This window comes from Hymenobacter daeguensis (genome assembly GCF_054780555.1).
Map to the genome: position 1 here is coordinate 1 of NZ_BAAGWC010000002.1, position 56,839 is coordinate 56,839.

Annotated in this window: 50 protein-coding genes (1 of these 50 cut by a window edge); 20 read left to right on the plus strand and 30 right to left on the minus strand. The window is 62.5% G+C overall.

Annotation, left to right across the window (positions count from 1 at the left end; genetic code table 11):
* Positions 1-1,224, minus strand: a 1,224-nt coding sequence (locus ACYVHT_RS03670) for a hypothetical protein (RefSeq protein WP_460548072.1), incomplete at its 3' end; no start/stop codon positions are given.
* A 521-nt stretch (positions 1,225-1,745) separates the two neighbouring features.
* Here ACYVHT_RS03670 and ACYVHT_RS03675 point away from each other — a divergent pair.
* Complete coding sequence (locus ACYVHT_RS03675; RefSeq protein WP_460548074.1) at positions 1,746-2,192, plus strand: SRPBCC family protein; 447 nt, start codon at positions 1,746-1,748, stop codon at positions 2,190-2,192.
* Between the two features lie 24 nt (positions 2,193-2,216).
* On the opposite strand, the gene ACYVHT_RS03680 is transcribed toward ACYVHT_RS03675, so the two are convergent.
* A complete protein-coding gene (locus tag ACYVHT_RS03680) occupies positions 2,217-2,696 on the minus strand; it encodes a GNAT family N-acetyltransferase (protein WP_460548076.1) in 480 nt (159 codons plus the stop codon).
* An 81-nt stretch (positions 2,697-2,777) separates the two neighbouring features.
* Here ACYVHT_RS03680 and ACYVHT_RS03685 point away from each other — a divergent pair, with 81 nt between their 5' ends.
* Complete coding sequence (locus tag ACYVHT_RS03685; protein WP_460549055.1) at positions 2,778-3,974, plus strand: class I SAM-dependent rRNA methyltransferase; 1,197 nt, start codon at positions 2,778-2,780, stop codon at positions 3,972-3,974.
* Positions 3,975-4,058: 84 nt separating this feature from the next.
* Here ACYVHT_RS03685 and ACYVHT_RS03690 read toward each other — a convergent pair whose 3' ends face one another.
* Both ACYVHT_RS03690 and ACYVHT_RS03695 read right to left on the minus strand, forming a co-directional pair.
* Complete coding sequence (locus tag ACYVHT_RS03690) at positions 4,059-4,955, minus strand: prohibitin family protein (RefSeq protein WP_460548078.1); 897 nt, start codon at positions 4,953-4,955, stop codon at positions 4,059-4,061.
* A 37-nt stretch (positions 4,956-4,992) separates the two neighbouring features.
* Complete coding sequence (locus tag ACYVHT_RS03695) at positions 4,993-5,202, minus strand: hypothetical protein (RefSeq protein WP_460548080.1); 210 nt, start codon at positions 5,200-5,202, stop codon at positions 4,993-4,995.
* 170 nt (positions 5,203-5,372) lie between these two features.
* Between ACYVHT_RS03695 and crtD the strand changes: the two genes are divergently transcribed.
* Together crtD and ACYVHT_RS03705 are read left to right on the plus strand one after the other, a co-directional pair.
* Positions 5,373-6,875, plus strand: a complete 1,503-nt coding sequence (gene crtD, locus ACYVHT_RS03700) for a 1-hydroxycarotenoid 3,4-desaturase CrtD (RefSeq protein WP_460548083.1) — start codon at positions 5,373-5,375, stop codon at positions 6,873-6,875.
* Positions 6,876-7,040: 165 nt separating this feature from the next.
* A complete protein-coding gene (locus ACYVHT_RS03705) occupies positions 7,041-7,724 on the plus strand; it encodes a carotenoid biosynthesis protein (protein ID WP_460548085.1) in 684 nt (227 codons plus the stop codon).
* Positions 7,725-7,730: 6 nt separating this feature from the next.
* On the opposite strand, the gene ACYVHT_RS03710 is transcribed toward ACYVHT_RS03705, so the two are convergent.
* Both ACYVHT_RS03710 and ACYVHT_RS03715 read right to left on the minus strand, forming a co-directional pair.
* Complete coding sequence (locus ACYVHT_RS03710; protein WP_460548087.1) at positions 7,731-9,188, minus strand: hypothetical protein; 1,458 nt, start codon at positions 9,186-9,188, stop codon at positions 7,731-7,733.
* A gap of 49 nt (positions 9,189-9,237) precedes the next feature.
* A complete protein-coding gene (locus ACYVHT_RS03715; protein ID WP_460548089.1) occupies positions 9,238-9,666 on the minus strand; it encodes a hypothetical protein in 429 nt (142 codons plus the stop codon).
* Positions 9,667-9,837: 171 nt separating this feature from the next.
* Here ACYVHT_RS03715 and ACYVHT_RS03720 point away from each other — a divergent pair, with 171 nt between their 5' ends.
* Positions 9,838-11,472, plus strand: coding sequence for an NADP-dependent glyceraldehyde-3-phosphate dehydrogenase (locus ACYVHT_RS03720; RefSeq protein ID WP_460548091.1), 1,635 nt, complete (start codon positions 9,838-9,840; stop codon positions 11,470-11,472).
* A gap of 79 nt (positions 11,473-11,551) precedes the next feature.
* Here ACYVHT_RS03720 and ACYVHT_RS03725 read toward each other — a convergent pair whose 3' ends face one another.
* From ACYVHT_RS03725 to ACYVHT_RS03750, 6 genes are all read right to left on the minus strand, one after another.
* On the minus strand, positions 11,552-13,762 hold the full coding sequence (locus ACYVHT_RS03725) for a sensor histidine kinase (RefSeq protein WP_460548094.1): 2,211 nt from the start codon (positions 13,760-13,762) through the stop codon (positions 11,552-11,554).
* 40 nt (positions 13,763-13,802) lie between these two features.
* On the minus strand, positions 13,803-14,501 hold the full coding sequence (locus ACYVHT_RS03730) for a hypothetical protein (RefSeq protein ID WP_460548096.1): 699 nt from the start codon (positions 14,499-14,501) through the stop codon (positions 13,803-13,805).
* Positions 14,502-14,567: 66 nt separating this feature from the next.
* Entirely contained in the window at positions 14,568-15,113 is a 546-nt protein-coding gene (locus tag ACYVHT_RS03735) for a VOC family protein (RefSeq protein WP_460548098.1), read from the minus strand.
* 333 nt (positions 15,114-15,446) lie between these two features.
* The gene (locus tag ACYVHT_RS03740) at positions 15,447-17,309 is read right to left on the minus strand and encodes an ATP-binding protein (protein WP_460548099.1); all 1,863 of its coding nucleotides are present in this window, start codon (positions 17,307-17,309) and stop codon (positions 15,447-15,449) included.
* Positions 17,310-17,654: 345 nt separating this feature from the next.
* A complete protein-coding gene (gene tatC / locus ACYVHT_RS03745) occupies positions 17,655-18,530 on the minus strand; it encodes a twin-arginine translocase subunit TatC (protein WP_460548101.1) in 876 nt (291 codons plus the stop codon).
* Positions 18,531-18,683: 153 nt separating this feature from the next.
* Positions 18,684-19,976, minus strand: coding sequence for a serine hydroxymethyltransferase (locus ACYVHT_RS03750; RefSeq protein ID WP_460548103.1), 1,293 nt, complete (start codon positions 19,974-19,976; stop codon positions 18,684-18,686).
* Positions 19,977-20,208: 232 nt separating this feature from the next.
* Here ACYVHT_RS03750 and ACYVHT_RS03755 point away from each other — a divergent pair, with 232 nt between their 5' ends.
* Entirely contained in the window at positions 20,209-21,486 is a 1,278-nt protein-coding gene (locus tag ACYVHT_RS03755; RefSeq protein WP_460548105.1) for an RNA polymerase sigma factor, read from the plus strand.
* A gap of 142 nt (positions 21,487-21,628) precedes the next feature.
* On the opposite strand, the gene ACYVHT_RS03760 is transcribed toward ACYVHT_RS03755, so the two are convergent.
* The 5 genes from ACYVHT_RS03760 to ACYVHT_RS03780 form a co-directional block, all read right to left on the minus strand.
* A complete protein-coding gene (locus ACYVHT_RS03760) occupies positions 21,629-21,964 on the minus strand; it encodes a hypothetical protein (RefSeq protein WP_460548107.1) in 336 nt (111 codons plus the stop codon).
* Between the two features lie 284 nt (positions 21,965-22,248).
* The gene (locus tag ACYVHT_RS03765) at positions 22,249-25,170 is read right to left on the minus strand and encodes a T9SS type A sorting domain-containing protein (RefSeq protein ID WP_460548109.1); all 2,922 of its coding nucleotides are present in this window, start codon (positions 25,168-25,170) and stop codon (positions 22,249-22,251) included.
* Positions 25,171-25,236: 66 nt separating this feature from the next.
* Positions 25,237-25,470, minus strand: a complete 234-nt coding sequence (locus tag ACYVHT_RS03770) for a hypothetical protein (RefSeq protein ID WP_460548111.1) — start codon at positions 25,468-25,470, stop codon at positions 25,237-25,239.
* A 38-nt stretch (positions 25,471-25,508) separates the two neighbouring features.
* Positions 25,509-26,060 (minus strand): Riean_0653 family protein, encoded by a 552-nt coding sequence (locus ACYVHT_RS03775; protein WP_460548113.1) that lies wholly within the window; start codon positions 26,058-26,060, stop codon positions 25,509-25,511.
* Positions 26,061-26,074: 14 nt separating this feature from the next.
* Positions 26,075-26,635, minus strand: coding sequence for a Riean_0653 family protein (locus ACYVHT_RS03780; protein WP_460548116.1), 561 nt, complete (start codon positions 26,633-26,635; stop codon positions 26,075-26,077).
* Between the two features lie 548 nt (positions 26,636-27,183).
* Between ACYVHT_RS03780 and ACYVHT_RS03785 the strand changes: the two genes are divergently transcribed.
* On the plus strand, positions 27,184-28,308 hold the full coding sequence (locus tag ACYVHT_RS03785; protein WP_460548119.1) for an energy transducer TonB: 1,125 nt from the start codon (positions 27,184-27,186) through the stop codon (positions 28,306-28,308).
* 83 nt (positions 28,309-28,391) lie between these two features.
* Here ACYVHT_RS03785 and ACYVHT_RS03790 read toward each other — a convergent pair whose 3' ends face one another.
* The 4 genes from ACYVHT_RS03790 to ACYVHT_RS03805 all read right to left on the minus strand — a co-directional run bounded on the left by ACYVHT_RS03790 (position 28,392) and on the right by ACYVHT_RS03805 (position 33,122).
* A complete protein-coding gene (locus ACYVHT_RS03790) occupies positions 28,392-28,634 on the minus strand; it encodes a hypothetical protein (RefSeq protein WP_460548122.1) in 243 nt (80 codons plus the stop codon).
* Positions 28,635-28,825: 191 nt separating this feature from the next.
* A complete protein-coding gene (locus tag ACYVHT_RS03795; protein ID WP_460548124.1) occupies positions 28,826-30,403 on the minus strand; it encodes a DUF1501 domain-containing protein in 1,578 nt (525 codons plus the stop codon).
* 17 nt (positions 30,404-30,420) lie between these two features.
* The gene (locus ACYVHT_RS03800; protein WP_460548126.1) at positions 30,421-32,151 is read right to left on the minus strand and encodes a DUF1800 domain-containing protein; all 1,731 of its coding nucleotides are present in this window, start codon (positions 32,149-32,151) and stop codon (positions 30,421-30,423) included.
* A 251-nt stretch (positions 32,152-32,402) separates the two neighbouring features.
* Positions 32,403-33,122 (minus strand): C40 family peptidase, encoded by a 720-nt coding sequence (locus tag ACYVHT_RS03805; RefSeq protein ID WP_460548127.1) that lies wholly within the window; start codon positions 33,120-33,122, stop codon positions 32,403-32,405.
* 336 nt (positions 33,123-33,458) lie between these two features.
* On the opposite strand from ACYVHT_RS03805, the gene ACYVHT_RS03810 reads away from it, so the two are divergent.
* Together ACYVHT_RS03810 and ACYVHT_RS03815 are read left to right on the plus strand one after the other, a co-directional pair.
* Positions 33,459-33,812 (plus strand): hypothetical protein, encoded by a 354-nt coding sequence (locus ACYVHT_RS03810; RefSeq protein WP_460548129.1) that lies wholly within the window; start codon positions 33,459-33,461, stop codon positions 33,810-33,812.
* A gap of 141 nt (positions 33,813-33,953) precedes the next feature.
* Positions 33,954-34,760 (plus strand): hypothetical protein, encoded by an 807-nt coding sequence (locus tag ACYVHT_RS03815; protein ID WP_460548131.1) that lies wholly within the window; start codon positions 33,954-33,956, stop codon positions 34,758-34,760.
* 133 nt (positions 34,761-34,893) lie between these two features.
* Here ACYVHT_RS03815 and ACYVHT_RS03820 read toward each other — a convergent pair whose 3' ends face one another.
* Positions 34,894-35,820, minus strand: a complete 927-nt coding sequence (locus tag ACYVHT_RS03820) for a helix-turn-helix domain-containing protein (protein WP_460548132.1) — start codon at positions 35,818-35,820, stop codon at positions 34,894-34,896.
* 158 nt (positions 35,821-35,978) lie between these two features.
* Entirely contained in the window at positions 35,979-37,139 is a 1,161-nt protein-coding gene (locus ACYVHT_RS03825; protein WP_460548134.1) for an acyl-CoA dehydrogenase, read from the minus strand.
* Positions 37,140-37,334: 195 nt separating this feature from the next.
* Between ACYVHT_RS03825 and ACYVHT_RS03830 the strand changes: the two genes are divergently transcribed.
* The 8 genes from ACYVHT_RS03830 (at position 37,335) to rfbA (ending at position 44,905) form a co-directional block, all read left to right on the plus strand.
* On the plus strand, positions 37,335-37,697 hold the full coding sequence (locus ACYVHT_RS03830; RefSeq protein WP_460548136.1) for a DoxX family protein: 363 nt from the start codon (positions 37,335-37,337) through the stop codon (positions 37,695-37,697).
* A 40-nt stretch (positions 37,698-37,737) separates the two neighbouring features.
* On the plus strand, positions 37,738-38,349 hold the full coding sequence (locus ACYVHT_RS03835) for a hypothetical protein (protein ID WP_460548138.1): 612 nt from the start codon (positions 37,738-37,740) through the stop codon (positions 38,347-38,349).
* Between the two features lie 212 nt (positions 38,350-38,561).
* Positions 38,562-39,194: an acyltransferase gene (locus ACYVHT_RS03840; RefSeq protein ID WP_460548140.1), complete on the plus strand. Its 633-nt coding sequence runs from the start codon at positions 38,562-38,564 to the stop codon at positions 39,192-39,194.
* A 29-nt stretch (positions 39,195-39,223) separates the two neighbouring features.
* Complete coding sequence (locus ACYVHT_RS03845; protein WP_460548142.1) at positions 39,224-40,519, plus strand: nucleotide sugar dehydrogenase; 1,296 nt, start codon at positions 39,224-39,226, stop codon at positions 40,517-40,519.
* 101 nt (positions 40,520-40,620) lie between these two features.
* Entirely contained in the window at positions 40,621-41,643 is a 1,023-nt protein-coding gene (gene galE, locus ACYVHT_RS03850) for an NAD-dependent epimerase/dehydratase family protein (RefSeq protein ID WP_460548144.1), read from the plus strand.
* A gap of 95 nt (positions 41,644-41,738) precedes the next feature.
* On the plus strand, positions 41,739-42,794 hold the full coding sequence (rfbB, locus tag ACYVHT_RS03855; RefSeq protein WP_460548146.1) for a dTDP-glucose 4,6-dehydratase: 1,056 nt from the start codon (positions 41,739-41,741) through the stop codon (positions 42,792-42,794).
* 107 nt (positions 42,795-42,901) lie between these two features.
* Positions 42,902-43,909 (plus strand): SDR family oxidoreductase, encoded by a 1,008-nt coding sequence (locus tag ACYVHT_RS03860; RefSeq protein WP_460548149.1) that lies wholly within the window; start codon positions 42,902-42,904, stop codon positions 43,907-43,909.
* Positions 43,910-44,026: 117 nt separating this feature from the next.
* Entirely contained in the window at positions 44,027-44,905 is an 879-nt protein-coding gene (rfbA, locus tag ACYVHT_RS03865; RefSeq protein ID WP_460548151.1) for a sugar nucleotidyltransferase, read from the plus strand.
* Between the two features lie 96 nt (positions 44,906-45,001).
* On the opposite strand, the gene ACYVHT_RS03870 is transcribed toward rfbA, so the two are convergent.
* Both ACYVHT_RS03870 and ACYVHT_RS03875 read right to left on the minus strand, forming a co-directional pair.
* Complete coding sequence (locus tag ACYVHT_RS03870) at positions 45,002-46,660, minus strand: NAD(P)/FAD-dependent oxidoreductase (RefSeq protein ID WP_460548153.1); 1,659 nt, start codon at positions 46,658-46,660, stop codon at positions 45,002-45,004.
* 169 nt (positions 46,661-46,829) lie between these two features.
* Positions 46,830-48,248: an ATP-binding protein gene (locus ACYVHT_RS03875; RefSeq protein ID WP_460548155.1), complete on the minus strand. Its 1,419-nt coding sequence runs from the start codon at positions 48,246-48,248 to the stop codon at positions 46,830-46,832.
* A gap of 174 nt (positions 48,249-48,422) precedes the next feature.
* Here ACYVHT_RS03875 and radA point away from each other — a divergent pair, with 174 nt between their 5' ends.
* The 3 genes from radA (at position 48,423) to ACYVHT_RS03890 (ending at position 52,848) form a co-directional block, all read left to right on the plus strand.
* A complete protein-coding gene (radA, locus tag ACYVHT_RS03880; RefSeq protein WP_460548157.1) occupies positions 48,423-49,820 on the plus strand; it encodes a DNA repair protein RadA in 1,398 nt (465 codons plus the stop codon).
* A gap of 233 nt (positions 49,821-50,053) precedes the next feature.
* Positions 50,054-51,670 (plus strand): TlpA family protein disulfide reductase, encoded by a 1,617-nt coding sequence (locus ACYVHT_RS03885; RefSeq protein ID WP_460548159.1) that lies wholly within the window; start codon positions 50,054-50,056, stop codon positions 51,668-51,670.
* A 158-nt stretch (positions 51,671-51,828) separates the two neighbouring features.
* The gene (locus ACYVHT_RS03890) at positions 51,829-52,848 is read left to right on the plus strand and encodes an SPASM domain-containing protein (RefSeq protein ID WP_460548161.1); all 1,020 of its coding nucleotides are present in this window, start codon (positions 51,829-51,831) and stop codon (positions 52,846-52,848) included.
* A gap of 13 nt (positions 52,849-52,861) precedes the next feature.
* On the opposite strand, the gene ACYVHT_RS03895 is transcribed toward ACYVHT_RS03890, so the two are convergent.
* The 5 genes from ACYVHT_RS03895 to lnt form a co-directional block, all read right to left on the minus strand.
* Positions 52,862-54,109 (minus strand): O-antigen ligase family protein, encoded by a 1,248-nt coding sequence (locus ACYVHT_RS03895; protein ID WP_460548163.1) that lies wholly within the window; start codon positions 54,107-54,109, stop codon positions 52,862-52,864.
* A gap of 148 nt (positions 54,110-54,257) precedes the next feature.
* Entirely contained in the window at positions 54,258-54,599 is a 342-nt protein-coding gene (locus tag ACYVHT_RS03900; protein WP_460548165.1) for a hypothetical protein, read from the minus strand.
* Between the two features lie 147 nt (positions 54,600-54,746).
* A complete protein-coding gene (locus ACYVHT_RS03905) occupies positions 54,747-54,947 on the minus strand; it encodes a hypothetical protein (RefSeq protein ID WP_460548167.1) in 201 nt (66 codons plus the stop codon).
* Between the two features lie 45 nt (positions 54,948-54,992).
* Positions 54,993-55,796, minus strand: coding sequence for an inositol monophosphatase family protein (locus ACYVHT_RS03910; protein ID WP_460548170.1), 804 nt, complete (start codon positions 55,794-55,796; stop codon positions 54,993-54,995).
* A gap of 10 nt (positions 55,797-55,806) precedes the next feature.
* A protein-coding gene (lnt, locus tag ACYVHT_RS03915) for an apolipoprotein N-acyltransferase (protein ID WP_460548172.1) crosses the window boundary here: on the minus strand, positions 55,807-56,839 show its 3' portion. It continues 719 nt past the right edge of the window; 1,033 of the gene's 1,752 nt are visible here — the last part of the coding sequence; the start codon falls outside the window, past its right edge; its stop codon occupies positions 55,807-55,809.

Genomic DNA, 56,839 nt, shown 5'->3' on the forward strand with positions numbered 1-56,839 from the left:
CACCGTGCCGTTGCCGCCGCCGCCCACGCTGCCGATGGCCAGGGGCGTGCCGTTGGGGCTCGTGTCGTTGGCCAGCAATTGCGCCGCCGTTACCGTCAGCGGGCCGCACGAAGCCGTGAAGTTGTCCGTCCCCGCCACCGGCGTGTTCGCGTTCGGGTTGCAGGGGTTAGCCTGTACCTGAATGGTAACCGACGTGGTGGTTTGTGTGCCGCTGTTGTCCTGCGCAATGAAGCTCAGCACGTAGTTGCCAAGTTGCGCCACGGTAGGCGTGAAGCTGAACACGGTTTGCACCGGGTTGCCGGAAGTAGGCAGGGCAGGCACCGACGAGGCACCGGCGGGTACGCCCAGGGCCTGCAGGTTCACGTTGTCGCCGGCATCCGCATCGGTCGCGCGCACCGAGAAGGTGAGCAGCTGGCCGGGGTTGATGGTGTACACCGTACCGTTGGCCGGCGTGGGGGCCGTGAATACCGGCGCGGCGTTCGAAGCCACGTTGGAAATCTGGATGATGTGGTCAAGAATGATGCTCGTCGTACCATCCGATACTTTCACCACTGCGTTGTAGAGCTGGCCTACCGATTTACCTACCGTGCTGAACGTCACCACCCCCGTAGGGCTTACGACAAGCCCGGGAGCATTGGTAAAGCCAACGCTGCCCAGGTCGGCATTGGTGGCAGCCGTGTAAGTCAGGGGATTGCCGTTGGGGTCGCTCGACGGCAGCGAATAGCTGGCCGTGGCCTGGCCGGTGGGCAGGTTCACGATGGGGGGCAGCGTGGACACGGGGGAGTCGTTGGCATTGCCCGCCGCGACTACCGTAGAGAAGTAGAAGTTGCCATCAGCGTTGTTTTGCAGGGTGCTGATGCGGCAGCACGAGCTGCTCGCCACCGTGTAGTTGCCAGCGGCAGCATAGGTGTGGTTCACCACGAACTCGCCGTAGAAATACCCTGGGCCAACGGTTGTTACCGTAATAAAGGTAGGGGTAGAAGTACCGTCGCCAAAGTCCAGGGTGGTGCCCACATCAACCACCTGGCCCAGCACAGGCGGCGTGGTAGTGAAGGCATCATCGCGCCAGGCCTCCGTGACCCGGATGGTCACGTCGCGGTTGGTTGCCCCATTCGTTTGAAAGGTGATGGAGCCAAAGCGGAAGTGACTGGCCTCGGCCAGCATGCTGAAGCCAAGCAGCGGCACCGCCAACGCCAGTCGGCGAAGAAGAAGCTGTATTTTCATGCTTGAAAATTGTAAAAAGGGTGAAATAAATGGTGTTTTGAGAGTGGGTTTCTTGGTAATTAGAACATTGCACTTTCGCCTCTCGGCGGGTGGCTCTGTATGCCATGGACTTGCTGGTAAAAACCGTCTGTCGGCGCTTCTGACGGCGGGCGGGCTACGGCGGATGCAGCCCGGGGTAGCAGCTCATCAGCTGTCCGGTGGGCCGGAGGGTTTTAGCAGACATGTCCTATTTTTTTAAGTATTCACTGATTTTATTGTAACAAACCAGTTACATAACAAATATAGTGAAATACATGTCCTTGCAACACACAGCGTAATAATTTCAATAATTGTTAATAAAAAACCAATCTGATTTTTTATAAAACACTGATTTAAAGTATTTTAGTTGTTAAACATATCCAATATTTTTTTTACTTATGCTTAAAATAACGGCCGTACGCTGGCAAAGCGGCCGGCTGCCCAAGCGCCGCCCGGATGAGCGAAATGCCAACAAATGGCTTTGTCCGGCGTTAGCTGTTCCCATGCGCGTCCTTCTCAAAACTGCCGTAGTCCAATTGCCCGCCGAAGTGCTGGCTGGTTTCACGCGGGCCCTGTTCGTGGCCTTAGCGCCACCGTATCCGAAGCTGCGCGTGCGGCGCTTCGATGGCTGCCGCACCGGCGATGAAGTGCACATTGAATTGGACACGCTGGTGAAACGCCTGCCCTGGACTGCGCTGATTGTGGCCGATGGCCAGGAGCCCGACGGCACCCAATTCTTTGTGGATGAGGGACGGGTGCTGCCCCCGCCGCTGCGCTACTGGCAGCACCGCCACCGCATCGAGCCCGGCCCCCACGGCGGCAGCATCATTGTGGACGACCTGGAGTACCGCACCGCCTCGCCCCTGCTCGACGCCCTGATTTACCCCGCCATGTGGGCGCAGTTTGCCTGGCGCAGGCCCATTTACCGGCGCTGGTTTGGCAAGCCTTAGCTGGCTTATCAGCTGATTGGCAGCTTACAGGTCGAGCACCAGGCAGGTATCGCCCCGGTAGTAGGGCATGGGCCGCAGCGGCGCGGGCCGGAAGCCCAGCTTGTCGTAGAGGGCCAGGGCGGGCTGCATGTCGGCATCGAGCAGCACCTCCACGCGGCGGGCCCCCAGCTGGCGGGCTTTGCACAGGATGCTTTGCCCCAGCGCGTAGCCGATGCCCCGGCGCTGGGCCCGGAGCGAAACCGCCATCTTGGCCAGCTCATACACGCCGTCGTGCTCCTTCACGAGGGCGCAGGTGCCCAGGATTTCGCCGTCTGTGCCCACGGCCATCAGAATGTGGCCGCCCGTGTCGATGATGCGGCGCTGGGGGTAGTCGAGGGCCTGATTATCGGGCGCTTCGGCGCTGAAGTAGCGCGAAATCCATTCGTAGCTCACCTCGTAGTTCAGGGCCCGGAAGGCCTGCTGGTGGGCGGGTTCGAAGTCGATGATGGCAAAGGCAGCGGGCATGGGTGGGACTGGCGGGAGGAGTGTAGCGGAAACCGGAACGTAAAGTTCGCACATTACCGGCCGTACCTTTGCGCCCCTATGCTGAATCCCGCCACCATCGTCCTCAAAAACGGAAAAGACCACAGCCTGCGCCGCCGCCACCCCTGGGTGTTCTCGGGCGCCATTGCCCGCGTGAAGGGCGACCCGCAGGAGGGCGCGCCCGTGCGCGTCGAAGCCATCGACGGCGAGCTGCTCGGCGTGGGCCACTTCTCGGGCGGCGGCTCCATTGCCGTGCGGATGCTGGATTTTGGGGCGAATGCCATGCTGCCCACGGCCGCGTATTGGGAAGCCCGGCTGGGCAATGCCTACGCCCTGCGCCAGCGCCTGGGCCTGACCGGCACCGCCGATACCAACGTGTTCCGGCTGGTGCACGCCGAGGGCGACGGCCTGCCCGGCCTCATCATCGACGTGTATGGCGACGTGGCCGTGGTGCAGGCCCACAGCATCGGCATGTACCGCGCCCGGCCCGAGATTGCCGCCGCGCTGCGCGTGGTGTTCGGCGACAAGCTGCGCGCCATTTACGACAAGAGCGCCGAAACCATTCCCGGCAACGCCGTGCCCGAGGCCAAGAATGGCTACCTCTTTGGCGAAAGCAGCGGCAACGAGCACGTGGTGCAGGAAAACGGCCACCTGTTTGCCGTGGACTGGGAAACGGGCCAGAAAACCGGCTTCTTCATCGACCAGCGCGACAACCGCGCCCTGCTGGCCCGCTACTCGCCCGGCCGCCGCGTGCTCAACACGTTCTGCTACACGGGCGGCTTCTCGGTGTATGCCCTGGAGGCCGGCGCCGAGCTGGTGCATTCCGTGGATAGCAGCAAGAAGGCCATTGCCCTCACCGAGCGCAACGCCGAGCTGTCGGAGCACGCCGACCGCCACGCTGCCTACCCCGACGACGTGCTGGGCTTCCTGAAAAACCACTCGGCCGAGTACGACCTGCTGGTGCTCGACCCGCCCGCCTTTGCCAAGCACATGGGCGCCCGCCACGCCGCCCTCATGGGCTACAAGCGCCTGAATGCGGCCGGCATTGCGCACCTCGCGCCGGGCGGACTGCTGTTCACGTTCTCGTGCAGCCAGGTGGTTAGCCCCGAGCTGTTTGAGGGCGCGGTGCTGGCGGCGGCCATCGAGGCGGGCCGGCCGGCGCGCATCCTGCACCGCCTCACCCAGCCCGCCGACCACCCGGTGAGCCTGTTCCACCCGGAAGGCGCTTATCTGAAGGGGCTGGTGCTGGCGGTGGAATAGAACGATTTGCGTCAAGCTAAACGCCTGTCATCCTTCGCTGCGCTCAGGATGACAGGCGTTTTTAGTTTCTCTAAAGCTTTATTGCTACTTATTGCCCGCCGCCCCCGGCGCGGGCATCTGGAGCAGAAACTGACTGCCGCCGGCCCCGGAGGTGTAGGTGGGCACGTTGCTGCCGCCTTTTTCCCAGGCTTCAATCCAGCGCATTTGCACCAGCAGCGGCGTAAGCGACTGCTGCTGCTTTTCGTTGGCATAGGCCTGGGCGTCGGCGGCAATGCGGATGGCCTTGGCGCGGCCTTCGGCTTCGGCAATGTTGATGCGGGCCTGGGCTTCGGCCTGGCGGATGCGGTTTTCGGTTTGCAGGCCGGTTTGCACGGCGGTATTCTTGGCGTCGATGGCAGCTTTGAGGCTAGCGGGCGGCTCCAGCTTGGTGGTGATTTGCTGCACGATGAAGCCAAGATTCTGCAGCTGGCTGACGAGGTTGGCTTTCACCTGGGCCTCGTAGGTGCCCCGGTTGCTGATGAGGCTGTCGGCGGTGTAGCGGTTGGTGGCCACGCGGTAGGCCTCGTACACGGCCGTTTTCAGGAAGCCGTCTTCGATGGCCGGCAGCGGCCGCCGGTATTGCCGGAAAATGTCGTCTACCTTATCGGACTGGATGTAGTAGTTGAGGCTGGGCGCGACGCCAAAGCTGGAGCCGTCTTTGCTTTGCACCTCAAACTCCTCGTATTCTTTGTGTTGGGTATAAATCGGAAATTCGTGCACGGCCGTGCTCAGGGGACTGTAGAACACCCAGCCCGTGGTATAGGTAATGTCGTCGACGCCCCGGCTGGACCCGGCCAGGTTCACTTTGATGCCCACGTTGCCCGCGTCGATGCGCTCAACTTTAACCAGGCTGCAGCCGCCGACGAACACCAGAAGCAGCAGGCCAAGGTAAAGCAGCGGTTTCAGCCAGCTGCGCTCGGTGGGAAATTGAATGTTGGCCATTTAGCTGATGCAGGTGAAAAGGTGAAAGAGCATAAAATCAGTACCGCCAGAGTGCCCGGCCCACTTGGCGGAGCGAAAAAACAACACCGGCTGCTAATATCAGCAGGCCCAGCACTCCGCAGCCCAGCCACCAGTCGGAAGGTCGGCTCAGCCAGTCGAGGCACCGGGTGCCGGCACAGGGCAGCAGCCCCAGGTAGAACAGAAGCCAGAACACTGGCCGCAGGCCGGAAGTAATGTTAGCAGACATGGCGACTTGTGTTAATTACCGAAATATGCGGGCAGACTACTGCGGCAACGCTGCCGGGCAGCTTTCCACGAGTTTTATCGTCCGTTCTCATCCGGCATTACAGGTGGCACCACACGGCCATTCTGCCCGTCGTTAAAACCTCTGCCCACCCCTTGCGCGTTATGCCGTCAGTGTTTCGTAAAAAACTTTCATCTGCGCCCCGGCAGCCCGTGGCCATCATCGGGGCGGGCATTGCGGGGCTGGCCACGGCGGTGCGGCTGGCCGTGGCGGGCCACGCCGTAACGGTATTTGAGGCGGGGCCCACGTTTGGGGGCAAGATGCAGCAGTTCGTGCTGCCGGGCGGCTACCGCTTCGACATGGGGCCCTCGCTCTTCACCCTGCCGCAGCTGGTGGACGACCTGTTCCGGCTGGCCGGGCGCGTGCCCGCCGACTACTTCCGCTACCAGCGCCTCGACCCCATCACCCGCTACTTCTTTGCCGATGGCACCCGCCTCACGGCCTGGGCCGATGCCGCGAAGTTCGCGGCCGAGGTAGCCGCCCGGCTGGGCACCCCGGCGGCGGCCGTGACTGCGTTTCTGGCCCGCGCCGGGCGGGCGTATGAGGCCACGGCGGATACGTTTCTGCACAAGTCGCTGCACAAGGCGGGCACCTACTTCAGCCCCGAAACGCTGAAAGCCGTGGCGGCGCTGCCGCAACTGGGCCTGCTGGGCACCATGCACCAGCGCCACGAAAGCGCCTTCGGCTCCGACCCGCGCCTGGTGCAGCTGTTCGACCGCTACGCCACCTACAATGGCTCCGACCCTTACCAGGCCCCGGCCACGCTGAGCATGATTCCGCACCTGGAGCACGGCATTGGGGCTTTTTACCCCGAGGGCGGCATCTATGCCATTGCCGAAAGCCTGGTGCGGCTGGCCGAGGAGTTCGGCGTGAAGTTCCGCTACAATGAGGCGGTGGAGGAAATAATTACGGCCGGGAAGCGGGTGACGGGCGTGCGGACGGCGCTGGATGTGTACGACTTTGGCCGGGTGGTGAGCAACATGGACGTGGTGCCCACCTACCGCCGCCTGCTGCCCGGCCAGCCCGCGCCGGAGCGCACCCTGGGCCAGCCCCGCTCCTCGTCGGCCCTGATTTTTTACTGGGGTATTTCCCGCGAATTTCCGGAGCTGGACCTGCACAATATCTTCTTTTCGGCCGACTACCGGGCCGAGTTCCGGGCTATTTTCGAAGAAAAGACCGTGGCCGATGACGTGACGGTGTACGTCAACATCACCTCCAAAAAAACGCCCGCCGACGCGCCGCCCGGCCACGAAAACTGGTTTGTGATGGTGAACGTGCCCCACGACCAGGGCCAGGACTGGGCCGCCCTCACGCAAAAAACCCGCGCCGCCGTGCTCCGTAAGCTTAGCCTGACCCTGGGCACGGAGCTTGAGCCGCTCATCGCCGCCGAGCGGGTGTGGACGCCGCCGGGCATTGCCGCCGATACCTCTTCCTTTGGCGGGGCGCTCTACGGCAGCTCGTCCAACAATCCGCTGGCGGCGTTTCTGCGGCACCCCAATTTTTCGGGGCGGCTCGAAGGGCTGTACTTTTGCGGCGGCTCGGTGCACCCGGGCGGCGGCATTCCGCTGTGCCTGCTGTCAGCCAAAATCGTTTCGAATCTTATTAATGAGGAATGACCAATAATCGTCTGTCATCCTGAGCGTGGCGAAGGACCTTATCACCGAAGAACAACCTGCAGCAACTCCCAACCGCCGCTTACGTGATAAGGTCCTTCGCCCTCGCCTGATGCGCGACATGCTCAGGATGACAGGCCGGATATTCTTCACTCCTCATTCCCTTCTATGGTTGACTATACTGAGCCGCTACCGGCCGTGAACACCGGCCGGCTGCGCGTGGCCCAGGGCCTGGTGCTGCTGTTTCACCTCACGGGCTTCGTGGGGCTGGCCTTTTCCCAGGACCCCGGCTTCTACCTGCGGTTTACGCCGCTCACGCTGGTGCTCACGGCCGCGCTGCTGCTATGGTTTCAGCCCAGCCCGGGCGGCAGCTTCTGGGGGTTCTGCCTGTCGGTGGGGCTGCTGGGCTTCGCGGCCGAGTTCATTGGCGTGAACACCAACGGGCTGCTGTTTGGGCATTACAGCTACGGCGACACGCTGGGCTTCAAGCTGTTCGACCAGCAGCCCTTCAAGGGCGTGCCGCCGCTCATCGGCCTCAACTGGCTGGTGCTGACGTACGTGTGCGGCACGCTGGCCCGCTACCTGCCCTTGCCCGAGCTGGCGCGCATTCTGCTGGCCGCCGCCCTTATGGTGGGCTTCGATGCCTGCCTGGAGCCGGTGGCGGGCACCTACGACTTCTGGCACTGGTCGGCCAACATCATTCCGTTTCAGAATTTCCGCGACTGGTTCATCTTCTCCTGCATTCTGCAGCTGCTGTTCAACCGGGCCACTTTTCCCAAGCGCAACCCGCTGGTGCCGCTGGTGTACCTCACGCAGCTGCTGTTCTTTTTTTTGCTGGGTACGCTGCGCTAGGCGGGGCTATTTCACAGGCAGCAGCGGCTGCTTCGGGCTCAGATGTCCTTGCTGCTTCAGCAGCGCGGCGGCCGCGGCGAGGTGGGCCGGGTCGTGGACATTCACCAGAACCACCGGGCCATTCGGACCGGTAGCGCTGAACAGGAAATTTTCTTCCGGACGCAGGCGCGGGCCGCGCAGTGCCGGGAGGTTTTTTCGGAGGTAGCGCAGCGTGGCCGCGTGCTGCTGCGTGACGAGGATGACCGGCAGGTAATTGCCGCTCTGCGCCATGGCCAGCGCCTCGGCCGAGCCCAGGATGGGCGTGGCAGTGCCGGTGAAGGTGCTGTTGAACCGGTCCCGAAACGGCCGCGTGGCGGCGCTGAAATCCTCGGCATCGGTCCAGTACAGCACCTTGCGGAAGAGGTTGACGTAGTCGCTGGCCGCCTGCGGGAAAAGGCCGTCGAACCGGCTAATAGCCTGTTGCACAAAGGCACTGTCGATGGGCTGGCCACGCTCGGTGTAGCCCGCCACCAGCGGGTAGAGGGCGTGGGCGTAGCGGTCGATGTAGTCGTCGGCATACCACTCCCCGGCTTCGGGCTGGCCGGTTTGCCTGGTCCGAATCCACTCGCCGGCGGCCGTGGCCAGGCCTTCCTCCATCAGGTTGTAGGCGTAGCGGCGGTTGAGCGAAGGGCTGTGCAGGTACCAGCTTTCCAGCTGCTGCTGCAGCGCCAGCTGCTGCTGCGTGGAGAGCGAGTGGCACATCTCGTGAAACATAATGGTGCTGCCGCCCACAAAGTCGCGCGAGGCGGGGTGGCAGTTCAGCAGCACCACGTTGCCGCTCACCGAAGCCTTGTTGGTGAAGCCCTTGCCCGGCCCCAGCTGCGGGTTGAGCAGGATGCGGTAGGGCAGGTCATCGGGCCACACGCTGCCATAAAACGTGCGCAGCAGCCCAAACTGCCGCATGAGCTGGCTTTGTTTCAGAAACTGGGCGTAGGCCGTTTGCAGGCGGGCCAGCTCGGCGGCGTGGGGCTGCCAGGCCAGCGTATCGAAGGCGGGCTCGAAGTAGCGGTACACGCTGTCGAGGCGCACCAGCACTTCGTTGGGCAGCAGGCCCACGGTGCGGCGCTGCAGGTCGGGCAGGTCGCGGGCGTCGGCGGTGGCGGCCAGGTAGGCAGGGCCGGTAGTGGCCTGGGCGCCCAGCCGGCCGGCCGGGTAGCCTTCGCGCTGGAAGCCGGGCTCGCGGTCGAGGCGCTGGTAGCGCGCTAGCCAGCGGCGGGCGGCGGGCGTGTTGAAGCGGCTCTGCTCAAACATCCACCGCGAGCCGACGTGCGTGCCGCTGCTGCCGGCCAGCGTTTCGACGAACCGCACCAGGCAATGCACCCGGCTCACTTCCACGGTCACGGCCGGGCCGTAGCTACCGGGCGGCGGCTGGGCACCGGCGGGCTTGGTGAAAAGGAAAAGCAACAGGAACAGGAGGCGCTTCATGTGGCAGCAAAGTAGCAGCTGACGCAGCGGGACACAAGGGGGTGGGCGGCTACCCCAGCAGCCAGCCCAGCAGCCCGGCCCGGGCCGTCCAGGCCAGGGTCCGCAGCCAGTTGGTGCGCGTGAGGCCGTCGATGGCAATGTAGTCGAACCCCTTTTCCAGCCGGTTGTGGAAGGGCACCGAAATGAAGAACGTGGCCGCCCACACCAGCGCCACCAGCGCCAGGCTCCACCAGCCGGCCCCGCCGGGCAGCGCCGCGCGGCCGGCCCACGCCAGCCAGATGGCCAGCCCCAGCTCCAGCACCATCGGGGCCATCACCACCTGGCCCATGCGCCGGGTGTGCGCCGCGTGGTAGGGCACCCACGCCGGCTTCGGCACCAGCCCAAAGCCGGGGTAATGCACCACCTGCACCGTCCAGATAAGGCCGGTGAGGTAGGCCGCCACGGCGAAGTTGAGCAAAAGCAGCAGGTGCAGCGACATAAGCAGTAAAATAATTTGAATGGAAACATAGCGGTTTTTGCCCGCATCTGCGCCACGCAATCGTTCCCGTGAGAACCAGCCAGCCGGCGGCCCAGCGCCGAACATTTCGGCGCTCATTTGTTGGTGTGTAGGTTCGCACCGCACTTTTTCCCATCGGTTTCCCATTCAGCCATGTCTGTTACCACCGAAAACCTGACCCAACTATTCCCGCCCGACGCGGCGGCCATTCCCGAAGCCTGGCGGCTGGCCGAGCCGCTGCACCAGCGCCAGTACCTGCTCGACGGCGAGCTGCGCGAGTGGGCCGGCCCCACCCAGGAGGTCACTTCGCCCATGTTTGAGCGCCAGCCCGACGGCAGCCTCAAGCCCCGCGTCATCGGCTCCTACCCGCTGCTCGACGAGGCCGAAGCCCTCAAAGCCCTCGATGCCGCCGTGCGCGCCTACGACCACGGCCGGGGCGAATGGCCCAACATGAGCGTGGCCGACCGCATTGCGGCAGTGGAGAAATTCACCCGCCTCATCGTGGCCCGCAAGGCCGAAATCGTGAAGCTGCTGCTCTGGGAGATTGGCAAGTCGACGGCCGACTCGGAGAAGGAGTTCGACCGCACCATCGACTACATCCGCAACACGATTGATGCGCTCAAGGACATCGACCGCGACTCGTCGCGCTTCACCATCACCGAAGGCATCATCGGCCAGATTCGGCGCTCGCCGCTGGGCGTGGTGCTCTGCATGGGTCCCTTCAACTACCCGCTGAACGAAACGTTCTGCATGCTCATTCCGGCCCTCATCATGGGCAACACGGTCCTGTTCAAACCGCCGAAGCACGGCACGCTGCTGCACTTCCCGCTGCTGCAGGCCTTCACCGAAGCCTTCCCCAAAGGCGTGGTGAACACCGTGTATGGGCGCGGCAACACCGTGGTGCCGGCCCTCATGGCCTCGGGCAAGATTGACGCGCTGGGCCTCATCGGCAGCAGCCGCGTGGCCGATTCGCTCAAGAAAATGCACCCCAAGAGCAACCGCCTGCGCGCCATTCTGGGGCTCGACGCCAAGAATGCCGCCATCGTGATGCCCGACGCCGACCTGGACGTGGCCGTGAAGGAAGCCGTGCTGGGCGCGTTGAGCTTCAACGGCCAGCGCTGCACGGCGCTGAAGATGTTCCTCGTGCACGAGAGCATTGCCGACACCTTCGTGCAGCGCCTCGCCGCCGAAATCAACAAGCTGAAGCCCGGCATGCCCTGGGACGCGGGCGTGAACATCACCCCGCTGCCCGAGCCGCAGAAGCCCGCCTACCTGGCCGAAGTCATTGCTGATGCCGAAGCCCACGGAGCCCGCGTGGTGAACGAAGGCGGCGGCACCGCCAGCGGCCCGCTGGTGTACCCCGCCCTGCTCTACCCCGTGAAAGACGGCATGAAGGTGTGGCGCGAAGAGCAGTTCGGCCCCGTGGTGCCGGTGGCCAGCTTCGCCAGCACCGACGAGGCCATTCAGTACATCATCGACTCCGACCACGGCCAGCAGGTGAGCATCTTCGGCTCCGAATCGGAGGAAGTGGCCAGCCTCGTCGACCAGCTGGTGAACCAGGTGAGCCGCGTGAACATCAACGCCCAGTGCCAGCGCGGGCCCGACACCTTCCCCTTCACCGGCCGCAAAGACTCGGCCGAGGGCACCCTCTCGGTGTACGACGCCCTGCGCTCGTTCAGCATCCGCACGGTGGTGGCCACCAAGATGACCGATGCCAACAAGCACCTGCTCAACGAAATAGTGGACGGGCAGGAAAGCAGCTTCCTCAGCACGCGCTTCATTCTGTAGCGGTTGCCGTAGTGCGAACTTTGCCATTCGCGTCCCTGCACAAACCAATGGCGCGGGGACGCGGACGACAAGGTTCGCGCTACTTTTCCGCGCTGGCCGCACCAACGGCTTCCACCTGTGGCGCTGCCGGCGGGCGCTGGTCCTGCGGCAGGGTCACGACCAGCTCCGTGAACGCGCCCTCATCGGAACGCGCCGCAATGGTGCCGCCGTAGCCCTTGGTCACGATGTCGTAGCTCAGCCACAGGCCCAGGCCGGTGCCCTCGCCGGCGGGCTTGGTGGTGAAGAACGGGTCGAAGATGCGGTCAATCACGATGGGCGAAATGCCGCCGCCGTTGTCGCGCACATGCAGCTCCACGCAGCCGCTGAGCCGGCGCGTCCGCACCCGCACCGACGGCTGGTAGCTGGCTCCGAGCCGCCCGGCCTTCTCGTGCACGGCATAAAACGCGTTGGTGAAGAGGTTGAGCAGCACCCGGCCCAGCTCCTGGGGCACGGCATGCAGGGGGCCGAGGGCGGGGTCGAGGTCCAGCACGCGCGCCACGGTGAAGTCGCGGTGCTTGGCCTGGAGGCTGTGGTAGGCCAGGCGCAGGTAGTCTTCCACCAGGGCATTGAGGTCGAGGGCCTGCATCTGGCCGGGGTCGGCGTGGGCGTGGTCGAGCATGCCCTTCACAATGCCCGAGGCCCGCACCCCGTGCTGGTTGATTTTGCGCAGGTTCTGGCGCAGGTCGGCGAGCAGGCCATTCACCACCGCCGGGTCGTGCGTCGAAAGCTGCCGCTCCTCCTCCAGCTCCGCCAGCAGCTCCAGGCTCACTTCCGAGAAGTTATTCACGAAGTTGAGCGGGTTCTGCATCTCGTGGGCCACGCCGGCCGTGAGGGCGGCCAGGGCCACCATCTTCTCGCTCTGCACCAGCTGGCTCTGGGTGGCTTTCAGCTTGGTCAGGGTCTGGTCCAGCCGGTCGCGCTGCAGGGCAATCTGTTCGTTTTTGGCGTTCAGCTCCCGGTTGGCCCGCTGCTTCAGGAAGATGTTGCGGGCCAGCAGGCCGGCCAGCAGCGCCAGGCCCACCAGCCCGGCCACCAGTCCCAGCATTTCCTGGTGCTGCCGCTCGGCCCGCTGGGCCTGGATTTGCTGGCGCTGCCGCAGCAGCAGTATCTGGTCCTGCTTCTTGTCCAGCTCGTAGCCGTAGCGCAGGGCGGCGGTATTTTTTTGCGTATCCTCGCCCATCACCGAGTCTTTGTAGGCTACCCACTGGCGCTGGTAGTGGTAGGCATTGGCAAAATCGCCCAGTTTTGCATAGGCTTGGGCCAGGATGTCGCTGCCATTGCGCAGGCTCTCTTTATTGTGCGAAACCTGGCTCAGCGCCAGCGCATGCCGCGCCAGCACCAGTGCACTGTCGGTACGGCCAAGCAGCAGGTGGATACGGGCCACGGCCAGTTCGCCGGCGGGCAGGTTGTAAGCATCCTGGGCAGCGCGGGCGGTAGTGCGGGCCAGGTCGGCGTGGTGGAGTGCCTGTGCCAGGTTGCCCTGCTTCACGTATAGTTCCGACAGGTTAATCTCATCTATCCGGGCGCTTTCCAGGTCGTTTACCTCGTGGTTTTCACGCACAGCCCTTTGCAGGTAGCTCACCGCAAGCGGCCAGTTTTTTTGGATTCGGTAGGCGTTGCCCAGCATATTCAGCGCACCGGCTATCATATACTTGTCGTTCAGGGCTTCGGCGTTGCGCAAGGCCGGCCGTAGCACCGCAATGGCTTCTTTAGCATTTTCCAGCTGCACGTATATCGTGCCAATGATGACCTGCAGGCGGGTCATGCCTATCTTATCGTTCGCTTTCTCGGCGTAGGGCAGCCCCCGCAACGCGGCCTGGAGCGCTACGGTAGGATGCTCCAGCTGTAATTCAATCCAGGCCTCCTGCTGGTATGTTTTGCCTATTTCGGTCAGGTCGCGCCGCCGCTTGTAGAATACCCGCGCTTCCTGGTTGTAGCGCTGGGCCGTCACATTGTCGCCCGCCCGCCGGTGGAATGTCGCCAGCCGCATCAGGGCCCGGCCTTCGCCCACCGAGTCGCGCAATTGCCGGCTCAGGTCTAAGGCCTGCTTCATGGCCTCAATGGCGCGGGGCAACGCCATCATTTGCAGCTCCATGCTAAGGGCCTGAAGCCGGCGCACGCGGATGGTGTCGGCCTGCGGGTTGGCTTGTAGCAGCGCGCGCAGGCTGTCGGCCGGGCGCGTCTGGGCCTGGCCGGGGACGGCAGGCAGGCCTGCGAGCAGCAGAAACAACAGGAGCAGCCAGGGTTTCATCAGCAGAAGAATTGCGGCCCTCAATAGATGTGCTTATGTTTCATCCACCGACAAGACCAGCGGTGTCACTGTCCTCCCGGAGTTGGCGTTGCCGCGCTATTTCCCTCTCCCTCTCTTCAGTTGCCCCTTTACGTTTGCCAGCCCCAAACGCCAAGCCACCAACTCCAAAGACTGAAAGCCCCAGGAAAATGAGCTTGCCCCAACGGCGCTTTGCCCGGTCCCAAGGGATAGACGTAAAGCCGTTCTCATCCTGCGGCAAGGTATCTGTCGGGACGGGCGGATTAATGGTCAGGCCCAGCAAGGTACCCGATGTTGCATCCTGTAAAATGCTGTGTGCAGCTACGGTGGGAGTAGCGCCGCCTGTTTCATAAGCGCTAGGGCTCTCCACAGAAGTAAGCTGGTTTTGAGGCAGCTTCGTTTTCAGCGAGTCATGGAGTTGCTTCAGTTTTTCAACATCTGCGCGGGCCACCTTCCAATATAGCACCGTATGGTCGCCGGTGGCTGGCAAGTGGCCCAACGAATGCGTCAGGCGCAGCAATATGTCCCGACTGCCAGCCTCTTCGGCATAGCCTATCTTGAATGTCCGAACCATGCTGGTGTCTGTATTTGCGCCGTATTCCGGCTTGTACAGCAGTCCTTCGTACATGCGTGCAGCAGCCCAGAACTTCTTCTGGCTATCGTATCGGAGCTCGATAATGGCGGGACGCAACAACGGCGGCGGCGGCGGGGCTTGCGGCATGGGATTGTCAGTTAACGTCTGTTATCGCTGTTTTTGTCATCCTTCAATGCGTGGCAAACGCCGCCGCTAGCTCCCGGCCGGGCTGCTGCCCTCCTCGCTCACCGTCGGCGGATTGATGACATGGGTCGGCTCGATGGGGAATTCCGGCATTGGCGGAGCCGCATCATCCTGCCGCTTAATGAAGGGCACCGGCGGGTTGATAATCACGCCGACGCGGTGCCCCGACTTGTCCTTGAGCACGGCACGCTTCGTTTCGGGCTTGTCGCGGCTGCCGCGTGGGCTTTCATCGTACTTCTCTATCACTTTGTATCCCTGGGCCTCCAAGGCGCTGCAAGCGTCTTCCAGGTCTTGCACCGACGTGCCTACCTCCCAGAACACAATCGTGCAATCGGTTCTGGGCGCGTCTTTCTGCATCAGCAGCAGCTCCGAGCTTTTCGATATTATCAGAGAATACGAGGGCGGCCCAGCACTTTCCATTGGCTGGCCCTCGGGCAGGGCCGAATCGTATAGCGCCTTGGCCTTTTCGTAGCGCTCTGGCTCCGAAAATCGCAGTACGATGGAGGAAACGCCTCCGAAAGCAAGCACAGGGGCATCGACGGGCAGCTGGTCCATAGGAAAAGGGGTAAGAAATGAGCAAGCCGCGTCCCGCTACGGTTTTCCGTCGGCACAATGGCCGGCAGCTAAACAGGTCAGCAACTTATATTTTTATAAATATTAAATATTTAAATCATATTCCAAAGCATTCAATAACATCTTGCCAATATTTAATTGACTCTCTCCTTCCTGCCACCGTCATTATCCCGCCATAGCCGTGTACCGACCAGGTGCTCAGCCTGGCCGCCCGGCCTGTTTCTTCCCACACCATGCTACGCAGCGGCAAAACCGGAGCGTTGAGGCGCAAACCCGCTGACAGGCTGCCGTTGCTCCGCTTTTATTGTGCCGCTTTTATTTCGCCACCGGTAGGCTCACCGTCACGTTGGTGCCGGCCCCGGGGCGGCTCTGAATGATGAGCGTGCCGCCGTGCCGGTGCACGAAAGCACGGCTCAGGGCCAGGCCCAGGCCGAGGCCGGTGGCCTGTGGGTCGGCGGTGGGCTCGGGCAGGGCGGGGCCGCTCATGAGCGAGGCCACGGTGGCGGCGCTCATGCCCGGCCCGGTGTCGGTGCAGCTGATGAGCACCATGTCGGGGTCGTCGGGGTCGGGGGCGGCCTCGAGGTGCACGTGGCCGCCGGCGGGCATAAACTTCAGGGCGTTGCCCACCAGGTTGCGCAGTATGGTGCGCGTCATGTTGCGGTCGGCCAGCAGGCGCAGGTCGGGCGGAGCGGCCATGGTGATGTGCTGCCAGCTGGCCGCCGCCGTGGTCTGGTACAGGGCTTGGCACTCGGCAAACAGCGCCGATACCGGCAGCGGCGTGGGGCGGCAGTCCAGTTCCCCCGTCTGGCTCACGGCCCAGTTCAGCACGTTGTCGAGCAGGTGGTTGAGGCTGTCGGCGGCCTGGCGCACCAGGCCGGGCAGGCGGGCCAGGCCGGCCTGGTCGTTCTGGGCGATGTAGGAATCAATCAGACTGGTCACGCCCGCAAAGGCCGTAACCGGGCCGCGCAGGTCGTGGGCCACAATGGCGTAGAGTTTGTCTTTCGACACGGCCACGCGGCGCAGCTCTTCCGATACTTTTTCCAGGGCCCGGTTGTTTTGGGCCAGTGCCGAGCGGCTGCGGCGCAGGTTGCGGTGCAGGTAGGCAGCCACCAGCAGGCCCAGGGCCAGCACGGCCACGGCCGCGCCCAGCAGGCGGTTGTGCTGCGTTTGCTCGCGCTGCTGCTCCGTGAGCTGGCGCAGGCGGCGGGCGCGCTCCTGGGTTTCGCTGCTCACCTGGGCGGCGGCCAGGGTTTGCAGGGTCTGGCGGCTGTTGAGGCTGTCGTTCAGTTCCACGTAGCGCTGGTTCCACTCGTAGGCCTGGCGGTAGTCTTTCGACTCGGCGGCTTCGGCCGAGAGGATGTTGTAGGCATCGAGCACGCGCTCCAGGTAGCCGCTCTGGCGGGCCAGGCGCAGGGCTTCGTGCACGGCGGCATTGGCCCGCACCCGGTCATCGGTCTGGATGTAGTACATCGCAAACATGATGAGCTGATTGGCCTGGTTGCGTACCGCGTGCTGCCGCCGGCTGATGGCCAGCGCTTGGGTGAGCAGGCGCTTCACCCGGCCCAGGTTGCCCACTCGCATCTGGTAGGTGGCCAGGCTGGACAGGTAGGTGGCCTCGGCCGTGGAGTCGGCCTCGCGGCGGGCCAGGGCCAGGGCCAGCGAGTCGAAGTGCAGGGCCTGGAAATACTGCTTGCGGTAAAACTGCAGGCTGCCCATGTTGCCCAGCAGCTTCATGCGGGTGCGGGGCGTCACGCCGGGGCGCGGCGTGAGTTGCAGGGCACGGGTGTAGTGGTGCCAGGCCGTGGTAGAGTCGCCCCGCTCGTGGTAGATGCTGCCCTGCGCGGTATAGGCACGGGCCAGGCCATCGTAGTTTTTCTGCTCGCGGGCCAGGTTCTGGGCTTCGGCTAGCAGCGTGAGGGCCTCCGGGCCGTTCGAAAGGTTGGCGTAGCAGCTGGCCAGGCTCAGCAGGCTGCTGAGCAGGCCGGCGTTGCGCTCGGGCTCGGGCAGGGTGCGGGCCAGGGCCACGGCGGCCTCGCCGTAGGGCAGGGCGCGGGCGGGCTGCTCCTCGCGCAGGGCGTAGCACATGGCCGTGAGCAGGCGCAGCCGGGTGGTATCGGGCAGGCGGGTGGCCAGTTTCTGGCGCAGGGCCTCGGTGCTGGCGGGCAGGGCCTGGGCCATGGCCGGCGGGCGCGCAAGCGCCAGCAGCAGCCCCAAGGCCGTCAGCCACCCCCCTAAAAAACCGGCCCGCGTCATAGTTGGCTACTTAGTGCTTGTCAAAGATAAGCACAACGACCGATTATCACGCTTTAATGCTATTTCAGATTCTCCCAAAGCAGGACTCCACCCAACACTATTTCACAAAAAACACACTTAATCAAGGCACAGCAATTGATTTCAATCGCCAGGGTCTGAGAAAAATCGTTTTAAAATATTCCCTCCAACAAGTCCAATGCAATTTCATACCTGGCAAATCCGTTTGCGGGGCAAAACGCGTTGCCGCCCCGCAAACCTGGCTGCCGACGCTTATTGCGCGGCGTTCTGTGCCTGCTCGCGGGCCAGCTTGGCATTGAGACGGGCGGCATCGCCGCGCCGCACCACGCGGGCAATGTGAATGCTCAGCTCGTAGAGCAGCAGAATGGGGATGGTGACGATAATCTGGGCCGAGATGTCGGGCGGGGTGATGACGGCCGCGATGATGAGGATGACCACAATGGCGTGCTTGCGGTACGTCTGCATAATTTCGGGCGACACGATGCCGGCTTTGGCCAGGAAGAAGACTATCATGGGCAGCTCGAACACGAAAGCGCACGACACGCTCATGGTGGTGAGCGTGCTCAGGTAGCTCTGCATGTCAATCTGGTTTTCGATGCTGGCATCGACCACGTAGCCGGCCAGGAAGTTGATGCTGAGCGGCGCGGCGATGTAGTAGCCAAACAGCAGGCCCATAATGAACAGCACCGACACGAAGAACACGGCCCCCTGCGAGTTGGCGCGCTCGTGCGGGTAGAGGCCGGGCTTCACGAAGCGCCAGATTTCCCAGAACAGGTACGGAAACGCCAGCAGAATGCCCACAATGAACGAGGTGCTGATGTGCATGGTGAGCTGCCCGCTCATCTCGCGGTTCTGAATGACGAAGCCTACGTCGTTGATGCACAAATCGGGCGCGTGCACCCACTCCCCGAACTTGCAGAACATGCGGTAAGTCCAGAAATCGGGGCGCGAGGGGCCGAGGATGATGTCGTGAAACAGCAGGTCTTTGGCGAAAAACGCGCCGGTGGCAAACACCACCACCGAAATGGCCGCCCGGATGATGTGCCAGCGCAGGGCCTCCAGGTGGTCGATGAAGGACATTTCGTGCTGTTCGCCCGAAAGGTTGGGTTGTTGAGGTTGCGGTTGCACGGAGGGGAAGCGGGGAATAGAAAACGGGGCTAAAATCGTTTGTCATCCGGAGCGCAGCGAAGGACCTTATCACGCCAGAACAGGCTGTTCGAACGTGATAAGGTCCTTCGCTGCGCTCCGGATGACAGCCGGCATCATCCCTTACGTAAAAAGCTACGTAAATAGCGGGTAGTCCTGCAGCCAGGCGTTCACGCGCTGGCGGACCTGCCCGATGCGGGTATCGTTGTCGTGGTTGGTCAGGGTTTCGTCAATCAGTTCCACGATGCGGGCCATGTCGGCCTCGCCCAGGCCACGGGTAGTTACGGCGGCCGAGCCAATGCGGATGCCGCTGGTCACGAACGGCGACTTGTCGTCGAAGGGCACCATGTTTTTGTTGATGGTGATGTCGGCCTTCACGAGCGTATTCTCAGCCAGCTTGCCGCTGATGCCCTTCGAGCGCAGGTCAATCAGCATGAGGTGGTTGTCGGTGCCGCCCGAGATAATGTCGTAGCCCAGGCTGGTGAAGCCTTTGGCCAGTGCCTGCGCGTTGCGGGCCACCTGCCGGGTGTAGGTTTTGAAGTCGTCGCTCAGCGCTTCGCCGAAGGCTACGGCCTTGGCGGCGATGACGTGCTCCAGCGGGCCGCCCTGGGTGCCGGGGAATACGGCGCCATCCAACACGGCCGACATGGGGCGGATTTCGCCTTTCGGGGTTTTCAGGCCGAATGGGTTGTCGAAATCCTGGCCCAGCATGATGAGGCCGCCGCGCGGGCCGCGCAGGGTTTTGTGGGTGGTCGTCGTCACGATGTGGCAGTGCTGGAAGGGATTATTGAGCAGGCCGGTGGCGATGAGGGCCGAGGGGTGCGAGATGTCGGCCAGCAGCAGGGCGCCTACTTCGTCGGCGGCTTCGCGCAGGGCGGCGTAGTTCCAGTCGCGGGAGTAGGCCGAGGCGCCGCAGATAATCATTTTGGGGCGCTCGCGGCGGGCGGTTTCCTTCACCTTGTCCCAGTCGATGAGGCCGGTTTCTTTCTCCACGCCGTAGAAGCTGGGCTGGTAGAGCTTGCCCGAGAAGTTGACGGGCGAGCCGTGCGTGAGGTGGCCGCCGTGGCTCAAGTCAAAGCCGAGGATTTTGTCGCCGGGCTGCAGGCAGGCCAGCATCACGGCGGCGTTGGCCTGGGCGCCGGAGTGGGGCTGCACGTTGGCCCACTGCACGCCAAAGAGCGCCTTCACGCGGTCGATGGCCAGCTGCTCAATCTGGTCCACGATTTCGCAGCCGCCGTAGTAGCGCTTGCCGGGCAGGCCCTCGGCGTACTTGTTGGTGAGCACGGAGCCCTGGGCGGCCATCACCTGCTCCGAAACGTAGTTTTCGGAGGCGATGAGCTCAATTCCGTGGGTTTGGCGGGTTTTCTCCTGGGCAATGAGGTCGAAGATGACGGTGTCGAGGAGGGCGGAGGGGGCGGCTGTTTGCATGGCCGTAAAGGTAAGACGGAAGGGGGTGAAGGTGGGAATACGTCTGTCATCCTGAGCGCAGCGAAGGACCTTCTCACGTTCGCATTATTGTGATTGCTGCAAACTGTTCATCGGTAAGAAGGTCCTTCGCTCCGCTCAGGATGACAGACGCTCCCTTTCCGACCTCTCCCCCGCTCTCTCCTTCCCTATTCCCCGTTTCCGTCGTTACTTGCTACTGCCTTTGCTCCCTGCCATGCCCACGCCCCTTGCCGAATCCCTTACCCAGCTGCGCGTCGGCAACCAGAAGTCGCTGATTGACTTCTACCAGCGCAGCCGGCACCTGTTTGCCCGCTGGGCCCAGCGCCAGCACCAGCTGCCCCCGGCCCAGGCCCACGGCCTGCTTCAGGATGCCCTGCTCGACTTCTACGACCAGGTGGCCGACGGCCGCCTCACCCGCATGCCCGACGACCTGCGGGCCTACCTCTACGGCATGGCCCAGCAGCGCCTGGCCGCCCAGGTGCCCGCCAACGTGCCCCTGCCCGCCGCCGAGGCCAGCCGCCGCCAGCACCTGCTGGCCCAGTTCAACCAGCTGGGGGCCGACTGCCAGCAGGTGTTCACCTACTTCTACTTCAACGGCTACAACCTGGCCAAGCTGGGCGGCAAGATGGGCTACCCCAACCCCACGGTGGCCCGCATTCAGAAAAACAGCTGCCTGCGCAAGCTGGTGGACCTCACCCGGCCCGCTGCCGGCCTGCGCCAGCACCTCGATGCCCTCGAAAGCTTTGCCGACGGCCACCTGCCCCCCGCCGAGCAGGAGGCCTTCGAGCTGCGCCTGGAGCAGGACGACACCCTGGCCGATGCCCACGCCGCCTACGAGCAACTGACCGCCGACCTGCGCTGGGCCGCCGGCCACGACACCCTGCGCCTGCGCCTGCAAGCCCTCGATGCCCGCATGGACGAGCGCGGCACCGCTCTGGCCCGCGCCGAAACCCTGGGCCAGCAGCGCCAGCGCCGCAGCACCACCCGCAGCCTGGTGGGCGGCGTGCTGCTGTTGCTGGCCGGCGTGGCGGCCTGGTACTTTCTGCGCCCCACGCCCACCCGGCCGCCCCGCAGCTGGGAGGCCTACTACCAGCCCGACCCCGGCCCCGCCGTGACCACCGGCCTGCTGCACAGCCGCCCCCTGCTGGCCGAAGCCCTCGACCAGTACCAGTCGGGCCACTACCCGGCCGCCCTGCACTCGCTGGGCCGCGTGAGCCCCGCCAGCGTGGGGGCCGATACCCTGCTTTACCTGCGCGGCCTCATTCTGCTGCGCGAGGGCCAGGGCGATGCCGCCCAGCTCTACTTCCGCCGCGTGGGCGATGCCGGCGAGCTGGGCCGCCGCGCCCATTACCACCTCGGCATGGCCCACTGGCAGGCCCAGGAGCTGCCCGCCGCCCTGGCCGAACTCCGCGCCGTGGCCGCCGATTCGCTGAACCCCTACCGCGCCTCGGCCCAGCGGGCCGTGGCCGCCGGCGTGCTGGACGGCAAGTAGCGAAGTAGCGCAAACTTTGTCGTTCGCGCTACAAAACAAAAAGCCCCGCTCAACTTATTGAGGGGGCTTCTTTCTGTTTGAAGTGGTTCGGAACCACTTCGGACCGGTTCCGAACCACCCGGGACCGGTCCGGAGCCATAGGCTAGCGGCTGCCGCCGGCCGTGGGCCGGCTTTTGGCCGCGCCCAGGCGCTGGGCGTAGCGCTTTTTCATAGTTTGCAGGGCGGTTTGCACGGCGGCGGTTTCGCCGTTGTCGTGACGCAGGTCTTCGTACACGTCGTCGGCGGTCACCATCACGTCGGCCCCGGCCAGGCGGTAGGTGTCGTTCACTTTCTGGGCCAGGGGCCCGAGCACGGCCAGAATGCCGCGCAGGCTATCGAGCAGGGCCACGTCTTTCTCAAACTCGGGCAGGTCGAAGCTGCGGCGGGTGAAGCTTTGGTCGGCGCGCACGGCATCGAGGGCGGCCTGGGCGAAGGGCACCCCATCGAAGCCAATGTTGCGCAGGCTCCGGCTTTCCCCGGGCTGCAGGGTGATGAGGAAGGGCAGCAGGGTGATGAGGAAGGGCAGCAGGGCCTGGGCCTGGCGCAGCAGGTCGACGACTTTTTTGGCGTCGGCGAGGGAGAGGGTTTCGGAAATGCGGTTGCCTTGTTTCAGGGGTAAATGGGGGGTAAAATGAAAAAGATGGGAGAGAAAAAAGCGGACGGCCCGGCCCCGAAAGGCCCGGCCGCCCGCCTGTGCTGGTAAATGTAAGCAAAACGGTACCGCTATTCTCCTATTTGCAGCTGCTCGCGCTTCACCACCTTGCCGCCTTGCAGCAGGTGCACGAAGTAGAGCCCAGCCGGCAGCTTCTCGGTATTCAGACGCAGCGTGGCCTCGCCCCGGCTGGTTTGCTCGGCGCAGGCGCGCCCGTAGCCATCGAAGAGGCGCACGGTGAAGGGCGTGGCGGCGCTAGCATTTTCTATGTGCACGTCCACGGTTTCGCGGGCCGGGTTGGGGTAGAGGGTAACAGTGGCCTTGCGGGCGGGACAGTCTTGCACCGTTACGTAGAGCATGGCCTGACTATCGCCGCAATCATTATGAATGTCCATAGTCACATACACCTGCCCCGGCCCGTTGAAGATGAGCCCAAACTCACCCGAATGGTTGTAGCCCAGCGGCTTGAGCGAAGCCGGCCCGGTAATGCTGATGTTGCTGTAGTTCTGGTCGGCGTAGAAGGGCGTGATGCGGTACACTTCCTGCGGGTCGCTGCAATCAACCGTTGTGGGGCCGATAAGCTCGGTGTAGAGCGGTGCCCCAAGGGCAATGGACCGGCTCGGCACGGTGAACTGGCCGCATTCGCTGCTGATGGTCGGCGTTAACGTCAGGCGGTCATTGGTACCGCCTGTGGCACTGGTCACCGTAATCGTGTTGCCAGAGGTAGTATAGGAAACAGGGCCAAAGACATTCCATTGCACCGTGGCACCAGTAGGCGCATTCACCGAATAGGTTTTGGTTTCGCCAGTGCATATCGCGGCGTCGCCACTGATAACGGGCACCATCTGGCAAAACGCCTGGCAGTTGAATACCTGCGGCGCGCCCTGCATCTCCTGAAAGGCCCATTTGCTGTTCAGGCCATTCCAGAGAATGTGGGTTTGGTTTTCACGACTGGCCGTGATGAAGTTGGCGAAGGGCGTGTTGAACGGCGCTGCCGGGGGCGCGGCACCGGAGTAAGAAGCCGTCAGGTTTTGCGGCCCCAGGGCGGTGGTGCCGCCGCCAATGTCGAGGGCACTGGTGGTGGGAACGAAGCAGAACGTGGGTTGCACCATGATGCGGTAGAGGGGAATGGGGAAAGCAGTGCCAATTTGCCCAATGATATCCCCGCCAATTTGTGTAATATCGTAGATACCGCCCGGCGCACTGTCATAAGCCAGCATGGTGGCCTCCGAGCTGCGGTCTTCGGCGTAGTCGACTAGACAAGTAGAGAAAGCACCGAATAGAACTTCCTTGCAGATAACCACCTTGCCGTGGTAGATACGAAGCTGCTGCTGGTTGGGCAAAGCATTGACCACGAAGTCGGCAGTTCCTTCGTAGTTGCCAAAGGAAAAAATAAGGCCGGCCAGTACGCCGGCAAACGGCGCGGCCGGGCCAAAAGCCGGCAGCAGCGCAAACCCGACGGTAGCGCCCAGCGCCAAGGTGCCGGCATTAGCGTAATTGTTGTAGCTGTCATCCAGCAGGCCGCTGCCCTGAATGTTTACCAGCTCGGCATACGGCGCAAAAGCTTGCGTTCGGCCGCATTCCGAGCCGTCGCTGGTGGCCACGTTGCGGCACTGCTGCGGGTAGCCCATCTGGTTGTACTCGTTCAGCCAGGCGGCGTGGGCGGCGTTGTCGGCGGCGGTAGTCTGGTAAATCAGGAGCTGGCGCGTGGCGGGCTGGCCCAGCAGGTTGACGAAGGCGGCCAGGGCGGGGTTCAGGTCGCTGGCGGTAAGGCTGGGCACCAGCGAAATGCTGGCGGCTCCCTTCACCAGGTACTGAAAGCCCAGCGGCACGTTGGCCCCCTGGTGCGGGGCCTCGTGCGAGATGTAGAGTTTGGCATCGTGGCTGAAGCTGGCCAGGCCGCTGTTTTGCCGCAGCTCCATGTCGCGCAGGGCGTAGCGGGCTACGAGGCCGCCCATGCTCATGCCCAGCACAATGTTTTTCTCTTTCTGGGTCTGGCCTGGCGGTACCACTTTGTTGTCATTCACCCATTGTATCACCCGCTCCAGCAGGTAGGCATTGCGCTGAATGAAATCGGTGCCGTTGTCGAAGTTCAGGAAGATAAGGTCGTACTGCCCTACTTCGCTGAGTTGGTTATTAAAATTGACGTTAAGCCCTGTGGCAGCATCTATGTAGTTAATATTTATTCCTCCAAAGACACGGCCAAATGCAAACGAATTATAATCATAGTCCGCCTGCCGAACAACCCCTTGCGTATTAACTGTTCTACTTGCATCATATCCTTCCACTACTATTAAAGGTTTTTGGATTGTTCTGCTGGTATTGCCAGCAGCATAGGCAACGGTGATTTTACCAGTAGCCGCGTAGGTACTGAGTACGCCCCCGTTGGGGTCGGTATAAGAACGGGTATCGGTGAATAGGTCGGTGCTCTTGCGCGTCACCACGTCGGGATTGGGCGTGTTTGGATACTCATATGCATACCGGGCTGCCGCTGGCTGGCTCACATCGAGACGGGCCTGGCTGAGCAGTACCGAACCATCGGCGCAGGTCAGGCGGAAGCGCAGGGCATAGGTGCCATCGGTGGGATAGGTAACACTGAGGGGCTGGTCCCAGGTGGCGGTGCGGTAGCCCTGGCCTTCGCCGGCATCAAACTCCAGGGTATTGATGGTGGGAGCGGCGTTGGTGAACAGGAGCTTGGCCGGAAACACAAATTGCGGGCTGTGCGTGGCCACTTTACTACTCAGGGGGCAGAGCGTAACCAACGTGCGCTGCTCGTAGGGTGAGCGGGGCCGGTTGGGGGCATCGTGCAACTGTCCGTTGCTGACGGTGACCAGCCCGGCCGTGCCAGCGTCGTCGCGGAACCGCTCGTAGCGCGTCAGCAACGTGGCGATGGGTACCGCGTCGGGAGCCGACAGTTGGGCTTGCGCGATGCGGATGTTGGCCGCCGCCAGCGTGGGCAAGGTGGCGTTGGCATTGAAGACACTGGTTTGCATGGCCCCGTAGAGCAGCCGCCACTCGCCCAGGTTCTGCAGCAGGTTGCCCTGGGTGAGGGACGTGCCCTAGAATAGGTTGTAGTTTTTGAACGCGAAGCCGTAGTTGGTCAGCAGGCCCGTGCTCACCGGGGACCGGTCGATGTAGTAGAAAACCGAGTCGATGTGCTGCGTCCAGCGGGCCGGCGGCGTGGTGCCCCCGCCCCCGCCACCGGGCAGGGCGTTGGTCGTCGCGCCGCTGCGCTGGGCCAGGCCAGCATGTGCCCAGCCGGCAAGTAAAAGAAATAGTAGAAGCTTTTTCATGCGCAAAGGGAAAGGGGGTGAGTGAGAAAAAAGAAGTGTTAGAACTTGACGTCGAAACGGCCGTTGGTCACGCGCAAGGTGTCGCAGCCGCCGGGCTCGTAGAGCGTGAAGGCGAACCGGCCCGAGGCGACGCGCGCCACCGGGTCGAACTTGACTAATTGTACTTGCCCTGTTTTGGTAAAATTGCCTGAATAATAACAGCCTTTGACGTTAGCCGTTGCTGAGAATTGATTCAATGAAAAATCAATCGTTCTACTATATCTAGCCAGAGTAAACCCTTGATTGTTCTGTAATGCGCCAGCTAGTAACAAGCTTATGCCATACTCTGATTGGGTAGCGGAAGATTGACTCGCAATAGTTAAACAACTATTACATGACCAATCACCCGATATTAAAAATGCGCTGTTGACACTCATCGCCTGCCCATTGACAAGGCAGCCGAAAGTGCCGGCCCCGTTCTGGGTTTCGGGCGGCAGCAGGCTCAGCGGGTCTTTCGGCGGGTCGGGCGTGGGGTCAGTCTGCTTGCACTTGGTGCACTGCGTGAGGGTGAGCAGGCACAGGTATAGGAGGGGTTTGCGGAAGTGGTTCATGGCGGAAGGCAGTATCAGAATTTGACGTCGAAGCGGCCGTTGGTCACGCGCAAGGCGTCGCAGCCGCTAGGTCCATAAAGTTTAAAAGCAAACCTGCCCGAGGCTATCCGTCGCACACCATCGAAATGCAGCAACTGAATTTGCCCAGACTTAAAATAGTCTCCATCATAAATGCATGGGATAGCAGCTACGTGTGTATAAAACTGGTTTATGCCTGGCGTAAAAACAGGAAACGGTGTTGCGGAAGAAATAATGGAAAAGTTTTGATTGTCCTGTAATGCTCCATTTAATGCGGCAAGGATTGTAATTGTGCTTCCTGCTGCTGCTCCGTTTAAGCTCATTGTGCTGCCAATAGCCAATTTGGTAGTTGATTGCCAATCCCCATTGGCTGATATGGAGGTAGATGCTATGTAGGCCTGCCCATTAATCAGGCAGCCGAAGGTGCCGGCCCCAGTCTCGGTTTCGGGGGGCAGCAGGCTGAGCGGGTCTTTCGGCGGGTCGGGCGTAGGGTCCTTGGTTTTGCAGCCGCCCGGCGCGAGCAGGGCCAGGGCAACGAGGAGCAGGAGCTTGTTCATGCGCGCAAGGGAAAAGAAGTGAAGCAAAAAGCAGGTGTAGGACCGCGCTGAAGCTGTTGGTGGCGATGAAGAGGGTGTGGTCGATGAATTGTAGGCCATATTCTTCCAAAGGCCCTGAAGGCAACTGGCCCCTGTTCACCAACTGGAATATGGTATTGATGGCATGGCCTTTTGATAAGGCGAAGCCGTTGCGACGGAGCCCAGACGTTGGGCTATGTTGCTACGAAGAGCAATCAATTGATTCATGGCTGAGGATGGGTAAAATCCGAGATGCCGCAATGCTTAGCAATGGAGTGCCAGCGCTTGTCAAACGTAGGCTAATTTCTGGCACAACGCAAATAAATAAGTTTGCAAATCAGACTTACGTATTGTGTATGGTAACCGGTAGCTTTTCTCGCGCCAACCGCTTGGAATAGTTCACGGCTATGCAGTATAAAAGGACTTTTCAGCGCTGACTTGAGCACAATTTCTTAATGCCCCAAATACCGTTAGCCGTTAACCGCGACTCGCCGTTGCGACACAATTAGGCACCAACCTACATTTGCGCCATGGCCTCTTCCCCCCTTCTGCCTCATTGCCCGCGCCGCCAGCGGCGGTGGCAGCTGCTGTGCCTGCTGTGGCTCCTTAGCCTGGCCCGCCCCGCCCGCGCCCAGCGCTACGACCAATACGCCACCGACACCACCCAGATTTTCAACTACGTGGACCAGCTGCCCACCCTGCCCACCGGCGGTGGCAACCTGGCCCTGGCCAAAGCCGTGCAGCAGCAGCTGAAGCTGCCCCTGGAAGTGCGCGAGGGCCGCACCGAAGGTCGCGTGTTCGTGCGCGTGGTGGTGGGCGTGAGCGGCGTAGGCCGGCAGGCCACCGTCATCCAAAGCCTCAGCCCGGCCTGCGATGCCGCCGCCCTGGCCGCGGTGAAGAAGATGCCGCGCCTGCTGCCCGCCCGTTACCAGGGCCAGCCGGTGGCCGTGCTGCTCACCGTGCCGGTCATGTTTCTGTCGCCGCGCCACGTCTATGCCACCACCGAGGTAAGCCGGCAGGCACAGTTCCCCGGCGGCGATGCCGGCCTGGAGCAATACCTCCAAAAGAACAAGGTGACGCCCGACGAAGTGAAGCTGCGCGACCTCAAAGGCCGCGTCACCGTCCGCTTCGTGCTCAAGGCCGACGGCCGCCTCGGGGCCACCGAAATCGTGAGCTCCCTCTGCCCGCCCTGCGATGATGAGGCCTTGCGCCTCGTGCGCAGCTTCCCGCGCTGGCAGCCCGCGCTGGGCTACGACGACCAGCCCGTGGCCGTGGCCCAGGCCGTGAACGTGTGGTTCAGCCCGCCCCCGCCGCCCGCCGGCACCCCCGCCCCCGTGCCCGAAAACCAGGTGTATAGCCAGGTAGAGCAGATGCCGGAACTGCCCGGCCGCAGCGGCCCCACGGCTGTGCAGTCGGCCTTGCAGGAGCTGATTGCCTACCCCGAGCGCATTGCCAACGGCACCGGCCAGGTCAGCTTCGTGGTAGAGCCCGATGGCCGCGTGACCCGGCCGGTCATGCTGCAATCCATCGGCCCCGAGATGGACGAGGCCATCCTGGCGGCGGCGTTGCGCCTGCCGCGCTTCACGCCGGGCCAGCACCGGGGCCAGCCGGTGGCGGTGCGCCTGGCCGTGCCGGTAGTGGTCGAAATCCGGTAAGCGGCAGCAGCAGCCGACGCACAACAAAAAAGCGGCTCCCCGATGATTGGGGAGCCGCTTTTTTGTTGTGCGTCGGCAAGTGCTTAGTTGTCGTCGGTAGCGCGGTTGATGAGCACCACGGCCACGGCGGCAATGGCCGCAATGCCGAGTATCATCTGCGTCGGCGTGAAGCGCTGCGAGGCTTTGCGCAGCAGCACCCCGCCGTTTTTCAGCAGGTCGTCGATGTGTTCGTTCTGGCCCTGAAACACGTGGTAGGCGCTTTCAAACGTACGGGCGAGGTCTTCGGGGAGAATTTTTTCGAGTTGTTTTTCGATTTGCGCTTCCATAAAGAAGGAGAAGTATTGAAACGAGGAGGTGAAAGTGGAAGAGGCAGCCGCCTCGAAAAGCCTCTACGCAAAAGGCCGCGACCGGGCTGCCTTTTTCCTATATAAACGCAAAATAACCGGCCACCCGGCCCGCCCGCCGCGCAGCAGCCAGCGCAACCGGCCGCCGGTTATTTCCGCACGCCGGCCCCCGCTTACTCCACCACCACCAGGCGCGAGCCCGTGCGCCGGGCCTCGCGCACCTGGCAGTAGTAGGCCCCGGCGGCCAGGCCGCTCAGGTCCACGGGCAGGAACTGCGGGCCATGGGCCAGCACCTGGTCCACGGCGCGGCGCACCTCGCGGCCCAGCGCATCGAGCAGCACCACCTGCACGTGGCCGCCGGCGCTTTCGTAGGCCACAGTGGTGCGGCCGTCGCGCGCCACCGGGTTGGGGTACACCGTGAACTCGGCCACTTCGGCGGCCGTGCCGGTGGCCGTGACGGTGCCGGGCCGCAGCACCGGCACGTAGGGAAAGCTCTGGCCAAACAACTGCGTGAGCGTGGCCGGCGTCACCTGAAACAGGTCTTTGAGAATGCTGGTGTAGATGCTGCGGAAGTCGAACTGCATGGCCACGTTGTCGTTTACGCCGGCATTGGCGGGCAGCGTGGGGTTGGGGCCGTGCACGATGGGGTTTACCCGCGAGCCAAACACCAGCAGCGGGGCCGCCGCGCCGTGGTCGGTGCCGAAGCCCGAATTGGCCTTGATGCGCCGGCCAAACTCCGAAAACGTCATGCCCACCACCCGGTCCTGCACATTGTGCCGCTGCAGGTCGTCCTGGAAGGCGTTCACCGCCTCGGCAATCTTGCCCAGCAGCGTGGCGTGGGTGCCGGTGGTGGTGCTGCCGGTGGCCGGCACCTGCAGCGTGTGGGTATCGAAACCGCCCAGCGTGCACACGTAGATGCGCGTCTGCAGGCCGCCCGATATCAGCTGGGCCACTATTCTGAGCTGGTCGGCCAGCGAGTTCTGGCCCACCGTGGGGTAGAGCGGCGACAGGTTCTGGGCGCGCCCGGCCGCCGCCTGAATGGCCGTGGTGTACACCTGCGTCTGGCTCACCACCTGCCGGATGAACGTGAGCTCGTGGCCGGCCGGCGTATTGGGGGCCACGTCCACCCCGCCGCTCAGCAATTGATAGAAAGACGACGTGCTGGCAATGGCCATGCCCATGTTCACGCTGGGCCCCTGCGCGCAGTTGCTCACCACCGAGCCGATGCTGATGGCCAGCGGGTCGGGGTTCTGCGCGTTGGGGTAGCCGGTGGGGTAGCCCGCGTATTCGCCGTCGAGGTAGCGGCCGGCCCAGCCGGTGGTCCAGGTCACGTTCGAGGCCGAGCCGGACGTCCAGATATCGGTGGCCCGGAAGTGCGAGAAGTTGGGGTTGGGGTAGCCCACGCTCTGCACCACGCCCAGCTTGCCATTCTGAAACAGGTTCTGCAGCGAGGCCATGGCCGGGTGAATCCCCGTGTTGGTGGTGAGGCCCAGCACCTGGTTCTGGGGTAGGGCAATGTTGCCGCGCGCCGCCATCAGGGCCGGGTACTGGTCCAGCGGAATTATCATGTTCAGCCCGTCATTGCCGCCCTGCAGCTGAATGATGACCAGCACCTTGTCCGACTGCGTAGTGGCATTGGTAAGCGCCGCCAGCTGCGGCGAATACCCATAGGCCCCAATGGGCAGCCCACTCAAAAAAGCAGTACCAACGGAGGCCGCAGCCGTAGTCTGTAGAAATTCGCGACGTTTCATGGTTGAGGCGGTTGGCGTTAGGACAAATGATACTCCGCCAGGCCCATCAGGGCGCGCAGCATGGCCTGGAGCTTGGTGGTCACGGCAGCTTTCTTGGCCGTGTTGGTGGGGGCGGCCAGGTACTGCTGCCACTCCACGGTCCATTCAAAGTCGGGCAGGCCGGGCAGCAGCGTGTTTTTCAGAAACGTCAGCTGGTTGGCCGTGAGCGTAATCGGCAGCATCAGCTGCACAAACTCGTCGATGAGCAGGTTGCAGTCCGACGCCGTGGCGGCCGGGAACGACTGCACCAGCGCCAGCACGTCAATCTTGATGTTGAGCCCGCTGCGCGTATAGCCTGTGCTGATGAACAGGTCCGTTACCTGGTTGCGGCGCGGCAGCGTCACGGCGTTTATCCAAAGCTCGTGGAACTGCGGCGTCTGGTAGTAGGCGGCCCAGCCGGCCACGTTCGGCGGGTCGCCCAGGGTTTGCTGCTGCACGCTGGCCAAGCCGTTCACGTAGTCCCACATCACGTACTGGCCCGCCAGGTTGGCCGCCGCCGTCGGAAACACCACCTGCATCTGCCGGAACATGCCCACCGTAAAATCGAGCGGGCTCTTGATGAGGCAGCCCACGTTGAGCGCATCGAAGAAATGCTCGGAGCTGAGCATCGTGCGCAGCACCGGCACCACGTCGTAGCTGTTCTGAATCAGCAGCGTAGCCAGCGGCTGAATGATGTCGGTTTCGACCTGTGCATCAATCAGGTAATACACAAAAAAGCGATAGAGCTTGCGCACGATGAAGCGCGCCGTCTCGGCCTGCTGGAAAATCAGGTTGATGAGGCTCTGGTACTCCGTGGCGCCGCTATTGGCAATGCTGGCCCCGCCAAAAGCCGACGAAAACACCTTGGTGGTGGCATCGTGGCGGCTGGCCGTGAAGTAGCTGCTCACGGGCGGCGTGTTCAAATCGCGCCAGCCGGTGAGGACTTTGGCGGCGGCCTGCACGTCGGCCTCGGTGTAGTTGGTGTAGTTGCCGGTGCCAATCAGCGGCCCCTTGCCCACCGTGAACAGCTCCAGCAGTTCGCGGCCGTAGTTCTCGTTCGGCGCGCCGGTTATGCTCTGGTTGCCGTTGAGGTAACGCAGCATGGCGGGCGTCACGGTCACGTCCTTGGCCAGCTGTTTGAAGTTGCCCAGCGCGTGCTGGCGCAGCAGGCGCACGTACTCGTAGCCCATCCGCGCGTCGTTGATGTCGCCGAATTCCACCACAAAGTGGTTGTGCCAGAACAGCGTCATCTTCTCCACCAGCGTGGTGCCCTGGTTCAGCTGCAGGCCCAGCCACCAGTCGCGCAGCGAAGCCCGGCGCACGCCCTCAAAGTTCTGGTCGAATACCTGGTTGGTCCAGGTCGTACCAATCGGCACGCTGGTATCGGTGGCCGACACGTTCAGGGGCGGGGCGGGCGCAGTGGCCGGAGCCGTGAGCAGGCCGTTGAGCACCGCCGTCAGGCTGGAGCCCGCCGCCGCCAGAATCTCGGCCCGCGTGGGCCCGAACAGCGTGCGGCGCAGCAGGTGCGCCGCCTGCGCGTAGCCCCAGGTGCCGGTGTAGGGCGCCAGCGTGGTGGTGGTGCGGGCCAGGCCGGTGGGCAGCTTCGTGTTGGCGTAGCGGCTGATGGTTTCGGGCGGCTCCTGTTGGGCTTGGGCGGCAGCCGGCCGGGCCACCGCTGCCGGCGCACTCAGAACGGCCGCGTTTCGCTGGAGGAAATTTCTACGATTCATGGGCAGGCGCGTAAGTATTGAATCAAAAGCAACTCGTTGAAGCCCTTTTTTCTGCCCAACTTCTCCTTCTGGCCCAAGGGTTTAGGCTAGACCGGCAAAGCCTTTGCGGGTTTAATTCAAGTATTGAATTTATTAGTGAATAACCCGTGAATATTCCGCGAGTGGCAACGCCTGCCAGGCGAACGCACCAAAAAAAACGCCCGGCCGTGGGGCCGGGCGTTTCGCCTCGTTCTTTTTTCAGGGGGGAGAGCTTATTCGGCGGCTACGGCCACTGCTTCTTCCACGGCCACGGCATCGGCCTCAGCGGCAGCGCGCACCCGGCCGGCAGCGTAGAAGTTGCGGTGGTAGTAGGGCTGGTTGAGCGAGCTCACCATCACGCCGCCATTGGTGGCCGAGTGGGCAAACTTGCCGTCCTTCAGGTAAATGCCCACGTGGTAAATCGGGCCCTTGCCCCGACGGAAAAACACCAGGTCGCCGGTCTGCATCTCCGCCTTGGCCACGCGCTTGGTGGTGCTGAACATGGCCCGCGACGAATGAATCAGGTTGATGCCGTACACTTCCCGGAACACGCGGGTTACGAAGCCCGAGCAGTCGGTGCCGCGGCGCGAGTTGCTGCCGTAGCTGTAAGGAGCACCAATCCAGTCCGTTACCGTACGCAGCAGGTCCTTATTCTCGTTGAAGGCCAGGTGCAGGCCCAGGGTCTGGGCGTAGTAGTGATAGGTGAGCGAGTCGCGCGAGGCGGCCAGCTCGGCCGGCGTGGGCTTGGTGGTGGGCGGCGCTACCGCTGGGTTGCCGGGCGCGAGCAGCTCGGTAGCGGGTTCTCCCATCGTCAGGGCCGGAAGCAGCGATGCTTCGGCTACGACCGGTGCCGAGGTGGCACGGGCCGTGGCCGAAGCATCGGGGGCGCGTTCAAAGAAGAAGGAGAGGGCTAGCGAACCAGCGGCGAGGCAATACAGGAGGCTGTTTTTCATTGTCCGTCGTTAGAGGGTTAGGGGGCAAAAAACCGGATTCCTAAATGGCAAGGAAGCGCCGGGATAGTAGCTTTCTTAGGCGATAGGCAAGGCTGGTGAGAGCCGAGTGAGGAAGTGAGAAATCAACGGCGTACCCAATAATTTCTATTGGCTATAGAATAGGTCGCTGGGTAAAGCTAGGATAAACTTTCCATAACTCCGGCACTTTTTCTTGAAAAAAACCAAATTTTCTTTTATAAGCAATATTATTTCACAAAATATTATCTTTATCACTTGCAACCATCTGCGTTTCTACTTCGTAAATGCGCCGCTCAAATATTCCCATATCCTGCTTCTATGCAAAAGCTCCAGACCTTGACCAATTCCCCGCTTGCCTTCATTGCCCGGCGCGTGCTGAAGGCGCAGCGCGTGGCCATGGTGGTGGGCCAGACGGTGCACCTGAGCGGGGCCACCCGCGAAGAATTCCTGGCCGATGCCGAATGGGTAGCCCACGAAGCCGTGCACCTGCGCCAGTATAAGGAGCACGGCCTGCTCCCCTTTCTTTGGAAATACCTCGTCGAGTCGGCCCGCGTGGGCTACTATGCCAATAAGTATGAGGTAGAAGCCCGCGAGGAAGCCCGCCGCGTGGTACTGGCCGACCCCGCCCACGTATTGCGCCCGCTGCCACGCCACGCCCAGCCCAAAGCCTGAGCCGTCACCGCCCGCCAACCTCCAAAATAAAGCCGCCCAATTGCAACTTCCCGGCTGCTGATTACGAATAATCCCCACGCCCGGCCCAACGTGGCGCGGGGCTCACACCCTTTCTTTCCATTCCCTTTCCCACTCATAGTCATGGATAACCAGCAAGACCAGCCCGGCACGCCGAACACCGCCAGTTCCGACCGTACTTCGCCCAATTCCAATCCATCGGCCGCTGCCAGCACGGCGAGCGGTGCTTCGGCCACCTCGCGCAAATCGGCCCCCATGCCCAGCGCCCAGAGCACGGCGGCCACGCCCGATGCTCAGCATCAGACCACGGCCAACGCCGGGGCTAATCGCCAGGGCGAAGGCCAGCAAACCAACGCCCAGGAAGGCACCCTGCTCGACACCGCTTTGAACAGCGGCAAGCAGTGGATTGAGGATTCCGGCGTGCTCAACAGCGTAAACCAGCTGCCCCAGTCCATCAAGGACCTCGGCAACCGCGCCCTCGACAAGGTAAACGGCCTCAGCACCACCCAGAAAGTGGTGGGCGGTGCCATCCTGGCGGCCGGCATAGGCTGGCTGGCCACCCGCAAAGGCAAGTCTTCTTCCTCCGAAAGCAGCCCCTATAACTACGGCCGCCAGCGCGATGCCGGCAGCTACGGCCGCCGCAGCTACGGCTACCAGGCCCCCGATGCCAGCACCAGCCGCCGCCCCGAAGCCGGCAGCGGCCGCTCCGACAGCGGCGCCCCCTACGGCAACGGCGGCAGCCGCTACGGCAGCAGCGGCAGTTACGGCAGCGACGCCAGCTCTACCAAAGCAGCCAACACCGGCATTCAGTCGGGCAGCGGCCGGAGCGACAGCAGCTACGGTGGGGCCTCGGCCAGCACCGACCACGGCCAGCAGCATTCCAGCAACAGCTTCCGCTCGAAAGACGACGGCTTCCGCACCATTGAATAGCCCGCCGTTATCATAAAAAGAGAGGTCCCGCTTCAGGTTGAAGCGGGACCTCTCTTTTTAACCGGTTTATAGCGCAAACGTCAATCGGACTGCAATTGCTAAAACACTAATTACTAACTGATAATGATAATGCTTAGATGTTCATGGCCGACTCGCGGCGGCGCATCTTGCCGGCCGGGATGCCGAACATCATCTTGAAGCGACGGCAGAAATAGGCGGTGTCTTTGTAGCCCACTTCCTTGCCGATGTCGCGGATGCTTTTCTTGGTGGTGCGCAGCAGGAACACGGCACGCTCCATGCGCTGGTATTCGATGTAGTCCTGCGGGTTGATGTTGGTCAGCATTTTGAAATACTGGCCCACGTAGTCCTCGCTCACGTTGGCTACGCCACTCAGGACTTTGTTCGACAGGTCGCCACCCAGGTTCTCCTTGATGTAGTTGAACAGGTCGATGAGGCGGGGGTCTTTGAAGTAGGTGCTGTTGGTGGCCAGCTGCTCCACAAACATGTTGTTGCGCAGCACGTAGCGCACCACTTCCACCACAATGTTTTCGGTGTAAATGTTGATGAGGCGCTCGCGGCCGGGCAGGTCCTGCATGCTCTCTTCCACCACCTTAATCACGAGGTTGGCCAGCTTGCTTTGGCCCGAGATGAGGAAGGCCGGCACGTCGAGCGAGGCGAAGAAGTTCACCGAGTCGAATACCTTGGCCTCGAAGCTCACGAAGCTGTGGCTTTCGGGGGCCTCACCAATCAGGTCGAGGTTGTCGTTGGAAGTGAAGAATTTGTCCTTGTTCGAAATCAGGTCATCGTTGGTAATGACGCGGTTTTTCTGGTCCACGCCGTAGCTCACCCGCGTGGGCCGGCCACCGGGAATAAACAGCATCTCGCCTTCTTCCACTACCAGTTCTTCCTCGCCAAAAGTGAGGTGGCCTTTGTGTAGCAGAATCAGGTTATTGCCTACGTCATAAGAATTGCGCACAGTGAAGGGCTGGTGCAGCACCAGGTTCTTCGCCTTGATATATCGAACCCCTAGCGACTCGATAACTTTATTGTAATCTTCCATAATTTATCTAACTAAAACGACCGGTGGGAGGCGCAATTGCAAACCAGCAGCAGCAATCGCAGTGCAATATAACAGCTTGAAATTCACAAAAACAAGAAACCCAGCCGAAAGCCGGCTGGGTTTTGTGCAATGAATCTGAATTTTAGGCAATTCTGCCTCTATTTCAGGATTTCCCGAGAAATCACAATTTTCTGAATCTCCGAAGTACCCTCGTAAATCTGGGTAATCTTGGCATCGCGCATCAGGCGCTCGACGTGGTATTCCTTCACAAAGCCGTAGCCGCCGTGAATCTGAACGGCCTCCACGGCGGAATCCATTGCAACCTTCGAAGCGAACAATTTCGCCATGGCACCCGACTTGGCGTAGTCGGCGCCATTGTCCTTATCGGCAGCGGCTTGCAGGCAGAGCAGGCGGGCGGCATCGATGTTGGTGGCCATGTCGGCCAGCTTAAACTGAATGGCCTGGTGCTGGGCAATGGGCACGCCAAAGGCCTTGCGCTCCTTGGCGTATTTCAGGCTCAGCTCCAGTGCGCCCGAGGCAATGCCGAGGGCCTGCGAGGCAATGCCGATGCGGCCGCCGGCCAGCACCTGCATGGCGAACTTGAAGCCGAAGCCGTCGGCCCCGATGCGGTTTTCCTTGGGCACCTTCACGTCGGTGAACATGAGCGAGCAGGTATCGGAGCCGCGAATGCCGAGCTTGTTCTCCTTGGGGCCCTGGATGAAGCCGGGCGTGTCCTTGTCCACGATGAGGACGTTGATGCCGCGCGACTTCAGCTCGGGGTTGGTTTGGGCAATGACGAGGAAGACCGAGGCGGTGGTGCCGTTGGTAATCCAGTTCTTGGTGCCGTTGAGGAGGTAGTGGTCGCCCATGTCTTCGGCGGTGGTGCGCTGGCTGGTGGCATCGGAGCCGGCTTCGGGCTCCGAGAGGGCGAAGGCACCGATGATTTCGCCGGAGCACAGACGCGGCAGGTACTTCTGCTTCTGCTCTTCGGTGCCGTACTTCTCCAGGCCCCAGCACACGAGCGAGTTGTTTACGCTCATAATAACCGAGCACGAGGCATCCACCTTCGAGATTTCCTCCATGGCCAGCACGTAGCTCACGGTGTCGAGGCCGGAGCCGCCGTACTCGGGGCTTACCATCATGCCCATGAAACCGAGCTCGGCCATTTTCTTGATTTGCTCGGCGGGGAATTTCTGGTGCTCGTCGCGCTCGATAACGCCGGCCCACAGCTCAGACTGGGCAAAGTCGCGGGCGGCATCGCGCACGGCAAGCTGCTCTTCGGAGAGCTGATAAATATTCGAGGAAGTGGCGGTTTGCATGGGGTGGTGGGAGTTTTGAGTGAATGCTACAAAAGTACGGCCCCTGCGCGGGATGGGGCAAGGCGCACGGCAGCCCGTGGGGGCTGATGAGGGAAGGAATAACCACTCCTGCCGGGGAAAGATTTTGGCATTACCGAACGCAGCAAACCACCCGGCTACTCGACAGCGGTTTTTACATCGCACTTTTACCCGGCTATGACGCTTCGCCTCCTCAGCCGCTATGCCCTGGCCCTGCTGTTTGTGGGGGCCGGCATCTGGCATTTCGTGCATCCGGCTACCTACCTGGCCATTATGCCGCCGGTGCTGCCGGCCCCGCTGGCATTGGTGTATGTGAGTGGCGCATTCGAAATACTGGGCGGGCTGGGGCTGCTGCCGGCCCGCACTCGTCGGCTGGCCGGCTGGGGCCTGGTGGCGCTGCTGGTGGCAGTGTTTCCGGCCAATGTTTACATGGCCCTTATCCACGAGCAGCTGCACATCCCCGGCTGGGTAGCCTGGGGGCGGCTGCCCTTGCAGCTGCCGCTGCTGGGGTGGGTGTGGTGCGCCATGCGGCGGCGGTAATATCTTGCGCCCTCGCTTTCCTTTCCTCCTTCTTTATTAGATGAAATCGTTTTTCCGCTGCTGCACGGGGCTAGGCCTGCTGCTGGGTGCCCGCTTCGCAGCCCACGCCCAGCCTACTGCTTTGCAGGCCCAGGTAATGACCACTGTCGAGCCCGCCCCCGCTGAAGTAGCCGCCCAACGGGCGCGCTACGCGGCGGCTCACGATTCGCTGCTGCGCCTGGCAGAGGGCGTGCACCTGCAGGCCGAGAGCCGCCTGCGGTTTTTCAAGGCCACGAAAAGCGGCCTCAATAGCTCCCGCCGCCGGGTGCGCGGCTTTGCGGCCCCGCCGAGCATGACCGTTGACTACGCGGGCATCAAGAGCACGGCGGGCGGGGGCATTGTCAAAGACCAAATCATCAGGCGGCGCTTCGGTACCGAGCTGGAAAAAGTGGTGTATTACGATGCCCGCCACCGCAAAGTGCTGACCGAGCGCTACGACAACCACCAGCTGGTGCAGCTGGTGCTATCCGAATACGCCGATGTGCTATCCGTGCCCTTCAGCCAGTGGCAACTGGTGCGCGGCGGCTACCTGCGGCATACCACCCGGCGGCTGTTGTTCCAAGCTCCCGGAAAGTCGTTCTTTTATTTCGATGCGATGCCTGTGACCGAATAGCAGGCGCGCATTCGGCAGTCCATGCAGCAATTGGTAATGCATTGGTAATGGCAGCTGCGCGGCCGGGCCCCGTTGCAGCCCAGCCCGCAGCAGCGCATTCTACCACCCAAAGGCCAATGGGTTTGTCCAAAAATACAGCGGCCGTACCCGCCGGTTCTCATAACCCCGCTGCCTCCCTTACCTTTGCGGGCCGAAACCTCCCTGCGCTCCGAATGCCCCACGCTACCTCCGATTTCTATGCCCATCCCACGGCCGTCCTCGACGAGGGCTGCCAGATAGGCCGGGGCAGCCGCATCTGGCACTTCTGCCACATTTGTGCCGGCGCGGAAATTGGCGACGACTGTAACCTGGGCCAGAACGTATTCGTGGCCGACGGCGTGACCCTGGGCCGCAATGTGAAGGTGCAGAACAACGTGAGCCTCTACGGCGGCGTGGTGTGCGAAGACGACGTTTTTCTGGGCCCCTCGGTGGTGTTCACCAACGTGAAGAACCCGCGCAGCGCCGTGCCCCGCAAAGGCCCCGGCCAGTACCAAACCACCTATCTGGAGCAGGGCGTCACCATTGGGGCCAATGCCACCATCGTGTGCGGCACCCGGCTGGGGCGCTACGCCTTTGTGGGAGCGGGCAGCGTGGTCACGCACGACGTGCCGGCCTACGCCCTCGTATATGGCACGCCGGCCCGCCCGCAGGGCTGGATGAGCGCCTACGGTCACCGCCTTGCCTTCGACAGGAATGGCCACGCTACCTGCCCCGAAAGCGGCGAACACTATGAGCTAAGCGCCGACGAGCTGTCGGTGCGGCCCGTGGCACCAAGCGCGGCCAAACGGCCCCGGGTGAACTCATAATTTATACTTCATACCTCACCATACCAGCAGTGTACGACCAACTATTGCGCAAAGAGGCCACGCTGGCCGTCATCGGCCTCGGCTACGTGGGCCTGCCCATCGCCCTCGAATTTGCGAAGCAGCTCAAAGTCATCGGCTTCGACATCAACGCCGGCCGCGTGGCCCAGATGAAGCAGGGCATCGACCCCAGCGGCGAGCTCGACAGAGAAGCTTTCGAGGGCTGCGACATCACCTTCACCGACTCGCTGGAGGTGCTGCGCCAGGCGCAGTTCTACATCGTGGCCGTGCCCACGCCCATCGACGAGCACGCCCAGCCCGACCTCAAGCCCCTGCTCGGCGCGTCGGGCTCGGTGGGCAAGGTGCTGAAGAAGGGCGACTACGTGGTATTCGAGAGCACCGTGTACCCCGGCTGCACCGAGGAAGACTGCATTCCGGTGATGGAGCGCCTGTCGGGCCTGAAATTTCCGGTCGACTTCAAAGTGGGCTACTCGCCCGAGCGCATCAATCCCGGCGATAAGGAGCACACCCTCACCAGCATTGTGAAAGTGGTGGCCGGCTGCGACGACGAAAGCCTCGACACCATTGCCAAAGTGTATGAGCTGGTGGTGAAAGCCGGCGTGCACCGGGCCAGCAGCATTCGGGTAGCCGAAGCCGCCAAAATCATCGAAAACACCCAGCGCGACGTCAACATCGCCCTGATGAATGAGCTGTCGATGATTTTCGACCGCATGAGCATCAACACCTACGAGGTGCTGGAAGCCGCCGGCACCAAGTGGAACTTCCTGAAGTTTTCGCCCGGCCTGGTGGGCGGCCACTGCATCGGCGTGGACCCTTACTACCTGACCTACAAGGCCAAGGAGCTGGGCTACGACGCCAAGGTGATTCTGAGCGGCCGCACCACCAACGACAACATGGGCGCCTACATCGCCCGCAAAACGGTGCAGATGATGATTAAGAAGGGCAAGGACGTGGCCAAAAGCCGCGTGCTGGTGATGGGCGCCACCTTCAAGGAAAACGTGGAGGACATCCGCAACTCGAAAGTGGCCGACGTGATTCAGGAGTTGAAAAACTTCTCGGTGAATGTCGACATCATCGACCCGCACGCCGACTCGAACGAGCTGCACCACGAGTACGGCTTCCGCCTGACGCACAACGACGACGTGCGCACCGACTACGATGCCGTGATTGTGGCCGTGAGCCACAAGCCCTACGCCGAGAAGGACGAAGCCTATTTCGATTCCATTACCTCCGAAAATGCCGTCCTGGTCGATATCAAAGGCCTGTACCGGGGCAAGATGAAAAACCTGCAATACTGGAGCCTGTAACCAATGGGTGAATGTGCGAACGGGTGAATGGGTGAATGCATTCTTGCTTCGCCTTTGTCATTCGCCCGTTCAGTCATTCACTCATTCACCCATTGAAAATTATGCGAAGCAAAATTTTAGTTACTGGCGGGGCCGGCTACATCGGCTCCCACACGGTGGTGGAGTTGTTTCAGGCGGGCTATCAGCCGGTAATTGTGGACAATTTCAGCAATTCGGAAGAATCTGCGCTGGCCGGCATCGAGTCCATCCTCGGAGTGAAAGTGCCGACCCACCGCATCGACTGCGGCGATGCGGCCGCGCTGCGCGGCGTGTTTGAAGCCGAGCAGGGCATCAAGGGTGTCATTCACTTTGCCGCCTTCAAGGCGGTGGGCGAGTCGGTGCAGAAGCCGCTGGCCTATTTCCAGAACAACGTGGGCTCGCTGCTGACGCTGCTGCAGGTGATGAAGGAGTTCGACGTGGAAAACCTGGTGTTCTCGTCGTCGTGCACCGTGTACGGCATTCCGGACGCCCTGCCCGTGACGGAAGCCACGCCCACCAAGCCCGCGTCGTCGCCCTACGGCCGCACCAAGCAAATGTGCGAGGACGTGGTGCACGACGTATCGGCGGCTCCCGACAACAAGCTGCATACCATCCTGCTGCGCTACTTCAACCCGATTGGCGCGCACGAGTCGGCCAGGATTGGCGAGCTGCCCCTGGGCGTGCCCAACAACCTGGTGCCCTTCATCACCCAGACGGCGGCCGGCATCCGCGAGAAGCTGACCATCAACGGCGGCGACTACGACACGCCCGACGGCACCAACATCCGCGACTACATCCATGTGGTCGATTTGGCCAAGGCCCACATCGTGGCCGTGCAGCGCCTGCTCGACCGCAAGGCCGGCGAGGTGGTCGAAACCTTCAACGTGGGCACGGGCAACGGCAACTCGGTGCTCGAAGTGGTGCAAACTTTCGAAAAAGCCACCGGCCAGAAGCTGAACTACAGCATTGGTCCGCGCCGCCCCGGCGACGTGCCTGCCATCTACGCCGATGCCACGAAGGCGGAACAGGTGCTGGGCTTCAAAACCGAAACCTCCCTGGCCGACTCGCTGGCCAGCGCCTGGAAATGGCAGCAAACCTTAAAATAAATGTGAGAAAGGAGAAAATGTGGAAATGCGCTGAATACTAGCCTCTTCCTCATTTTCATATTTTCACATCAATCACATTTTTTACATCTGAAAGCATGAAAATCCTCATCACCGGCGGCGCCGGCTTCATTGGCTCCCACGTAGTTCGGCTGTTCGTCACCAAATACCCCGACTATCAGATTCTCAACCTCGACGCACTGACGTACGCCGGCAACCTGGAGAACCTGCGCGACATTGAAAACGCATCGAACTACAAGTTCATCAAAGGCGACATTGCTGACCAAAGCTTTATCGACCAGCTGTTTGCCAACGAAGAGCCCGACGCGGTGATTCACCTCGCCGCCGAGTCGCACGTCGACCGCAGCATCACCGACCCCATGGCGTTTGTGAAAACCAACGTCATCGGCACGGTAAACCTGCTGAACGCGGCGCGCAACCTGTGGCAGCCCGGCGGCTACGACGGCCACGTGTTCTACCACGTGAGCACCGACGAAGTGTACGGCTCGCTGGATTTCGGCCCCGAGATGTTCACCGAGGAAACGGCCTACGACCCCCGCTCGCCCTACTCGGCCTCGAAAGCCAGCTCCGACCACTTTGTGCGCGCCTGGCACCATACCTACGGCCTGCCCATCAAGCTGAGCAACTGCTCGAACAACTACGGCCCCAACCACTTCCCCGAGAAGCTCATTCCGCTGGCCATTCACCGCCTGCGCACCGGGCAGCCGGTGCCTGTGTATGGCAAAGGGGAGAACGTGCGCGACTGGCTGTTTGTGAAAGACCACGCCACGGCCATCGACGCGGTGTTCCACAAGGGCAAAAACGGCGATACCTACAACATCGGCGGCGTGAACGAGTGGCAGAACCTCAAGCTCATCGAGCTGCTCTGCGACGTGGTGGACCAGAAAACCGGCCAGGAAACGGGCACCTCGCGCAAGCTCATCAAATTTGTGACCGACCGCGCCGGCCACGACATGCGCTACGCCATCGACTCCTCGAAAATCATGAACGAGCTGGGCTGGAAGCCCTCCGTGACCTTCGAGCAGGGCCTGGCCCAGACCGTGGACTGGTACCTCGCCAACGAAGAATGGCTGAACAGCGTAACGAGCGGCGCCTACCAGGACTACAATCAAAAGCAGTACGCGGGGCGCTAGTTTTTAATTATGAATTATGAGTTATGAGTTATGAATTGTCCCGATAAAAGCGGCAGGCTATTCTGATAATTCATAATTCATAATTCAAAACTCATAATTCACACGAAGTGTATAACTCCCCCTTCCACGAGCAGCCGCTCGATAATCTGACCTTTCTCGTTACCGGCGGCGCGGGCTTCATCGGCTCCAACATCGTGGAGTATTTGCTGAAATACGGCGTCAAAAAGGTGCGAACGCTGGACAACTATTCCAACGGCTTCCGCAAGAACCTGGCGCTGTTTGCCGGCGATTCGCGCCTCGAAATCATCGAGGGCGATATCCGCGACGCGGCCACCTGCGCGGCGGCCTGCGAAGGCGTGGATGTGGTGCTGCACGAGGCCGCCCTGGGCTCGGTGCCGCGCTCCATCAAAGACCCGGTGCTGACCAACGACGTGAACGTGGGTGGCTTCGTGCAGATGCTGACCGCCGCCAAGGACGCGGGCGTGAAGCGCTTCGTATACGCGGCCTCTTCTTCGACCTATGGCGACCACCCCGGCCTGCCCAAAGTGGAAGACCGCATCGGCAAGCCGCTTTCGCCTTATGCCGTGACGAAGTACGCCAACGAGCTGTATGCCGATGTGTTTGCCAAAACCTACGGCATGGAAATCGTAGGCCTGCGCTACTTCAATATCTTCGGCCCGCGCCAGGACCCGGGCGGGGCGTACGCGGCCGTGATTCCGCTGTTCATCGACGCCATTCTGCGCAACGAGCCGCCCACGCTGAACGGCGACGGCGGCCAGACCCGCGACTTCACCTTCGTGGAAAACTGCGTGGAAGCCAACATCCGCGCCGCCCTGGTAACGAACCCCGAGGCCCTGGGCCAGGTCTACAACATCGCCGTGGGCGACCGCACCTCGCTGGTGCAGATGTACGACATCCTGCGTGAGGAAGCCGGCTCTGACCTCGCTCCGAAATTCGGCCCCGACCGCGCCGGGGACATCCGCGACTCGCTGGCCGACATCTCGAAGGCCAACCGCCTGCTGGGCTATCAGCCGCAGGTCCGCATCCGCGAAGGCCTGAAGCAGACGCTGGAGTGGTTCAAGGCCAATCAGGCGTTTATTCAGGAACGTAACTAATTCGTTGTCATGCTGACGCAGGAAGCATCTTATCACGGCTATCTTCGTCCGAAAAACTAATCCCAGCGGTGCGAGCGTGATAAGATGTTTCGCTCCGCTCAACATGACAGTCCCCTCATGAAAGGAATTATCCTCGCCGGCGGCTCCGGCACCCGCCTGCACCCGCTCACGCTGGCCGTTTCGAAGCAGCTGATGCCCGTGTACGACAAGCCGATGATTTACTATCCGCTGTCGATTCTGCTATCGGCGGGCATTCGGGAAGTCCTGATTATCACCACGCCGCACGACCAGGCGCAATTCAAGAAGCTGCTCGGCGACGGCAAAAGCCTGGGCTGCGATTTCCAGTACGTGGTGCAGGAGGTGCCCAATGGGCTGGCGCAGGCGTTCGTGCTGGGTGCCGACTTCATCGGTCAGGACAAGGTGGCGCTGGTGCTCGGCGACAATATTTTCTACGGTGCCGGCCTGGAAGAGCTGCTGAAAGCCAACAACGACCCGCAGGGCGGCGTGGTGTTTGCCTACCACGTGCACGACCCCGAGCGCTACGGCGTGGTGGAGTTTGACGAAAATAAAACCGCCCTCAGCATTGAGGAGAAGCCGGCCAAGCCCAAGAGCAACTACGCCGTGCCCGGCCTGTATTTCTACGACAACGACGTGGTGGAAATCGCCAAGAACCTGGAAATGAGCCCGCGCGGCGAGTACGAAATCACGGACGTGAACAAGGAATACCTGCGCCGGGGCACGCTCAAAGTGGGCATCCTAGGCCGGGGCACGGCCTGGCTCGATACCGGCACCTTCGAAAGCCTGATGCAGGCCGGCGAGTTCGTGAAAGTGATTGAGCAGCGCCAGGGCCTGAAAGTGGGCTCCATCGAGGAAGCCGCTTACCGCCAGGGCTTTATCTCGGCCGATGAACTCCGCGCCATTGCCGCCCCGCTGCGCAAAAGCGGCTACGGCGACTACCTGATGAACCTGCCCGACCAGCTGATGCTGGAAGCGTAAGCTTTTTAAAGTAAAAATGGGGGAGATGTGAGGATGTGGAAATATCGTTCAGGCGCGTATTTCCACATCCTCACATCTCCCCCATTTTACCTTAAACTACTCGTCCAGGTACTGGTGCACAAACTTGATGGCCATGCTGCCCTCGCCCACGGCAGAGGCTACGCGGGCCATGGCCCCGGCACGGCTGTCGCCAGCCGAGAAGATGCCGGGCACGCAGGTTTCGAGCAGGTAGGGCTCCCGGTCTTTTTTCCAGATTTGGGGGTAGCGCGGGTCCATCACCAGGTCGCGTCCGGTGAGGACGAAGCCTTTGCCGTCGCACATCACCTGCTCGCACACCCATTCGGTGCTGGGCTTGGCGCCGATGAAAACGAACAGGGCGCGGGCCGGCCGTTTTTCCACGGTGCCGTTGATGTCCACCATCACGGCTTCGAGGTGGTCGCCCCCGCACACTTCCTTGATTTGGGAATGCGGCAGCAGCTCGATGTTGGACGTATTACGAATCTGCTCGATGAGGTAGGCCGACATGCTGGCGGCCAGGTTGGCGCCGCGAATGACGATGAACACCTTGCGGGCGTAGGTGGCCAAATACATGGCCGCCTGCCCGGCCGAGTTGCCGCCGCCCACGATGTACACGTCCTGCTCGTCGCAGCTGCGGGCCTCGGTGCGGGCCGCGCCGTAGTACACGCCCGCGCCGCTCAGGCGGTCCATGCCCGGCACGTCGAGGGTGCGGTAGCTCACGCCGGTGGTCAGAATAACGGCTTTGGTACGCACTTCGCTGCCGTTGGTGAGGGTCAGGACTTTGTAGCCGTCCTGAATGCAGAGCTCGGTAACTTCCTGCGGCGCAATAAATTCGGCCCCGAGGCGCACGGCCTGAGTCCAGGCGCGGAAGGCCAGGTCGGCCCCGCTCAGGCCGGTGGGGAAGCCCAGGTAGTTTTCGATGCGTGAGCTGGTGCCGGCTTGGCCGCCGGGCGTCTGGCGCTCCACGATGAGCGTTTTGAGGCCTTCGCTGGCGCCGTACACGGCAGCGGCGAGGCCGCTGGGGCCGGCGCCTACCACCACCACGTCGTAGATATCCTGCTGCGGCTTGTTGGCAATGCCGAGGTGCTCGGCCAGGTCGGCTTTGCTGGGGTTGGCCACGGCCTTGCCGTCGGCGCAGATGATGAGTGGCAGGTCGGTGGATTCAAACCCCCGGGCCTTCACCAGCTCCTGCGCTTCGGCGCTGGTTTCGTAGTCCAGCCACTGATAGCCCACCATGAAGCCGCTGAGGAAGTCCTTGAGCTCGTGCGAGAGCGGCGACCACTGAAAACCAATGAGGCGCACCCCATCAAACTTGGGCTTGTGGGTGGCGTGCCAGGCCGTGAGCAAATCGTGCAGCGTGGGGTAGAGCAGGTTTTCGGGTGGGTCCCAGGGCTTCATCAAATAGTGGTCGAGCCGGGCCGAGTTGATGGCGCGCACCGCCGCTTCGGTGTCGGCGTAGGCCGTGAGCAGCACGCGCTTGGCGTCGGGAAAAAACTCGCGGGAAGCCGTGAGCAGCTCCACGCCTTCGAGGTCGGGCATGCGCTGGTCGGCGATGATGAGCGCCAGCGGCTCTTCCTTGGTTTTGAGCTCCTTGATGGTGGTCAGGGCCTCGGGACCGGAATTGACGCGCAGGATGCGGTAGTCCTGGCTGAACTCGGCGCGAAGGTCGCGGGCAATGGCGGCCAGCACTTGCGGGTCGTCATCGACGGCGAGAATGATGGGTTTCTTGGCGGCCATGTGGATTGGTCAGGAAAGGAATTAGACTAAATTAAGAAAGGAAAATGAACGTCATGCTGAGCTTGTCGAAGCATCTCTACCTCAGTAGTAAATCCTGTTGATTGGATTAGTTGCGCAGTAGAGATGCTTCGGCTGCGCTCAGCATGACGGTTTGGAGCACTGTTCTGCCTTATGCCTTCGCTGCCGCCACCGGCAGCCAGGCGCAAAACTCGGTGCGGCCCGGCTGGGAGCTTACTTCCAGCCGCCCATCGTGCTGCCGGATGATGCGCTGGGCAATATCGAGCCCCAGCCCCGAGCCGGAGCCGGCCTGCTTGGTGGTATAGAACGGCTCAAAAATATGCGGCAGCACGTTTTCCGGGATGCCCGAGCCGTTGTCAATCAAAAATACGCGCACAAAATCCCCTTCGCGCTGGGCGCGCAGCGTGATTTCGCCGCCCTGGTCGGGCAGCGCATCAATGGCGTTATCAAGCAGGTTGGTCCACACCTGGTTGAGGCTGCTGACCTGCCCGTTGATTTTGGGCAAGTCGGTAGCATAGTCGCGGGTCAGCTTGATGTTTTTCTGGCGCAGCTGGTACTTCAGCATGTTCACGGTGCTGTCGAGGCCAGCCGTGACGTCCAGCGGCTCGAAGCCGCCGTCGCGGTCCATGTGCGAATAGGTTTTCACGTCGGCCACCAGCTTGCTGATGCGGCTGCCGGCCTCCTGCACTTCGCGGATGAGCTGCAGGGTGCTCTGCTGACCTTCGAGCCAGGCGAAGGCAGCGGGGCGGGCGGCCACAGGCAGCACCTCGGCGGCGGCAGCCAGCGTTTTTTCGTTCAGGCCCATTTCGAGCAGGCCGGGGGCGAGGCGGTAGCCGTCGGGCACGCCCTGCGCGGCAAGCCAGTCGGCCAGCTCATCCTCGCGCTCCGACTGCTCCCAGGCCGATGGCTTGGCCGCGGCCGGGTCGGCGGGCGGTACAGGCGCGGCCAGGCAGGCAAAGGAGCAGAGCGCGGCCGGGTCGGGGCTCATTTCCAGCAGCTTGCTCAGCAGCTCGGGCTGGGTGGCGGCGCGGGCCTCCAGGGCCTGGGCGGCGCGGGCAATGGCGGCGGCGGGGTTGTTGAGCTCGTGCGCCAGGCCGGCCGAGAGCTTGCCCAGCGCCCGCAGCTTGTCGTCGCGCTCCTGAATGCGGACCTGGTCGCGGCTGCGGTCGTTCATGATGGCCACGAGGCGCTGCACCAGCTCGGGGCTGGTTTGCTCCAGCGCCGGAAACTGGTCGCGGTGCAGCAGGTAGAGCAGCGTGTCGCCGGTGGCCACGCCCAGGCCCTTCACTTCGCGCAGCCGGGAGTAGGGCAGCACGCCCGACACCTGGTTGGTTTCGACGCGAAATACCGGGGTGCGCTGGCTGCCCTGCAGGGAATAGAACTGAATGCCGCCGCGCAGGACGGCCATCATGAACTCGGCCGGCGCACCGGGCTCGTTGATGGTTTCGCCGGGGGCGCAGCGGCGGGTTTGGCCGTGGGCCAGCAGCCAGGCCAGCGTTTCGTCGGGAAGGCCGGCGAAGGCCGTGACGGCGGCCAGGTCGGCGGGGGCGAGGTCAGTAGAAATAGCCATAGCTGCATAACCCGCTGCGGTGCGGAAGGTTAAGATGGGCCTGGCGTGATAGCACGGTGCTCTACCATCCGTTAGCAAACGCGCAGGCTGGCTAAATGCTTTAGATTCTGCAGCAACTTTTTTACAGCCAACCGCCTTATCATTGTTCCTGAATCATCGAAATAAAGCCCTTTTATGGCCAAAGCCAGAACCGTATTTTTCTGCCAGAGCTGCGGCGCGCAGTCGGCCAAATGGATAGGCCGCTGCCCCGTGTGCGGCGAGTGGAACACCTACGTCGAAGAAGTCGTCCAGAAAGAAACCGCGGCCACCACCACCGGCCAATGGAAGCCCGCCAGCACCGTGCCCGGCGGCAACCTCGCCAAGGCCGCCAAATCGGTCCCGCTCAACAGCATCCTGGCCGAAGACGAGCCCCGCATCCTCACCCCCGACGGCGAGCTGAACCGCGTGCTGGGCGGCGGCCTCGTGCCGGGCTCCATCATCCTCATCGGCGGCGAGCCGGGCATCGGCAAGAGCACGCTCATGCTGCAAATTGCCCTCAGCCTGCGCAAGATGAAGGTGCTCTACGTGAGCGGCGAGGAAAGCGAAGCCCAAATCAAGATGCGCGCCGAGCGCCTGGCCGACGGCCAGCACCCCGGCTGCTACATCCTGACGGAAACCAACACCCAGAACATCTTCCGGCAAATCGACCAGGTGCAGCCCAACATCCTCGTCATCGACTCCATCCAGACCATGCACTCCACGCTGGTGGAAAGCGGCGCGGGCAGCGTGAGCCAGGTGCGCGAGTGCACCGCCGAGTTCCTGAAATTTGCCAAGGAAACCAGCACGCCGGTGCTGCTCATCGGCCACATCACGAAGGACGGCAGCATTGCCGGCCCCAAAATCCTGGAGCACATGGTCGACACCGTGCTGCAGTTCGAGGGCGACCGGCACATGAGCTACCGCATCCTGCGCACCACCAAAAACCGCTTCGGCAGCACCTCCGAGCTGGGCATCTACGAAATGCAGGGCGACGGCCTGCGCCAGGTGAGCAACCCGAGCGAAATCCTGCTCTCGCAGCGCGGCGAAAGCCTGAGCGGCATGGCCATCGGGGCCACCCTGGAAGGCAACCGCCCGCTGCTGGTCGAAGTGCAGGCCCTCGTCACGCCCGCCACCTACGGCACCCCGCAGCGCAGCAGCACCGGCTTCGACGCCAAGCGCCTGCAGATGCTGCTGGCCGTGCTGGAGAAGCGCGCCGGCCTGCGCCTGGGCCAGCACGACGTGTTTCTGAACATCGCCGGCGGCCTGCGCCTCGACGACCCCGCGCTCGACCTGGCCGTATGCGCCGCCGTGGTATCGTCGCTCAACGACCTGCCCATTCCCGGCGACGTCTGCCTGGCCGCCGAAGTAGGCCTGAGCGGCGAAATCCGGGCCGTTTCGCGCCTCGACCAGCGCCTGGCCGAAGCCGAAAAGCTGGGGTTTCGGGAGATGTACGTTTCGCAATTCAACGGCAAAGGATTGGACTTAGCCCGGTTTGGGTTGAAGGTGCACGCCGTCAGCCGCCTCGATGAAGTATTGAACGGCTTATTCGGCTAAGAGAAAAGCGGCTTGATTATCAGTTCATGCCTGCAATGGTTTGGGGCAACCGGCCGCCGGGCTGTCGGCAAACTCAACCGCAGCCGAAAAATTGATTTGGATTTTATAAATCAAAAAGCCTTATCTTCGGAGTGCTGATAGGCTTTTACCGCGAATTCTACGGTAAAGCCAATTGGTTCTATCGTTTGTCCGGTCGGTTATATAGCGGTGGCAGGCCGCTGGCTTTTCTCTGTATGATGATATCTTTTTTTTCTACTTGTGCGCGCCGGGTGCTGGGCGCGGCACTGCTGCTGGGGCCGGTGCTGGCCCACGGGCAGGGCCGAACCACTGTAGTGGGTGCAGCAGCAAAAGCGGCAGCCGCTACCACAGCCGCCCAGGGCGGCACGGCCACCCTCACCGGACGGGTGAGCGGCGCTACCACCGACTCGGTGGCCGTGTCGCTGCGCGAAAACCCGCTGGACCCCAAAGAGAAGATTTTTCGGGTGCCTATCAACGAAAAAGGCGACTTTAAAATTGTGGTGCCGGTGAGCGCCGCCACCAAAGCCGACCTGGTATACGGCGACGACGTGGCGCCGCTGTTTCTCGACCCGGGCACTGACATGGACGTGCGCTTTAAGGGCGCCGACATGTCGGGCACGCTGAAATTCAAGCCCAACGATGTGCCCACGGGCTTTGCGACCAAAATCCGCAACCGCTCGAACCTGACCGAGGAGCAGCGCCACCGCCAGCAGGCCGCCAACGCCAACAACTACCTGGTGGAGGCCGATGCCCAGTTTGTGGAAAACGATGGTTTCCAGGTACTTCCCGACAACATTCAGCTCTACGAAGCGCCGTTCCTGTCCTTCCTGGAATACCGGCGCAAGCACGAGTTTGAGTTTTTGGAAGACCACGCGGCCAAGCAGTCGTTCACGCAGGAGTTTTACAACTACGCCCACGCCGAAGTGGTGTACGCCTACGCCAACGACAAGCTGACCTTCCAGGACCTGCGCGAGCAGGTGGTGAACACCGAAGGCCGCCTGAAAATGGCCCCCGACTATTACAACTTCCTGCGCGAGCCCGGCCTGCTCAACGAGCCCAACGCCGTGCAGAGCGAGCTCTACCACGAGTTTTTGCTCAACTACGTGCACTTCACCGTAGCGCAGGACAAGCACCAGCGCTCCGACCCCGACTTCTACCCTGCCTGCTACGCGCTGGCCAGCAAGAAGCTGACGGGGCCTACGCGGGCCATCATTCTGGGCCGGGTGCTGCAGGAATCCTTCAGGTTCGGGCACGTGAAGCAGTCGGCCGCCATGCTGGCCGATTTCCGCAACTACGACCCCAAAAACCAGTATTACCCCACGCTTCAAATCGATTTCGACCGGCATAAGGAATTCGCCATTGGTGCGCCGGCGCCCGATTTTACCCTGCCCACCGCCACCGGCGACACGGTGCACCTGCACGACTTTCAGGGCAAGCTGGTGTACCTCAACTTCTGGAAAAGCACCAACGGCCTGTGCCTGCGCGACCTGGCCTACGCCCAGGAGCTGATGCGCAAGTTTGAGGGCAAGAACATTACCTTCATCAACATTGCCCTGGATGAGAACGAGCAGGCCTGGCGCCAGCTCGTGACGGTGAAGAAGCTGCCCGGTGTGCAGGTGCGCGTGCCCGGCGGCGGCCTGCGCTCGACGGTGGCCAAGGAGTACGCATTGCAGGAAGTGCCCACTTATATTCTGGTAGGCGAAGACGGTACCTTCCTCAACACCAAGCCCAAGCGCCTGAGCAGCCGCGCCGCCGTGGATGAAATAAACCAGTCCTTCGGCAAGGCCAGCACGTATACCAGCGCCATCGATTTCCCGGCCACCAAGAAGTAAGTAGTAGCTCCCGCGTTGTCATCCTGAGCAGAGCGAAGGACCTTATCACGCCAGAAAAGCCGTTAGAACAATTCTAGCGCCAGCTGTTCTCCCGTCGTAAGGTCCTTCGCTACGCTCAGGATGACCTATTTTTAGCCCTTCCGTTTCCAGCTCCTGCTATGTCCTTGCTCACCGATAGCCTCAATGTTTTGTCGAAAGCCACCCCGCTGCGGGTCTGGAACGCGACGCAAATCATTGGCTCCTACATCCTGAGCAAAATCACGGGCAAGGCGCGGCTGCGGGGCATGCCCATGGCCCTGAGCTTTGAACCCACGACGAGCTGCAACCTGCGCTGCCCGGAGTGCCCCAGCGGCCTGCGCTCGTTCACGCGGCCCACCGGCATGCTGCCGGGCGACTTGTTTAAGCGCACCATTGATGAGGTGGCGAGCCGGCTGTGGTATCTGATTTTTTATTTTCAGGGCGAGCCTTACCTGCACCCGCAGTTTCTGGAGCTGGTGAAATATGCTTCGGACAAGGGCATTTATACCGCCACCAGCACCAACGCCCACTACCTCAACGACCAGAACGCCCGCCGTACCGTGGAAAGCGGCCTCGACCGCCTCATCATCTCCCTCGACGGCACCACGCAGGACGTGTACCAGCAGTACCGCGTGGGCGGCAAGCTGGAAAAGGTGCTCGAAGGCACCCGCAACGTGGTGAAGTGGCGCAAGGAGCTGAAGTCGAGCACGCCGCGCATCATCTTCCAGTTCCTGGTGGTGCGGCCCAACGAGCACCAGATTGACGATGCCCGCCAGCTGGCCGACGCGCTGGGCGTGGACGACGTGTGGTTTAAAACCGCGCAGATTTACGACCACGCGCAGGGCTCGCCGCTCATCCCCACCATCGACTATTACTCGCGCTACCAGCACAACGGCAACGGCACCTGGAGCCTGAAAAACAAGCTGGTGAACCACTGCTGGAAAATGTGGCATTCCTGCGTCATCACCTGGGATGGGCTGGTGGTGCCCTGCTGCTTCGACAAGGATGCCGAATACCGCCAGGGCGACCTCAAAACCGAAACCTTCCGCCAGCTCTGGCGCGGGCCCAAGTACCAGCGCTTTCGCGGCAGCCTCCTCAAAGGCCGCGACCAGATTGAAATGTGCCGCAACTGCTCCGAAGGCACCAAGGTGTGGGGGTGAGGCAAGGCCGGGTTTAAACCGGTGAGCGGTCTGCCATCCTTCTTTCCCGCGCCACCACCAGGAAGCCGTAGCCAAACACGAACAGGTTGAGGCCGATTTGCAGGCTGAATGAATCGACGACCAGCATGGCCGTGGCCTGCACGATGATGAAGAAGGCAATGGCCGGGGCGCGGCGCAGGCCGGGCCGGGTGAGCGGCCAGAACAGCAGCCCCAGCAGCAGCCCCAGGCCGATGAGCCCGCCGCCCAGCAGCGCCTCCAGGTATTGGTTGTGTACCTCGACGCGGTTGGCCGGCTTCAGGCCGAAGTCGTGCCACTGGTACTGGGCCATCAGGGCCGCGTGGGTATCGGCCGGGCCCACGCCCACCAGCCAGTGCTGCCGGATAACATTGCCGGCCGTTTCGATGGCTGCCAGCCGGCGGGCCAGCGAATAGTTGTTGATGTCGTGGCCCAGCGTGTACTGCTGCACGTCCCACACCGTGGTGCCCCAGCGCTGCCGCACCGATTCGAGCGAGTGGTAGGCCGCCCACGGAGCCACCACAATCAGCAGCACCAGCCCGAGGCCGAGGGCCCGGTGCCGCCGCGCCAGCAGCCAGAGCGCGTAGGCCAGCAGGCCGGCATAAAACACCAGCAGCCCCGTGCGATACGCCAGGATGTGCAGCGTGAGCGCCACCGCCACCACCGCGCCCAGCAGCGCCCGGCGCAGCAGCTTGCCTGCCAACGCATCGCGCCGCAGCAGCAGGCCCCAGAAAAAGGCCTGTGCCAGCATCACCCCAAACGGAATGTGAAAAATGCGGGTGATGGCCTGCATGTTCTGCCCGATGCGGATGGCCTCGTTGGCGCGGGCCGGGTCCAGCAGGTATTGCCCCAGGGTGGCCAGGCCCACCGCCGCCGTGCCCAGCACAAAAAAGCTTCCCACCGTGAGCCGCTGCCAGCGCGTGAGCGGCACCGCCAGCGTGAAGGCCAGCGGCACGCCCAGCCACACGAGGCTGCGGTACAGCTCGTGCCGCCACACGTCCCATTCGCTGGTATAGAGGCTGCTGATGAGCAGGAACACGGCCATGGCCGCTGCCCGCATGGCCGCCCCGTTGCGGAAATAAAGCGGAATATCGCGCCGTAGGTGCGGATTGGCCAGCGCGGCCACCACGCCCACAATGGGCGCAATGGCCACCAGCGACCGCGCTGCCAGCAGGCCCGCTACGCCCGCCAGCGCCGCCAGCCATAACAAATACTGCGAAAGCCGCCCGGATAGATAATGCTGCACAGAAGAACAGGAATGCGGATGAGGAACCCGGCAGCCACGCCGGCCCGCAAAGTAACTGCCCCAACGCACAAAAGCCCTTCCGGTCGGGGCCGCCTGCGGGTTGCAGGCGGCCCCGACCGGAAGGGCCTGGCAGAACGGCGGGCCGGGACTACTTGTCCTTCTTCGTGAGGTTTTTGCCGAGGTCTTCCACTTGTTTGAGGAAGTCGTCGGTGTCGGCGTCGGCGTAGGTGCCGTAGGCGTTCGAGATGGTGCCTTTCACGCCATCGGTGGCCTCAATGGCGTAGAGCACCGACATGTCGTCGGGGTTGCTCTCGCCCTCGAAGCGGTAAAAGTCCACGATGGTTACCTCATCGGGCGCGTAGCTCTTCTGCGAGTCTGAGTTGATGGTTTGCAGGCGGCCGTCCACGACGTTGAAATCCTGGGTGAAGCCGTCCTTGGTCAGTTTTTTCTCAACGTTGACGAGCGAACGTTCTTCTTCTTTGTCCTGCATAGCGGTGGGGTATTTTGGTAATGTGAAGCGGGCCGGACCGGCCCCAAAGCCAGCCGCCCCCGCCCCGGCTATACGGAGCCGGGGCGGGGGCGGGTTATGCCAAATTCATAGAAAAAATACGGAGGTCCTATACCGGCGCGCAGCGGCCTATTTCGCGGCGGCCCGGGCCTCAATGGTGCGCTGCAGCTGGTCCACGTCGAGCTGCCCGCAGGCACCGCCGCAGCCCTTGGCGCAGCCCGCCGCCGTCTTGCTGAAAAACGCCCGGTAGAAAATGCGGCCCACGTAGAAAGCTGCCCCGGCAAACAGCACGGCAATGAGGCAGTATTGAAGGAGAATGGAGGCAGACATGCCGGGTAAACTGCGCTTTGCAGGGAAAAGTTTGCAGCGAACGGGCTACCGCCAGAACTCGCCGATGGTCTGCTGCACCTCGGCGTGAATGAGCCGGTTGCTGGCCACCAGCTCGCGCCCGAACAGCGGGTCGCCATCCGTGAGAAACTGCGTGACGTGGCCGCCCGCCTCGCGCACCAGCAAAATGCCCGCCGCTACGTCGTAGGAGTTGAGGTTGAACTCGAAAAAAGCTTCGAACCGCCCGGCCGCGACGTAAGCCAAATCCACTGCCGCCGAGCCGAGGCGGCGCACGCCGTGGCTGCGCGTGAAAAACGCGCCCATAATCCGGAGAAAGGCATCGAGCCGGCCGAAATCCTTGTAGGGAAAACCCGTGGCAATGAGCGAGCTGTTCAGCTCGGCCACGTCGGTCACGTGGATGGGCGCATCGTTGCAGAATGCCCCGCCGCCCCGCACCGCCCGGAAGCTCTCATCGAGGTTTACCTCATGCACCACGCCCACCACCAGCTCTTTCTGGTGCAGCAGCGCCACGCTGATGGAGTACACCGGCAGGCCGTGCACGAAGTTGGTGGTGCCATCGAGCGGGTCGATTATCCAGACGAATTCCTCGGCGTGGGCATCGGGGCCGGCGGTGCCTTCTTCGGTGATGAAGCCGGCCTGGGGCAGCAGCTGGCGCAGGCCGGCCACGAGGCGGCGCTCGGTTTCCTGGTCCACGTAGCTCACGAGGTCGTGCAGGCCCTTGTGCTCAATGCTGGCGCGGTCGAACGTGGTGGCTTCCTGCCGGATGAACTGCGCGGTGCGGCGGCAGAGGGCGGCGAGGTCGTGGGAGAGCTGGGTGAAGTCGGGGAGCATAGAATAACTGTTAAATGACGGAAGGACGGCGGCTCCAGCCCCGCACAATGGCCCCCAGCAGCAGCAGCACGGCCAGCGCCTGCGCGCCGCGCCCAATCAGCTCGCCGAAGCGCACGTAAAACGTCACCTCATCGTTCAAATGCACGGTGGCGCGGCTGGCGGTCGGAATCCAGGCCGTTTCGCGCTGCGTGATTTCGCCCTTCTGGTTGATGAAGCCGGTGAAGCCGGTGTTGGCCGAGCGGGCCAGGTCGCGGCGCGTTTCGATGCAGCGCAGCTGGCCGTAGCTCAGCAGCTGCCGGTAGCCGGGCGAGTCGTGCCACCAGGCATCGTTGGTGACGAGGCCCAGCAGCGTGGCCCCGTTGTGGGCGTACTCGGCAATGAAGTCGCCGTAAATGGACTCGTAGCAAATGACCGGTGCCACGCGCAGCGCCGGCGCATTGGCCGGGGCCGCATACACGGTGCGCTCGGCCTGGCTGCCCACGCTGCCCACGGTGCCGCCCAGGTCGATGTGCGAGATGAGCGAGGCCAGCACGGGCGGAATCTTCTCCACGCCGGGCACCAGGCGCGACTTGTGGTAGAAGGCAACGGGCGCGGTGGCCGAGGCGAAGTACGCGCCGGTATTGAAGATGTCGTAGTAGCCCAGGTCGTCGCGGTAGCGGGCGGTTTCGCTGGCCGCGTCTTTGTTCGGGTATGAGTTGATGGTGGTGATGCCCGTGAGCAGCGCCACGCCGGGGTGCCGCGCCAGCCACTCGCGCACGCGGCGGATTTTGGGATTGGTTTCGACGGTGGTTTCCCACACGGCTTCTTCCAGCGCCGTTTCAGGCCAGAGCACCAGACGCGTCTGGGGCGTGAGGTGCTGCTCGGAGAGCTGGAGCATCCGGCTCAGCTGCTCGTCGTAGGGAATAAATCGGGGCCCGCCCTCGAACTTCTCCACGTAGGGGTCGAAGTTGGGCTGCACCACCACGACTTCGGCCGTCGGGCCCTTTTCCTGATAGGCTTTCCCAATCGCGAAGGACAAGGCGATGGGGGTTATCATAGCCAAC

Excerpts from the sequence above, each read along its gene's own strand:
- ACYVHT_RS03870 (WP_460548153.1), bottom strand. The coding sequence starts at position 46,660 with ATGGCCGCCAAGAAACCCATCATTCTCGCCGTCGATGACGACCCGCAA.
- ACYVHT_RS03885 (WP_460548159.1), top strand. The coding sequence starts at position 50,054 with ATGATGATATCTTTTTTTTCTACTTGTGCGCGCCGGGTGCTGGGCGCG.
- ACYVHT_RS03720 (WP_460548091.1), top strand. The coding sequence starts at position 9,838 with ATGTCTGTTACCACCGAAAACCTGACCCAACTATTCCCGCCCGACGCG.
- ACYVHT_RS03675 (WP_460548074.1), top strand. The coding sequence starts at position 1,746 with ATGCGCGTCCTTCTCAAAACTGCCGTAGTCCAATTGCCCGCCGAAGTG.
- galE (WP_460548144.1), top strand. The coding sequence starts at position 40,621 with ATGCGAAGCAAAATTTTAGTTACTGGCGGGGCCGGCTACATCGGCTCC.
- ACYVHT_RS03785 (WP_460548119.1), top strand. The coding sequence starts at position 27,184 with ATGGCCTCTTCCCCCCTTCTGCCTCATTGCCCGCGCCGCCAGCGGCGG.
- ACYVHT_RS03835 (WP_460548138.1), top strand. The coding sequence starts at position 37,738 with ATGAAATCGTTTTTCCGCTGCTGCACGGGGCTAGGCCTGCTGCTGGGT.
- ACYVHT_RS03770 (WP_460548111.1), bottom strand. The coding sequence starts at position 25,470 with ATGAAAAAGCTTCTACTATTTCTTTTACTTGCCGGCTGGGCACATGCT.
- ACYVHT_RS03875 (WP_460548155.1), bottom strand. The coding sequence starts at position 48,248 with ATGGCTATTTCTACTGACCTCGCCCCCGCCGACCTGGCCGCCGTCACG.
- ACYVHT_RS03750 (WP_460548103.1), bottom strand. The coding sequence starts at position 19,976 with ATGCAAACAGCCGCCCCCTCCGCCCTCCTCGACACCGTCATCTTCGAC.
- ACYVHT_RS03905 (WP_460548167.1), bottom strand. The coding sequence starts at position 54,947 with ATGTCTGCCTCCATTCTCCTTCAATACTGCCTCATTGCCGTGCTGTTT.
- ACYVHT_RS03740 (WP_460548099.1), bottom strand. The coding sequence starts at position 17,309 with ATGGCCCAGGCCCTGCCCGCCAGCACCGAGGCCCTGCGCCAGAAACTG.
- ACYVHT_RS03890 (WP_460548161.1), top strand. The coding sequence starts at position 51,829 with ATGTCCTTGCTCACCGATAGCCTCAATGTTTTGTCGAAAGCCACCCCG.
- radA (WP_460548157.1), top strand. The coding sequence starts at position 48,423 with ATGGCCAAAGCCAGAACCGTATTTTTCTGCCAGAGCTGCGGCGCGCAG.
- ACYVHT_RS03730 (WP_460548096.1), bottom strand. The coding sequence starts at position 14,501 with ATGCCGCAAGCCCCGCCGCCGCCGCCGTTGTTGCGTCCCGCCATTATC.
- ACYVHT_RS03840 (WP_460548140.1), top strand. The coding sequence starts at position 38,562 with ATGCCCCACGCTACCTCCGATTTCTATGCCCATCCCACGGCCGTCCTC.
- ACYVHT_RS03780 (WP_460548116.1), bottom strand. The coding sequence starts at position 26,635 with ATGAACAAGCTCCTGCTCCTCGTTGCCCTGGCCCTGCTCGCGCCGGGC.
- rfbB (WP_460548146.1), top strand. The coding sequence starts at position 41,739 with ATGAAAATCCTCATCACCGGCGGCGCCGGCTTCATTGGCTCCCACGTA.
- ACYVHT_RS03825 (WP_460548134.1), bottom strand. The coding sequence starts at position 37,139 with ATGCAAACCGCCACTTCCTCGAATATTTATCAGCTCTCCGAAGAGCAG.
- ACYVHT_RS03795 (WP_460548124.1), bottom strand. The coding sequence starts at position 30,403 with ATGAAACGTCGCGAATTTCTACAGACTACGGCTGCGGCCTCCGTTGGT.
- ACYVHT_RS03800 (WP_460548126.1), bottom strand. The coding sequence starts at position 32,151 with ATGAATCGTAGAAATTTCCTCCAGCGAAACGCGGCCGTTCTGAGTGCG.
- ACYVHT_RS03830 (WP_460548136.1), top strand. The coding sequence starts at position 37,335 with ATGACGCTTCGCCTCCTCAGCCGCTATGCCCTGGCCCTGCTGTTTGTG.
- ACYVHT_RS03705 (WP_460548085.1), top strand. The coding sequence starts at position 7,041 with ATGGTTGACTATACTGAGCCGCTACCGGCCGTGAACACCGGCCGGCTG.
- ACYVHT_RS03775 (WP_460548113.1), bottom strand. The coding sequence starts at position 26,060 with ATGAACCACTTCCGCAAACCCCTCCTATACCTGTGCCTGCTCACCCTC.
- ACYVHT_RS03735 (WP_460548098.1), bottom strand. The coding sequence starts at position 15,113 with ATGGACCAGCTGCCCGTCGATGCCCCTGTGCTTGCTTTCGGAGGCGTT.
- ACYVHT_RS03765 (WP_460548109.1), bottom strand. The coding sequence starts at position 25,170 with ATGCAAACCAGTGTCTTCAATGCCAACGCCACCTTGCCCACGCTGGCG.
- ACYVHT_RS03715 (WP_460548089.1), bottom strand. The coding sequence starts at position 9,666 with ATGTCGCTGCACCTGCTGCTTTTGCTCAACTTCGCCGTGGCGGCCTAC.
- ACYVHT_RS03900 (WP_460548165.1), bottom strand. The coding sequence starts at position 54,599 with ATGCAGGACAAAGAAGAAGAACGTTCGCTCGTCAACGTTGAGAAAAAA.
- ACYVHT_RS03680 (WP_460548076.1), bottom strand. The coding sequence starts at position 2,696 with ATGCCCGCTGCCTTTGCCATCATCGACTTCGAACCCGCCCACCAGCAG.
- ACYVHT_RS03725 (WP_460548094.1), bottom strand. The coding sequence starts at position 13,762 with ATGAAACCCTGGCTGCTCCTGTTGTTTCTGCTGCTCGCAGGCCTGCCT.
- ACYVHT_RS03810 (WP_460548129.1), top strand. The coding sequence starts at position 33,459 with ATGCAAAAGCTCCAGACCTTGACCAATTCCCCGCTTGCCTTCATTGCC.
- ACYVHT_RS03695 (WP_460548080.1), bottom strand. The coding sequence starts at position 5,202 with ATGTCTGCTAACATTACTTCCGGCCTGCGGCCAGTGTTCTGGCTTCTG.
- ACYVHT_RS03790 (WP_460548122.1), bottom strand. The coding sequence starts at position 28,634 with ATGGAAGCGCAAATCGAAAAACAACTCGAAAAAATTCTCCCCGAAGAC.
- ACYVHT_RS03815 (WP_460548131.1), top strand. The coding sequence starts at position 33,954 with ATGGATAACCAGCAAGACCAGCCCGGCACGCCGAACACCGCCAGTTCC.
- ACYVHT_RS03820 (WP_460548132.1), bottom strand. The coding sequence starts at position 35,820 with ATGGAAGATTACAATAAAGTTATCGAGTCGCTAGGGGTTCGATATATC.
- ACYVHT_RS03805 (WP_460548127.1), bottom strand. The coding sequence starts at position 33,122 with ATGAAAAACAGCCTCCTGTATTGCCTCGCCGCTGGTTCGCTAGCCCTC.
- ACYVHT_RS03910 (WP_460548170.1), bottom strand. The coding sequence starts at position 55,796 with ATGCTCCCCGACTTCACCCAGCTCTCCCACGACCTCGCCGCCCTCTGC.
- ACYVHT_RS03690 (WP_460548078.1), bottom strand. The coding sequence starts at position 4,955 with ATGGCCAACATTCAATTTCCCACCGAGCGCAGCTGGCTGAAACCGCTG.
- ACYVHT_RS03710 (WP_460548087.1), bottom strand. The coding sequence starts at position 9,188 with ATGAAGCGCCTCCTGTTCCTGTTGCTTTTCCTTTTCACCAAGCCCGCC.
- rfbA (WP_460548151.1), top strand. The coding sequence starts at position 44,027 with ATGAAAGGAATTATCCTCGCCGGCGGCTCCGGCACCCGCCTGCACCCG.
- ACYVHT_RS03755 (WP_460548105.1), top strand. The coding sequence starts at position 20,209 with ATGCCCACGCCCCTTGCCGAATCCCTTACCCAGCTGCGCGTCGGCAAC.